Annotated in this window: 59 protein-coding genes and 1 pseudogene; 7 read left to right on the top strand and 53 right to left on the bottom strand. The window is 41.4% G+C overall.

All coding sequences use genetic code 11. The annotated features are described in order from the left end of the window. Positions 1-111 precede the first annotated feature (111 nt). The 7 genes from cas2 to cas3 all read right to left on the bottom strand — a co-directional run bounded on the left by cas2 (position 112) and on the right by cas3 (position 8497). The gene (gene cas2 / locus ODU45_RS02525; RefSeq protein WP_024402822.1) at positions 112-405 is read right to left on the bottom strand and encodes a CRISPR-associated endonuclease Cas2; all 294 of its coding nucleotides are present in this window, start codon (positions 403-405) and stop codon (positions 112-114) included. A gap of 10 nt (positions 406-415) precedes the next feature. Beyond that, entirely contained in the window at positions 416-1441 is a 1026-nt protein-coding gene (gene cas1c, locus ODU45_RS02520) for a type I-C CRISPR-associated endonuclease Cas1c (protein ID WP_136647213.1), read from the bottom strand. After that, complete coding sequence (cas4, locus tag ODU45_RS02515; RefSeq protein ID WP_136671697.1) at positions 1438-2109, bottom strand: CRISPR-associated protein Cas4; 672 nt, start codon at positions 2107-2109, stop codon at positions 1438-1440. The genes cas1c and cas4 overlap by 4 nt, the downstream gene beginning before the upstream one ends. Before the next feature lies 1 nt (position 2110). After that, positions 2111-2959 carry a type I-C CRISPR-associated protein Cas7/Csd2 gene (gene cas7c, locus ODU45_RS02510; protein ID WP_136647215.1) on the bottom strand — a complete coding sequence of 283 codons (849 nt, stop codon included), beginning with the start codon at positions 2957-2959 and terminating at the stop codon, positions 2111-2113. 3 nt (positions 2960-2962) lie between these two features. Further along, on the bottom strand, positions 2963-4855 hold the full coding sequence (gene cas8c / locus ODU45_RS02505; RefSeq protein ID WP_136647216.1) for a type I-C CRISPR-associated protein Cas8c/Csd1: 1893 nt from the start codon (positions 4853-4855) through the stop codon (positions 2963-2965). Next, positions 4855-5592 carry a type I-C CRISPR-associated protein Cas5c gene (gene cas5c, locus ODU45_RS02500; protein WP_136647217.1) on the bottom strand — a complete coding sequence of 246 codons (738 nt, stop codon included), beginning with the start codon at positions 5590-5592 and terminating at the stop codon, positions 4855-4857. Before cas5c ends, cas8c begins: the two co-directional genes overlap by 1 nt. 463 nt (positions 5593-6055) lie before the next feature. Continuing rightward, complete coding sequence (gene cas3 / locus ODU45_RS02495) at positions 6056-8497, bottom strand: CRISPR-associated helicase Cas3' (protein ID WP_211195098.1); 2442 nt, start codon at positions 8495-8497, stop codon at positions 6056-6058. 142 nt (positions 8498-8639) lie between these two features. Between cas3 and mnmE the strand changes: the two genes are divergently transcribed. Both mnmE and ODU45_RS02485 read left to right on the top strand, forming a co-directional pair. After that, positions 8640-10013, top strand: coding sequence for a tRNA uridine-5-carboxymethylaminomethyl(34) synthesis GTPase MnmE (gene mnmE / locus ODU45_RS02490; RefSeq protein WP_208561267.1), 1374 nt, complete (start codon positions 8640-8642; stop codon positions 10011-10013). 203 nt (positions 10014-10216) lie between these two features. Further along, a complete protein-coding gene (locus ODU45_RS02485; RefSeq protein WP_208561266.1) occupies positions 10217-11293 on the top strand; it encodes a hypothetical protein in 1077 nt (358 codons plus the stop codon). Positions 11294-11415: 122 nt separating this feature from the next. Here the strand turns inward: ODU45_RS02485 and ODU45_RS02480 are convergent, their stop codons facing one another. The 13 genes from ODU45_RS02480 to cdaA form a co-directional block, all read right to left on the bottom strand. Next, positions 11416-11724: a hypothetical protein gene (locus tag ODU45_RS02480; protein WP_024396077.1), complete on the bottom strand. Its 309-nt coding sequence runs from the start codon at positions 11722-11724 to the stop codon at positions 11416-11418. Between the two features lie 71 nt (positions 11725-11795). Beyond that, a complete protein-coding gene (locus ODU45_RS02475; RefSeq protein ID WP_044758621.1) occupies positions 11796-13265 on the bottom strand; it encodes a flotillin family protein in 1470 nt (489 codons plus the stop codon). Between the two features lie 11 nt (positions 13266-13276). After that, the gene (locus tag ODU45_RS02470; protein WP_398580706.1) at positions 13277-13858 is read right to left on the bottom strand and encodes a LemA family protein; all 582 of its coding nucleotides are present in this window, start codon (positions 13856-13858) and stop codon (positions 13277-13279) included. A 71-nt stretch (positions 13859-13929) separates the two neighbouring features. Beyond that, on the bottom strand, positions 13930-14712 hold the full coding sequence (locus ODU45_RS02465) for a TPM domain-containing protein (protein WP_398580705.1): 783 nt from the start codon (positions 14710-14712) through the stop codon (positions 13930-13932). Positions 14713-14783: 71 nt separating this feature from the next. Next, complete coding sequence (locus ODU45_RS02460) at positions 14784-15362, bottom strand: uracil-DNA glycosylase family protein (protein ID WP_398580704.1); 579 nt, start codon at positions 15360-15362, stop codon at positions 14784-14786. Further along, the gene (locus tag ODU45_RS02455; protein ID WP_398580703.1) at positions 15349-15807 is read right to left on the bottom strand and encodes a GNAT family N-acetyltransferase; all 459 of its coding nucleotides are present in this window, start codon (positions 15805-15807) and stop codon (positions 15349-15351) included. Before ODU45_RS02455 ends, ODU45_RS02460 begins: the two co-directional genes overlap by 14 nt. 519 nt (positions 15808-16326) lie before the next feature. Beyond that, positions 16327-17727 (bottom strand): dipeptidase PepV, encoded by a 1401-nt coding sequence (pepV, locus tag ODU45_RS02450; RefSeq protein WP_398580702.1) that lies wholly within the window; start codon positions 17725-17727, stop codon positions 16327-16329. 100 nt (positions 17728-17827) lie between these two features. Beyond that, complete coding sequence (sstT, locus tag ODU45_RS02445) at positions 17828-19003, bottom strand: serine/threonine transporter SstT (protein ID WP_398580701.1); 1176 nt, start codon at positions 19001-19003, stop codon at positions 17828-17830. Positions 19004-19195: 192 nt separating this feature from the next. After that, positions 19196-19972: a class I SAM-dependent methyltransferase gene (locus ODU45_RS02440; RefSeq protein WP_136671705.1), complete on the bottom strand. Its 777-nt coding sequence runs from the start codon at positions 19970-19972 to the stop codon at positions 19196-19198. A gap of 131 nt (positions 19973-20103) precedes the next feature. Next, positions 20104-21648, bottom strand: a complete 1545-nt coding sequence (locus ODU45_RS02435) for an ABC-F family ATP-binding cassette domain-containing protein (protein ID WP_136671706.1) — start codon at positions 21646-21648, stop codon at positions 20104-20106. 52 nt (positions 21649-21700) lie between these two features. Then, entirely contained in the window at positions 21701-23053 is a 1353-nt protein-coding gene (gene glmM, locus ODU45_RS02430; RefSeq protein WP_023370847.1) for a phosphoglucosamine mutase, read from the bottom strand. Positions 23054-23065: 12 nt separating this feature from the next. After that, complete coding sequence (locus tag ODU45_RS02425; RefSeq protein WP_105139777.1) at positions 23066-23770, bottom strand: YbbR-like domain-containing protein; 705 nt, start codon at positions 23768-23770, stop codon at positions 23066-23068. Continuing rightward, positions 23760-24614: a diadenylate cyclase CdaA gene (gene cdaA / locus ODU45_RS02420; protein ID WP_136670307.1), complete on the bottom strand. Its 855-nt coding sequence runs from the start codon at positions 24612-24614 to the stop codon at positions 23760-23762. Before cdaA ends, ODU45_RS02425 begins: the two co-directional genes overlap by 11 nt. 181 nt (positions 24615-24795) lie before the next feature. Here cdaA and murT point away from each other — a divergent pair, with 181 nt between their 5' ends. Together murT and gatD are read left to right on the top strand one after the other, a co-directional pair. Continuing rightward, positions 24796-26139, top strand: a complete 1344-nt coding sequence (murT, locus tag ODU45_RS02415; protein WP_398580700.1) for a lipid II isoglutaminyl synthase subunit MurT — start codon at positions 24796-24798, stop codon at positions 26137-26139. Continuing rightward, entirely contained in the window at positions 26139-26924 is a 786-nt protein-coding gene (gatD, locus tag ODU45_RS02410; RefSeq protein ID WP_398580699.1) for a lipid II isoglutaminyl synthase subunit GatD, read from the top strand. Before murT ends, gatD begins: the two co-directional genes overlap by 1 nt. A 38-nt stretch (positions 26925-26962) precedes the next feature. Here the strand turns inward: gatD and ODU45_RS02405 are convergent, their stop codons facing one another. From ODU45_RS02405 to licT, 15 genes are all read right to left on the bottom strand, one after another. Continuing rightward, complete coding sequence (locus ODU45_RS02405) at positions 26963-27790, bottom strand: putative RNA methyltransferase (protein ID WP_105179285.1); 828 nt, start codon at positions 27788-27790, stop codon at positions 26963-26965. 1 nt (position 27791) lies between these two features. Then, positions 27792-28268 (bottom strand): DUF3955 domain-containing protein, encoded by a 477-nt coding sequence (locus ODU45_RS02400; RefSeq protein WP_105139773.1) that lies wholly within the window; start codon positions 28266-28268, stop codon positions 27792-27794. Positions 28269-28715: 447 nt separating this feature from the next. After that, entirely contained in the window at positions 28716-30614 is a 1899-nt protein-coding gene (locus ODU45_RS02395; RefSeq protein WP_398580698.1) for an ABC-F family ATP-binding cassette domain-containing protein, read from the bottom strand. 101 nt (positions 30615-30715) lie between these two features. Further along, positions 30716-31081, bottom strand: coding sequence for a hypothetical protein (locus ODU45_RS02390; protein ID WP_398580697.1), 366 nt, complete (start codon positions 31079-31081; stop codon positions 30716-30718). A gap of 9 nt (positions 31082-31090) precedes the next feature. Next, positions 31091-31786: a M57 family metalloprotease gene (locus ODU45_RS02385; protein ID WP_105140373.1), complete on the bottom strand. Its 696-nt coding sequence runs from the start codon at positions 31784-31786 to the stop codon at positions 31091-31093. A gap of 65 nt (positions 31787-31851) precedes the next feature. Further along, positions 31852-32628, bottom strand: coding sequence for an alpha/beta hydrolase (locus ODU45_RS02380; RefSeq protein WP_398580696.1), 777 nt, complete (start codon positions 32626-32628; stop codon positions 31852-31854). Positions 32629-32691: 63 nt separating this feature from the next. Then, positions 32692-34353, bottom strand: coding sequence for a ribonuclease J (locus tag ODU45_RS02375; protein ID WP_024406880.1), 1662 nt, complete (start codon positions 34351-34353; stop codon positions 32692-32694). A gap of 255 nt (positions 34354-34608) precedes the next feature. After that, positions 34609-35013, bottom strand: a complete 405-nt coding sequence (locus tag ODU45_RS02370) for a hypothetical protein (RefSeq protein ID WP_114866377.1) — start codon at positions 35011-35013, stop codon at positions 34609-34611. 5 nt (positions 35014-35018) lie between these two features. Further along, the gene (locus ODU45_RS02365) at positions 35019-35504 is read right to left on the bottom strand and encodes a prolyl-tRNA synthetase associated domain-containing protein (RefSeq protein WP_398580695.1); all 486 of its coding nucleotides are present in this window, start codon (positions 35502-35504) and stop codon (positions 35019-35021) included. A gap of 182 nt (positions 35505-35686) precedes the next feature. After that, entirely contained in the window at positions 35687-36445 is a 759-nt protein-coding gene (locus ODU45_RS02360; protein ID WP_002935681.1) for an ABC transporter ATP-binding protein, read from the bottom strand. Further along, positions 36442-37308 carry an ABC transporter permease gene (locus ODU45_RS02355; RefSeq protein WP_044670090.1) on the bottom strand — a complete coding sequence of 289 codons (867 nt, stop codon included), beginning with the start codon at positions 37306-37308 and terminating at the stop codon, positions 36442-36444. The genes ODU45_RS02360 and ODU45_RS02355 overlap by 4 nt, the downstream gene beginning before the upstream one ends. Positions 37309-37330: 22 nt before the next feature. Beyond that, a complete protein-coding gene (trpX, locus tag ODU45_RS02350; protein WP_136671717.1) occupies positions 37331-38332 on the bottom strand; it encodes a tryptophan ABC transporter substrate-binding protein in 1002 nt (333 codons plus the stop codon). Positions 38333-39054: 722 nt separating this feature from the next. Beyond that, a complete protein-coding gene (locus ODU45_RS02345) occupies positions 39055-40479 on the bottom strand; it encodes a glycoside hydrolase family 1 protein (protein ID WP_398580694.1) in 1425 nt (474 codons plus the stop codon). 14 nt (positions 40480-40493) lie between these two features. Then, positions 40494-42335, bottom strand: a complete 1842-nt coding sequence (locus ODU45_RS02340; RefSeq protein WP_398580693.1) for a beta-glucoside-specific PTS transporter subunit IIABC — start codon at positions 42333-42335, stop codon at positions 40494-40496. Between the two features lie 10 nt (positions 42336-42345). After that, positions 42346-43185, bottom strand: coding sequence for a BglG family transcription antiterminator LicT (gene licT, locus ODU45_RS02335; protein ID WP_012775252.1), 840 nt, complete (start codon positions 43183-43185; stop codon positions 42346-42348). Between the two features lie 304 nt (positions 43186-43489). Here licT and ODU45_RS02330 point away from each other — a divergent pair, with 304 nt between their 5' ends. Further along, positions 43490-45148: an NFACT family protein gene (locus ODU45_RS02330; protein WP_136671718.1), complete on the top strand. Its 1659-nt coding sequence runs from the start codon at positions 43490-43492 to the stop codon at positions 45146-45148. A gap of 25 nt (positions 45149-45173) precedes the next feature. Here the strand turns inward: ODU45_RS02330 and budA are convergent, their stop codons facing one another. Genes budA through ODU45_RS02315 form a run of 3 tightly spaced genes read right to left on the bottom strand, consistent with a single transcriptional unit; the run spans position 45174 to position 48279 of the window. Further along, positions 45174-45890 carry an acetolactate decarboxylase gene (budA, locus tag ODU45_RS02325; protein WP_014638341.1) on the bottom strand — a complete coding sequence of 239 codons (717 nt, stop codon included), beginning with the start codon at positions 45888-45890 and terminating at the stop codon, positions 45174-45176. A 3-nt stretch (positions 45891-45893) separates the two neighbouring features. Further along, positions 45894-47123: a tetratricopeptide repeat protein gene (locus ODU45_RS02320; RefSeq protein WP_398580692.1), complete on the bottom strand. Its 1230-nt coding sequence runs from the start codon at positions 47121-47123 to the stop codon at positions 45894-45896. Next, positions 47113-48279, bottom strand: coding sequence for an AI-2E family transporter (locus ODU45_RS02315; protein WP_014638343.1), 1167 nt, complete (start codon positions 48277-48279; stop codon positions 47113-47115). The genes ODU45_RS02320 and ODU45_RS02315 overlap by 11 nt, the downstream gene beginning before the upstream one ends. Positions 48280-48415: 136 nt before the next feature. Between ODU45_RS02315 and ODU45_RS02310 the strand changes: the two genes are divergently transcribed. Both ODU45_RS02310 and ODU45_RS02305 read left to right on the top strand, forming a co-directional pair. After that, positions 48416-49420 carry a lactonase family protein gene (locus ODU45_RS02310; protein ID WP_136671720.1) on the top strand — a complete coding sequence of 335 codons (1005 nt, stop codon included), beginning with the start codon at positions 48416-48418 and terminating at the stop codon, positions 49418-49420. Between the two features lie 63 nt (positions 49421-49483). Further along, positions 49484-49669 (top strand): hypothetical protein, encoded by a 186-nt coding sequence (locus tag ODU45_RS02305; protein ID WP_002935693.1) that lies wholly within the window; start codon positions 49484-49486, stop codon positions 49667-49669. A gap of 223 nt (positions 49670-49892) precedes the next feature. Here the strand turns inward: ODU45_RS02305 and ODU45_RS02300 are convergent. The 15 genes and pseudogenes from ODU45_RS02300 to ODU45_RS02230 form a co-directional block, all read right to left on the bottom strand. Beyond that, positions 49893-50531, bottom strand: a pseudogene (locus ODU45_RS02300) (HAD family hydrolase). 854 nt (positions 50532-51385) lie between these two features. Continuing rightward, positions 51386-51595, bottom strand: coding sequence for a BOW99_gp33 family protein (locus ODU45_RS02295; protein ID WP_029172207.1), 210 nt, complete (start codon positions 51593-51595; stop codon positions 51386-51388). 112 nt (positions 51596-51707) lie between these two features. After that, positions 51708-52160 (bottom strand): type II toxin-antitoxin system HicB family antitoxin, encoded by a 453-nt coding sequence (locus tag ODU45_RS02290; RefSeq protein WP_136671196.1) that lies wholly within the window; start codon positions 52158-52160, stop codon positions 51708-51710. A gap of 39 nt (positions 52161-52199) precedes the next feature. Beyond that, positions 52200-52382, bottom strand: a complete 183-nt coding sequence (locus tag ODU45_RS02285; RefSeq protein WP_014637653.1) for a type II toxin-antitoxin system HicA family toxin — start codon at positions 52380-52382, stop codon at positions 52200-52202. A gap of 185 nt (positions 52383-52567) precedes the next feature. Continuing rightward, complete coding sequence (locus ODU45_RS02280) at positions 52568-52954, bottom strand: sigma-70 family RNA polymerase sigma factor (RefSeq protein WP_332438297.1); 387 nt, start codon at positions 52952-52954, stop codon at positions 52568-52570. Between the two features lie 135 nt (positions 52955-53089). Further along, positions 53090-53590, bottom strand: a complete 501-nt coding sequence (locus ODU45_RS02275; RefSeq protein WP_105257016.1) for a hypothetical protein — start codon at positions 53588-53590, stop codon at positions 53090-53092. A gap of 638 nt (positions 53591-54228) precedes the next feature. After that, the gene (locus ODU45_RS02270) at positions 54229-54408 is read right to left on the bottom strand and encodes a hypothetical protein (RefSeq protein WP_398580691.1); all 180 of its coding nucleotides are present in this window, start codon (positions 54406-54408) and stop codon (positions 54229-54231) included. 21 nt (positions 54409-54429) lie between these two features. Continuing rightward, positions 54430-55278, bottom strand: a complete 849-nt coding sequence (locus ODU45_RS02265; RefSeq protein WP_398580690.1) for an ATP-binding protein — start codon at positions 55276-55278, stop codon at positions 54430-54432. A gap of 15 nt (positions 55279-55293) precedes the next feature. Further along, positions 55294-56142 carry a DnaD domain protein gene (locus tag ODU45_RS02260; RefSeq protein ID WP_398580689.1) on the bottom strand — a complete coding sequence of 283 codons (849 nt, stop codon included), beginning with the start codon at positions 56140-56142 and terminating at the stop codon, positions 55294-55296. Positions 56143-56144: 2 nt separating this feature from the next. Continuing rightward, positions 56145-56333 (bottom strand): hypothetical protein, encoded by a 189-nt coding sequence (locus ODU45_RS02255; RefSeq protein WP_398580688.1) that lies wholly within the window; start codon positions 56331-56333, stop codon positions 56145-56147. A 5-nt stretch (positions 56334-56338) separates the two neighbouring features. After that, positions 56339-56497 (bottom strand): hypothetical protein, encoded by a 159-nt coding sequence (locus tag ODU45_RS02250; RefSeq protein WP_398580687.1) that lies wholly within the window; start codon positions 56495-56497, stop codon positions 56339-56341. Between the two features lie 10 nt (positions 56498-56507). Beyond that, positions 56508-56774 (bottom strand): hypothetical protein, encoded by a 267-nt coding sequence (locus ODU45_RS02245; RefSeq protein ID WP_398580686.1) that lies wholly within the window; start codon positions 56772-56774, stop codon positions 56508-56510. A gap of 9 nt (positions 56775-56783) precedes the next feature. Next, positions 56784-56987 (bottom strand): hypothetical protein, encoded by a 204-nt coding sequence (locus ODU45_RS02240; protein ID WP_398580685.1) that lies wholly within the window; start codon positions 56985-56987, stop codon positions 56784-56786. Continuing rightward, entirely contained in the window at positions 56980-57183 is a 204-nt protein-coding gene (locus ODU45_RS02235; RefSeq protein WP_398580684.1) for a hypothetical protein, read from the bottom strand. The genes ODU45_RS02240 and ODU45_RS02235 overlap by 8 nt, the downstream gene beginning before the upstream one ends. Further along, on the bottom strand, positions 57176-57448 hold the full coding sequence (locus ODU45_RS02230; RefSeq protein ID WP_398580683.1) for a hypothetical protein: 273 nt from the start codon (positions 57446-57448) through the stop codon (positions 57176-57178). The genes ODU45_RS02235 and ODU45_RS02230 overlap by 8 nt, the downstream gene beginning before the upstream one ends. Positions 57449-57671: the final 223 nt, after the last annotated feature.

Here is a 57671-nt window from a genome sequence, read left to right as displayed (position 1 = left end):
TTCTACAGATATAGAATATACCATAAATTCACTCTATTTTCACTGTTTTTCATATGTTTTTCACGCGAATCTCCTTACTTTTTATGAGTAAGTCCGATTCGCAGAGATAATCTATAACAGAAGGACTCCTTGATCAGGATCATAACTAGTATCTCGTCCAATCGTTTCCACACGATTTTGCCAGTTTTTTCCTAGCATATAAAAGCGGATACTATCCTGCTCCTTATCAATGATTTCCAATAATCTATTCTTCACTTCAACAAATTCTGCTGGGGTGACTGAGCATTCGAAAACAGAATGTTGCACACGTTGTCCAAAGTCAACGCACAGCTTGGCTACTTTTCTCAACCGCTTTCGTCCAGCTACTGTTTCTGTATTGACATCATAGGTCACTAATACCATCATAATATAGCTCCTATATCATAAACGGAGGATAACTGTCCAACTCCCCTCGAATAGCCTTTGCAAGCAATTGTGCCTGAACGTAGGGCAGCAACATCAATTTGACTTTTTCCTGCGTAAATGGATGCTCGACTTCAGTATGTTTTCGCTTTTGCCAGGCTTCAATGAAAACTGCTCTGCCTTTTTCAGTCAATAAAACACTTCCATTTTCTTTGATATCAAAATGCTTTTTCGTTAGCTGTCCTCTATTGATTAAGGAAAATACAAACCTATCAACAATGAAGGAACGAAATTCCTCAACTAAATCCAAAGCCAGACTCGCACGACCAGGACGGTCTGTGTGGAAAAATCCAACATAACTATCCAGACCAACCGCTTCAAGTGCTGATTGGCATTCATAGGTCAACAGACTGTAACCGAAGGAAAGTAAGGCATTCACACAGTCCAACGGAGGCCTTCTACTGCGACCATTGAATTGAAACGTCTCCCTATCAGTCAAAACCATTTCATTGAATAAGCGGAAATAGTGATTCGCTGCCTGACCCTCAATCCCAAGTAATGTCTCCTTATCCAAAGCGGTTTGAACCATTTCCACTGCCCAAGTCAGCTCTGTATTGACCTCTTCAAATAGGTTTCTATCCACCCTATCTTTATGATCTCTACGAAATCGCAATAGGTATTTTCTGGAATTAGAGATTTTAGACAGAATAAAACGTTTGGCAAATTCCAGAGATAAAGCATCATCAGCTAAGCGATACTGTTGCCGTCTTAACAGAATATTTCCATTCGTCGGACCGACAAACCGTCCACAAAATCGGCCTTGAGGTGTATGGAAGGAAAGGTTAATCTGATGTTCCGCACACAGTTCAATCAATGACGGAGAAGCTCCTAGATAAGAAAAACAAACAATACCGTCTATAATACGATAGGGAAAGCGGTGAACAGCAACGCCATTTTGCTTAATGACAATGTTGTCTCGCTCTCTAGTCAAATAAAAATCTTCCTGAGTTAGATAGAGTGTATTCAGTAGCTTCTTCATAACCTCTCCTCGCTTGCCATGGATTGTTGGATATAATGAGCAACACTACGCGATTTTTTACTCAATCTAGGCATACAAATATCTACCAGTGAACAAAGTTGGCAATTCTTAAAATACTCAGCCTTTGGCAAATCTCTTTTCTGATAAAGGTCATGCATTTGACTAGCTAATTCAACAACCATATGCCTCAATTCAGCACTAATGCTAATTTCTACTTTTTTATTGACACTATGATAGTACAGATAGCCCTTATCAATTTTGCAACCAAGTGCTTCCTCCAAACACATGGTCTGTGCGATCAATTGAACAATATCCCGTTCATCTTTTTTCGGTTTACCACGCTTGTATTCAACGATAGTTGGAATCCATTTGCCACGTTTTCCACTCAGTGAAATGCCTGCCTCATCTTTATGGAATTCCACAACATCCAAAATCCCGTAAAGACCTAACTCCTTAGACGATACCTGCATCGCCCTAGAAATCAAGAAATCCTTACGTTTTTCTTTGATATAGGGATTGTCAGCTTTTTGATGAAGAAACTGACCGTGAGTGGTTGCCTCATTTTCAGCCCATTCTTGATAAATATGGATCAAGGCCCATTGACGTTTGCAGAACTGAAAATGTTGAATACCAGACAACATCAAATAATCATCTTCTGCATAGGCCATCTTACAATCCTTCTAAAATCTCAACTTTCAATCCCTTAGCCTGAAACTCAGCTAGCTCTTTCTGATTCAGTCCAATCGCATACTCTTCATAGCTTGACTTGTCTTGTTTTTCCTTATCAAATTCTAACAAGTCGAAGATGCGTGCACTAGAAACATTGCCCAGTTTATTGGAATGAGTGAACCAGAAAACTTCACGAACACGCATGGAACCTTCTGGGCGAGCTGATGACGCATCATTTTCAAATAGGGTAATCAGGGTTTCTTTCAAGACCTCAGCATCTTCTGCCGTAAAGCCTGTCTTCTCTGCAAAATAAGCATTGATAGACCCCTTTATAACATACACACCATAGTCTACAAAATGCTTGGTTCCCATGGTGTCAGAAGAGCGACCACTCTCATTTTTAGCTTCCATACCGTTAGTACTACGAGTAATCTGCAAACTTGAAATCACGATAGGTTCTAGCGATTTGGCCATACTAATAGACACCGGTCCACGAACACCAATTGATTTTTTCAAGTAAGTGAAGACTTGACCAAATGAACGGACATCCAGCCATAATTCATTAGCAGTTTCTTCAATCTCACTGTCAGGAGTTTTTGCAGTAAAATGATTGGAGAAACGTTTTTCCAAAGATTTGAATTCATCTTCAATCCGATCATTTGCTTGGACAAAAATAGAATGTCCCATGTCTTGCATACGATTGCGAATTTTCCGCTTAATCGCAACATCACTAATAATCCCCTGGTTATTTGCATTTGTACGTGGCATATTTCCTGACAAAGGATCGCCATTAGCATTAGCCTCACGCACCTCAATGGTTACCATAAAATCAATTTTCTGTTCCAACATTCTTTATTCCTCACTTTCAGTTTTTTCTTGTTTTGTGTAGAAGTATTGCTTCTCAGCATAGTAACCAAATATAAAGCGATAGTCTAATGGATCATTGATACCACGGTCTTGCATCAAGGGACTCAGTAAAGCCATGATTTCTTCCCGTTCTTTGTCCAATTTCTTAAAGATGCCTGGACTGTTTAACTTGACTGCCTCTTCATAAGGTCTGATTTTATTGGTCAAATTCATCATCAACTTAGCTGGCTGACTGGTATAAGCAGTCCAGTAGCGTTCTGCATTGGTGATGCGATCATTTTTTGAACCATCTAACTGATACCGTTGAAGTTCTAACAATTCAAAAATCGCCAACAATCGTCCAAACAAATAGGAACGATTCTTATTCTCGTGGTCTAACATTGGTGTAAATTCCTCCTTATTATTTTTATGTAAAAGAGCCAAGGAAACAAATAATACCTTTTTCCATGTGTTACCATACCTCTGACGTTGCTTGATATTGTCTCTCAATTTACCAAGAATCGTTTCAGGAACATCTTTCCCGTCAATCATACTAGTAGCCAACTTTTGGAACTGATCACTTTTGAACTTGTCGTTATCCAGTTCCAAGAATCGACCTCTGTCTACCCCATAGGCTGCCAAAATAATATCTATATAACTCGGCGGACACTCAGCATACTCCCCGTTTTTCTTTTTAAACGGCCAAGAATACTTGTCCTGCCATTTGTTGAGATTATCTAGTAATTGTGAGACAGCTAGTTGTCTAAAGTATTTAAGGGCAACACGACCATCATTGGTCTTGTTAACGATAGCGATATAGTAGGTCGCCCCATCACCAAATTCTTTTTTACCGTGGATAAATGCAGAGCGGATTTTCTTATTTGCCTCTGTTACTTGAAATTTTGGACTATCATCTGAGGTAGTTTCTCCAAAATCAAACATTCCATTGTCTTCCACTTTTGGAGTGGTGATATCTAACTGAGTCTCATTGGTCAAATCATCACTAAACCAGTTGATTAAATGCTGACCTGACCCTAACCATGCGTGGGTATGTTCATTCTCCAACAAAAATTTTGCCATCAAATGAATCTTCTCTGAAGTCTGATTCCCAACTGTAAAGACATCCTCTCGTTCCTTGAAGCGTCCTTTATAGGTTTCAATGTTATTGCTGACTGAAATCAGTTTGGCATTTCCTATCAATCCGCGGTGCTTGGCAGCCAGCACTTCTTGCTTCCCACTAATATTACAGATGATATCTGCCTTCTGATTTGATTCCACATAAGAAATGTAAGCCTTATGCAAGTCCAAATAGTTGGTAACAGAAACGGTTTGATACCCGATGAATTGATCAACTTTAAATTCCAGAAAAGCAGTCGATAGGTCAATAGTCTTTTCACTATCATCACTGTTCAGAAAAGTTACTTTTAAGCCCTCTCTACCGGTTACTCTACCATAGAGGGACTGAACAATATTATCTATAAAATCATCCTGTAACAGAAAATGCTGGATATGACTCAAAAATCTTTTAACTTCTGGTTCCTGACACTGAGAAATCCATTCATCCAATTGACGATGATAGGTATCATACTGTCCTTGGTCTATCTCTGAAAGATAGTAAGTTAATTTATCAACCAACGGGTGCGGAGCTGGATTTTTCCCCGAACGAGCCACCGAGTCAGAAGTCACCGGAAAGATGATACTCTCGCCATCAGCCATAAAATCTGCCTTCATGAAGTTTCCTTCATTGTCTAGTAGAACAGCTATCGTGTCCTTCCCATTTGAACGACGACTGGTATGGTAAATCGGTAGGAGGGGGCTGGTTGATTTTTGAGCATTGTCTACCCAGCCTGTGTCCTCAGCTGCTTCATAAGCCCGTAAAAGTGCTGTAAAGAAATCCATTAGCGACCTCCTTCCTCATTTTCTTGATCTCGTGAGTATATCTCAAATTCTTCTTCTACTGACTTGATGTTCCCCGAGGTCTTGAAAACATAATTTGAAAGTGTGTTTACAATCTCGCAGTCTTCTTGCTCCTTAAACCGTATGACACTGTTTTCCATGACGGTCTTTGTAAAATAAGAACGAAGCGGTTGATTAGACTCGGTTGGATAGGCAAATGAATGAAACATAATTCCAAAGTCAATGGTCTTATCTGCATATTCTAATTTAGCTGTTTCATATTCTTCCTGGCTAATGGCTTCAACTAAACCAAGACATTCCCTGGTTCCAAGAAAGACATCTCGGCGTCCTCCTTTTTTGATAGACCTTTCCATAATCGCCTCATGTTTGTTGGGCAGGCGATCATGTAATAAATCTGGGCGATGTTCATTCCAGATAAAGTGAAATTTGACCAGGTATTCCACGTTGCTGAGATAAGAAACATAGCTCAAGTCAGCTCCATAATTAGCCAACAAGGCTCGGACTCCGTGAAGCTCCGTTTGAATTTGATTGACAACCTTCACTTCTGTCACAACATTTGTAATGGTTGGTTTATAGTAAACCGCATCCACCACACCTTTTAAGGCCTGTCGAGTAGGAACGGCATAGCTTGACCTCTCTCCACCACCCTTGGTCGCAGGATTCGTAAAGAGAGCAAGATCACCCTTCACCCGCAGGTAGAAATTCCGTGAACGATACAAAATCGAGTTCCTCCTTTTCTTTTTTTATCATAGTAAAGATAGACTACAACAGAAATGTACAACCTAACTAACAGGATAGCCAGCGGTGGTCACTATAGCCTTCAACTACAGTAACCACTGACTAACTCGTAAAAGTAATTTTTTAATGACAAAAACTACTTGTTCTTATTTCCCGATTGAAAGGCAACAACCAGATAAGCTGCGGCCGTTAAAATAGCTGGTAAGCGCTCCAACAATTTGTCTATTAGTTGAATCATATACTTTCTGTAAAAGTTCCTCCTTAATGTTGTATCTATATCATACCACCTTTTAAGTTCATAGTAAAGTGTAGCTTGAAAAATCTTTGTTTTTTGAAAGGGACTATTATCTGTGGTATAATTAAGTCATCATGGTATGTGTCCATGCGGATTGAAATATAGTTAAGTGTTATAGCACAAAGGCTGGCAGATCTTTCTATCTTACCTTACAAGATAGGAAGGTTTGCCTCTTTTTTTAATCCAAGCTTTTTGTCATCATAATACTCTTCTTGCAGTATTAAGACCTGCCCATCTAAATAATATCGGACAGCTTGTAGGCGACTGTCATATTTTCTCAGATTGACTGTGAAAGGCTGTAAACTCTTGAGAGTTTGTTTGATCTCAACTAAATCCTGGCCTCTTGGATAAGGATTATCTACCAAACGTTCTTCCAAATCAGCGATTATATCCGCTCCGTCACCATATGGAACTAGGATACCAATACTATCATCTTTGATTAAATCCATTTTCTGCCCTGCCGTCTTGAATGACTGTCTGACTTTACAGTTCGGACTTCCTTTGAAGCTACTTAAGCTGAGGTAGTCATAGACAGATTCATTGGTAGATAGTGGATAATCAAATTGCTTTGTATTGTCGGCATAGTAACGTTCAAAAAATAGGCGATTTAAGGCTGCTGCATCAATAGGTGACCTTTCTTTTATCAAAATATTCTCAGTCGCCTCCTTCTTATGCTTAATTTCTTTAAGATAGGTGAGGCTTTCTTCTTCCTTGGATATATTTATCAATATTACCTGACCTACATCACGTTTTCCTTCACGGTTACAACGGCCAGCTGCTTGGACAATTGAATCTAGTCCTGCATAAGATCGAACTACTCGCTCAAAATCAACATCCACTCCTGCTTCAATCAGCTGTGTACTGATACAAATTAGGGGGACATCTTCTTTCAACTGCTCTTTGATTTCTTGGATAACATCGAGACGGTGTTGAGCACACATATTGGTCGAGAGATGATAAAGTGGTCTGTCTGTTTGAAATTCTAATAGGCTATACAGTTTTTCTGCTGCTGGTTTGGTATTGAGAATGACAAGCGTGGAAGTATCTTCTTCCAAGATAAAACTGGCTAAGTCAGACAATCGGGAAACTGCATTGCTTTCATCGAACTTGCGGAGTTCTGTCCTCTTAAAGACCGCTTGCTCTTCAGCGGTTAAGGTGACAATATCTGCCTGCTCTGCTATTTCCCCTCCATATAAAAGTCGGTGGCTTATGGAAACCGAATCATAGGCAGGTTGAGTAGCTGTACAGAGGACAACCGTAGCCCCCATGACACGACTCAAAAAATTCATGGTCAGATTAAAAAGTGTAGTGACCTCAATGGGAAGGGATTGGACTTCATCTAAAATCAAGATGCTGTTTGCTAAGCTGGAGAAACGTCTGATATTGGCTGACTTGGTCTTAAAGAGGGTTTGAAAGAACTGAACCATGGTGGTCAAAACCACCGGGCTATCCCAGGTATCAATCAAGTAATCTGTCATTAGACTATTGACTGTTTCCTCTCCATACTCTTCATTCTGTGGTGTGGCATCTTGTTGTTCTCTGACTAGATTAGAATGGTGCTCCAAAACACCTTCTGTGCCAATAATCTCCTGAATCGCTGCTGCATTTTGTTCTAAAACAGACAAAAAAGGCGTCATGTAAAAGAAACGTTTTTTACCTTTCTGTGTCAGTTGATGAACTGCGTAACGGAGGGACAGGTTGGTTTTACCTGCACCCGTCGGAAGATTAAGACGATAAATACCTGCAGAATCCGTAGTACCACGTTGTTTAACCCGCTCTCCCAAGACCGTTCGAATACGGTTTAACTCTGTAGTGGGATTTCCAAATCCTGCATAAATTTCTTCTACTGATTGAAAATACTTCTGAATAAGTTCACTATTTTCCTCAGTATTTTTTGGCTCGATAACAAGGTCATAGGCATTAATCGTATCCAAAATATCTGCATTCTTCAAATAAGACAGGTAGAGTCGGACAAAACAAGAGCTATAAAAAGCCGATTCACTATCATCATTGATGCATAACTTTGCCCAAGCGGTTTGAAAATTTTCAAATGATTTCATCACTAAATCATCTACATTTTGATATCCAAAGCTAGGTAGTTGTTCTTCCAATAACTTAGCATAGGCCTTTATATCTTCTTCATAATGATAGCCTTCTCGTGGCTGGCCAATCCGATAAAATAACTTACTATACCGATATCTACCTGCTCCTTCCATATCTTCAGGTAGAGGGACGTCATAAACACCGTGGTGAGCTGATATAATATAGGCTATTATTTCACGAAAAAGCTGTGCATCGTTTGGGTTTCTCTCCGAGCGTTGGAAGACTTGTACAATCTCTTGAAATAGGTAACGTGCTCCCGCATACGAATGATCTACGTGTAGACTTGGCTCCTCTTTCAGTTTTTTCTGAAAAAGTCTTTCCGCCTTTCCAAGGTCGTGATAAAGTCCTAGTAAGAACAAAATATCCCCTTGGTCAATCGTTTCTGCAAGCGATTTCGCCCCCATCGCAACGTTGAACAGGTGGTCCTCTAGATATTGAAATCGACTTTCTTTTTCTCTCTTTTCAATATGCGCTAAATTCATTCTCATGCCTCCTGTTTTATAGTATTATTTTACCATTTTCTGATATGTATAGAAAGCGTTTACTGATTTTTTAGCCTCTATTTTTTCATCGGTTTTAAAACAAAGTGCTATAATAGTACTATTACTAAACTACAGAAAGACCATTTCTATGATCACCAAAGAATTCGATACAATAACAGCCATTTCAACTCCTCTCGGTGAGGGGGCTATCGGGATTGTCCGCCTGTCTGGGACGGATGCATTTGCTATTGCCAGAAAGGTTTTCAAGGGAAAGGACTTAGCAACAGTTCCTAGCCACAGCCTCAACTACGGCCACATTATTGACCCTGCGACAGGGCAAGTGCTTGACGAGGTCATGCTGGGTGTCATGCGTTCCCCACGCACCTTCACCCGCGAAGATGTCATCGAGATTAACACCCACGGAGGCATCGCCGTTACCAACGAAATCCTCCAACTCCTGATTCGCCAAGGGGCTCGAATGGCTGAACCGGGCGAATTTACCAAGCGTGCCTTCCTCAACGGCCGTGTGGATTTGACCCAGGCCGAGGCCGTCATGGATGTTATCCGTGCCAAGACAGACAAGGCCATGCACAATGCCGTCCGCCAGCTTGACGGATCCCTCTCCCAGCTCATCAACAACACCCGTCAGGAGATTCTCAACACACTGGCACAGGTTGAGGTCAACATCGACTACCCTGAGTACGACGACGTCGAGGAGGCGACGACAGAGCTGGTCCGCGAGAAAACCCTCCAGTTCCAAGCCCTTTTGGAAAATCTCCTCCGTACTGCCCGCCGTGGAAAAATCCTGCGTGAAGGCATCGCAACCGCTATTATCGGTCGTCCAAATGTGGGAAAATCCAGCCTGCTCAATAACCTCCTCCGCGAAGAAAAAGCCATCGTTACAGACATCGCAGGAACAACCCGCGACGTTATCGAAGAATACGTCAACATCAAAGGTGTCCCCCTCAAGCTGATTGATACCGCAGGTATCCGTGAAACAGATGACATCGTTGAAAAAATCGGTGTGGAACGGTCTAAAAAAGCCCTTGAGGAGGCCGACCTCATCCTGCTAGTCCTCAACGCATCCGAGCCACTGACCGAACAAGACCGCAATCTCCTAGCCATTTCCGATTTGGCCAACCGCATCGTCCTGCTCAACAAGACCGACCTGGAAGAGAAGATTGAAGCAGACCAACTGCCCGAGGATGTCATTCGCATTTCCGTCTTGAAAAACCAGAATATCGACCAAATCGAAGAAAAAATCAACCAACTTTTCTTTGAAAATGCTGGTCTGGTCGAGCAAGATGCCACCTATCTCTCCAATTCTCGCCACATTTCCCTGATTGAGCAAGCCGTCCAAAGCCTGCAAGCCGTCAACGACGGACTGGAAATGGGCATGCCAGTAGACTTGTTACAGGTTGACCTGACACGCTGTTGGCAGATTTTAGGAGAAATCACAGGTGATGCTGCTCCAGATGAACTCATCACCCAACTCTTTAGCCAATTCTGTCTTGGAAAATAAGAAGAGGCTAAGCAAGTCTTAAAAATAGAAAATAGCTTAGAATTACGTCGTAAGAAACCGTGATTCTAAGCTATTTTTAATGATTCAAATTGTGATTGAAGACGAAAGGTTCAGTTTTTTCACACTTTTTGTATATTAACAGATTAAAACTTGTCCTTCTCTAAAAAATAAACTATACTATGAATAGAATGGAGGCTTACCCTATGAAAAAAATGATAATCGCTTTACTTGCCGCTTTTTGCCTTATTTTTTCCTTTATCGCTTGGAAATTGGAAACCTATCAGCACGCCAAAGTAGAACTCGATTCAAATGCTGACTTCTATCTCGTTTATCCAGGTAAAATCGAAGCCTTTCAATTATCTAATGACCAACCAAAGCTCATTCACACTCAAAAAATGAATTCGGACAACTATTTCGGCTCTGGAAAAAACCACATTCTAGACAATCAATCTTTAGTTTTTGCCAATGACCAGCAGAAATTTACCAATGACAATTTGGTTTCTATTGATTTCAAAACAGGAGAAATTCTTCGTAAGCCAAGCAAATACGCTACCTACATCAGCGGAGCTGATGGACAACATTTTTATACAGCAGGTCCTTTCCATGCCTTATCACAGTTCGATAATACGTTCAAATTAAAAAATCAATTAAAACTAGATGATGATTTTTTCCCACTTCCATATGTCTATGCAGATGATACATTCATTTATTTAAACGGCAATCAAATGACCACTGGTCAATCAGATTCTCAAAAAAATGTTCTCTATATCATCGATAAAACAAGCTTTACAAGATCAGATATAGTCGAATATGACAAAAATCTAGTAACTCATGAAGGACTCCTTGCAAAGGATACACTCTATCTTCCAATCACTAGTCACCATGCTTTAGATTACAAGGATATTGAGACTTCCTATGATATTTTGACCTTCAATACAAAGACACGTACATTTTCCTCCATAACCTTATCACAGCCTACACCAGGAAGCATCCAACCACTCAAGGAAGATAACCTATTATTCATTGAGCACGAAAGCGATTGGCTATCTGCAATCTCTTTCACCATTTATAATACCCAAACAGGTCAAGAGAGCTACCATCGTCTAGACGAGCTTAATCCTCGTCCTTATTATATTGACCATGTCCGTCAACTAGACGGTAATAGATTATTATTGATTCTGGCTGGTAAGGCACTCATCTATGACTGGCAAGCAAAAAAAGTTTTAAGTCAAACCATTCTATCTGAGGATTATGTCAGCGGGGTGTGGGTAAATGACTGATAAACAAAAACGAATCTCAATCAAAGATTGTAAAAGTCCCAAGATTACTCTTTCTTGGGACTTTCGCATATTCTATCGAAGTTGCATAGCACAATCAATGTACTTACAAATCCTTGGAACCACTATCTAATCGAAGTAAACGCCATTCCCAAAGCAGAACCAAAATAATATTTCCACCTTTCTTGCTCTAAATAGCGCTTAAACATCTTTAATTTATCCGATTGAATCCTATTCAAAGCTAGTTCTTCCGATACACATGGATATATTTTATAGGAAAGATAGCTAATCTTACTACCTTTTTCACACAACTCCATTGCTTCCAACAACTGGAATTTCAATGCTTTGCTCAACTTTAATTCTGAATCAGATAATAGTTCATTTATTTTTTGTATAAACAACTTACTTTTTTTACTGTTTCTAAACATTTTCATTTTTAAAGTCAATCATGCGATGGAAATGATGGTGTAAACCTACTCAGTCACCCATCTCTTCCAACTGCTTATCATTTTTCTTTGTCCTCTTCCGCTTCTTTTGTTTCTTGGGCAGCCAGTAAACCTGTTGACATGGCACGACCAGTTAGGGTTGCGCTGATTAAATCACGGACATTGAGGCCTAGACCTTCTGTTGTCTTGTCCATGGTCGTCATCAGGTCTCCCACCATTTTTGAGGCATTCCCTTCGCCGTACATGGTAATCTTATCAACATTTCCAAGTGGTGCTGCAATATTCTTGGCGATTTCTGGAAGGACATTGACCACCATTTCAGTCACGGCTGCATCGTTGAACTTGGCCATGGCATCCGCTTTCTTGCTAAGACCTTCTGCCTCGGCTTCGAGTTTCAAACGGATGGCTTCTGCTTCAGCACGTCCTTTGGCCTCAATACCTGCCGCTTCTTGCTCCGCAGCATACTTAGCAGCTTCTGCACGCGCTTTTTGAGCTTCCGCTTCACGCTGCGTTTCGTAGAGTTCTGCTTCTGCCTTGCGTTGACGTTCAATCAAATCTGCTTCTGCAGCTTGTTGGCGAGCGTATTTTTCTGCCTCTGCCTGTTTGCGGATAGTAGCTGAGAGCTCTTGTTCACGGACCTTAACTTCCTCTGCTTTTACTTCTGCTTCTTTTTGTTGCTTGACGATATTGGCTTCAGCGGTTGCACGCTCGATTTCTTTCCGTTGAGCTTGCTCCTCAATGCCATAGGCTGCGTTTGCCTGTGCCAGTTGGACATCTGACTGGCGTTTTAGATTAGCTTGCTCAATAGCTAGTTCATTCTGTTTCTTGGCGATTTCTAAGTCCGCAGCAACACGCGCATCATTAGCCGCCTTATCCTCACGGGCACGGACTTCTGCTTGTTCCCGCTCTGCTTTGGCACGAGCATTTGCAGCATCCTTCTGGATGGTCACAATATTGTCAATACCCAGGTTTTTAATGACATCGTTGTCATCTGTGAAGGATTGAACCGTGAAGGCGATGATTTCCAGCCCCATTTTAGCCAAGTCAGGAGCCGCGTTGGATTGGACTTTTTCTGCAAAAGCCTGGCGGTTATTGACCATGTCACGCAATTCCATCTGGCCAATGATTTCACGCAGATTTCCTTCCAAGACATCTTGAATAGAGGCAGAAATATCTGCAGTTTTCCAGTTAAGGAAGTTTTGAGCTGCCGCATTGAGCAATTCATCAGATACCCCAACCTTTACTTTTACGACCGCATCAGCTTTTACGTTGATAAAATCAAGAGTTGGTACAAAATCTGTGGTCTGCACATCTGTTGAAAACTGCTCAATAGAGATATAGGAGCGTTTTTCAATAAAAGGAATCATAAAACCAGAACGACCAATTAAGGTCCGAGGTTTGCCCAAACCGGTAATGACAATCGCTTCGTTAGGCTTAGCAGACACATAACCACATACAAACAATAAAACAAATAGTACAACAACAATAATTGGTATCATAATCACCAATATATCAAATCCAAAGTCCATATTTATCTCCTTTATTCCTTATCACTCAAATCAACACTTGGTACAGTCGTCGCTGCATCATTTGTTGCCTGGAAGAGCTCTACTTTTTCATATCCGAATAGACCTGCATAGATGGAGGTCGGGAACCGCTTAATTTTTTTATTGTAGGTAGTTGCCACCGCATTATAGTCTTTACGGGCTACCAGTATCCGATTTTCCGTACCTTCAAGCTCTGTAATCAGGTCTGATACCTGTTGGTTGGCTGTCAATTGAGGATAATTCTCAGCCACTACCAACAATCTAGATACTGCAGAATCTAGCTGACTTTGAGCTTGATTATAGTCACTCGTTCCCTGTTGATTGGAACCGATTTTAGCACGCGCTTCTGCAATAGCAGTAAATATTTCTTCCTCGTGTTCCATGGCGCCTTTGACAGCTGCGACTACATTGGGTATCAAGTCATAGCGACGTTGCAACTGTGTGTCTACATTGGCTTGCGCATTTTCAACCTCGGCATAACTGTCAACTAAGCCATTGTATTGCCCAACTGCTCCCATTCCTAAAAACAGCAGAGCTAGGACTGGTATGAGGATGACCAACCATTTCTTTTTCATAAGATTTCCTTTCTAACTACGATTAAACATTCGTAAAAAAGCAAACAACTATCAGAAGCCCTATACGAGCCTTACCATCCAGAAGAGGCTCCGCCACCGCCGCCTCCACCACCTGACCAACTACCTCCGCCAAAACTAGACGATGAGGAATTAGACGAGTGATGATTGTGATAGTGATGATGATCATCAACCAACATCCAGAGTAGATTACCTGGTCCGCCTCCACCACGACTAGATTTGTCAATAATACCAAATAGGATAGCGATCAGAATAACTACGAGAAACAGCCAAAAGCCGTCACCCTCCTCACTTGTACCTTCTTCTATAGCAGCTAACTGATTTTTACCGATGCTTGTACCATAAAATCTATCCCCAATGGAGTTGACGATATAGGAAATTCCTCTACTGTAGTCTTCCTGTCGAAAGAATTCCCTTGCATTCTCTAGAATATCCTTGGCTTCTACATCCGTGATGACTGTGGCAGCATTGTCTGAGGTTTCTATCCGAAATGCTCTGTCAGCTATGGCAACCACTAAAAGAACTCCGTTGTCCGTTCCTGCAAAACCGACCTGCCAGTGACGAAAGGTTTCATTAGCCAAACTTTCAATATCACTGGACAGACTTTCTATTACATAAACACCAACCTGTAAAGCTTGCTCGGTGTTTGCCCAATTTCGATTGAGTTGATCAATTTCTGCAATGGTCTCACTCGAGAGTACCTGCGTCTCATCCACTACCGTTGTACCTGTGGGTCGGTCTGGAATCTGATTTGCTCTAGCTAGTGTGGGTGCAAATAGCAGGCAAACCGTTAGAATAGCGAAACAGCCGATGATAATTTTTTTCCATTTTCTCATCAGAACACCTCCTTCGATGAACAAAGATAAGAAAAATTTATTAGGTATATATATACAATTATATCATATTATCATTTTCCCAACAATATATTTATGTTGTTTTTCAGTAACGGTAGAGTCTGTTCAACAAACCAAGGATGTTTAGCTTGCCAGATATTGTTCCTTGGCGATGGATGAGGCAGGGGAAAATAGGTGGGTAGGTAATCAGCTGCATTCTCCACTCTCTCGGTCACAGTCCTATGGGATTCTCCTAAATAATAGTCCTGGGCATACTTACCAATCAACAAGGTCAGCTCAATCTGGGGTAGTTGCTTCATAATGAGTGGGTGCCATTTGGGCGCAAAATCCTTGCGAGGCGGCAAATCTCCAGACTTCCCCTTTCCTGGATAATAGAAATCCATAGGAAGAATGGCAAAATGGCCAGATTCATAGAAGAATTCCCTATCGACTCCCAACCATTTCCGCAGATTCTCTCCACTAGCATCATCAAAGAGGCGACCTTTTTCTTGTGTTTTTAATCCCGGTGCCTGTCCAATAATGAGGATTTTTGCGGTAGAAGATGCTTGGAAAAGCGGCTTTATCCCATTTTTCGTAAAAGCTTGATTGGATAAATCTTCCATAATCGCCTGACGAACATCAGCAAGTTCCATGATGTCCTACTTTCTTGACCATTGTTACATCTGCTTCTAGGGCATGAAAACCACATTTTTTATAGAAGAAAAAGACTGGCAGAGCGCGTTCGGTTTGCAGGAGAATATGAACAATCTTTATCTCGACCAGCTGCTCCTCAATTCTTTTTAGAAAGTCCTTACCAATTCCTCGTCCTTGGTAGTTGCGAGCAATACAGAGCTCTTCAATACGGTATTCGGTCCCCTCATACCAGTAGCGAATGTGCCCTAGAGAAAGGGCAATGAGGCTACCTTGGTCAAGCAATCCAAAGCAAAGTGCTCTGGGGTGCTCTAGTAAATCACCTATGTAGCAATCTAATTGTTCCTCATCTGACCAATCATCATTCCAAGGCTCCTGACTAAATACAGATAAGAACAACTCTTTGACCATTTCCATATCTGCAAGTGTGAGTTCTTTCAGTTCCATTTTCCCTCCTAAAAAAGACGGGTGAACCCGTCTTGATATGAACCCGTATTCACAAGTAAAGTACTTTGATATAAGAGATAGTTTTTCGCTAATCAAGGCAGTTTTTTGGGGCTGGGCTCAAGCCCAGCGCCACTTCTCAGAGTTTGTATCAACATCTCAGCGCAGTGGTTGATTGGGTTTAACAGTCCAGTGGACTGTTAAAGGTTGGAGATAGGATTTGTGAAGCAAATCTCTGCACTTCGTGTTTTACACTCCAAATCCGACCTCTACGACTGTTGCGAACAAGTTCGCTTCATTTCCAACCTCCAACAGTCACTACTCTGACTGTTGGAGCTGTGCGGGGGTGGGAGTGAAACAGTCTGAGGATAGACTGTTTCAGGTCAACAACTTGAAACGAAAATTTGTTGACGAACTCGTTTTGAGACCAATCGAGTTCTTTCTCACTCCCAAAAAACGAACGATGAGTAGCTGAAAAACTAGCCTTAGATAAAAGTGCTGTACTGTAAATATGGGTTCGTATTATTTGATCAATTCATAAATAGCTTCTGCGTAAATGGCAGCGGCACGGTAGAGTTGCTCAACTTCGATAAATTCGTTGGCTTGGTGCATGGTATTGACATCGCCTGGGAACATAGCTCCGTAGGCAACACCACGTTTGAGCAAGCGTCCGAATGTTCCGCCACCGATCACTTGTTCGTGACCTTTCAAGCCTGTGTGTTTTTCATAAACAGACAAGAGGGTTGCGACCATTGGGTCGTCGATTGGGCAATAATGTGGAGTGTGACCATGCTCAGACAGGCTGACAGCTTCTACGCCAAGTTTTTCCAAACCAGCCTTGATAGCTTCAGGGTTGGTATTTTTTGGATAACGGAAGTTGAGGGCAATGGTGTTGTCAGATGAAGTTTCATCAAACTTGAAGACACCTGCGTTCATTGAAAGAGCTCCCATCTGTTCATCGTAAATGGCTACGCCAAGTTTTTTAGCGTCATGGTCTTCTAGAAGGACTTGTCCTGCCAAGTCAAGATAGACTTTGGCTGCTCCATCAAAGGCAAATTGGCTGAGGAATTTTGCCAAGTAGGTTGCTCCATTGACACCTTCTTCTGGGGTTGAACCGTGGGCTGATTTTCCGATGACGGTGACTTGAACTTGACCGTTTTCAAGGGTTTCCGCGTCAGCTTTTAGGCCGTAAGTAGCTGTGAATTCTGCCAACTTGCTGTCCAGGTCTGCTAGGTCGCCAGAGATGATAGCTGTCGCAGACTCAGGCACCATGTTCTCACGCAAACCGCCTGTGAAGGAATGCAGTTTAGCAGCTCCGCTATTTTCCCCCGCAAAATGAAGATAAGCTGTGATATTGCCCTTTTCGCCATTGATAATCGGGAACTCGGCGTCTGGAGAAAATCCGAAATCTGGCAATGGAAGGCCGACGTGCTCGAAGTAGTAATCCATGTCCGCCCAGCCTGACTCTTCGTCAGTACCAACGATGAAGCGGACTTTTTTAGAGGTCGGAAGACCTAACTCCTTGATGATTTTCAAGCCATAGTAGCAAGCCATGGTCGGTCCTTTGTCGTCAGAGGATCCGCGGGCAAAGAGCTTGCCGTCGATGATTTGCGGCTCGTACGGGTCGGTGTTCCAACCACTTCCTGCTGGCACCACGTCCAAGTGACCGAAGATACCGAGAACTTCTTCGCCCTCGCCAAACTCAAAGTGACCTGCATAGTTGTCAACGTTCTTGGTTGGGTAACCATCACGCTGAGCGATTTCCAGGAACTTGTCCAAGGCACGCACTGGGCCTGGTCCAAATGGATGTTGGGCATCTGCCTGGCTGTCGTCACGCTCAGAATTGATGCGGAGGAGGTCAAAGAGGTCTGCTAGAAACTCATCTTTGCGTTTGTCAAACTCTGCTCTAAAATTTACTGTCATAATTTCTCCTTTTCAGTATCAAAGTAAGTCTATTTTATCACAAAATGAAAGAGATTTCAGAAGTAAAGCGAAGAAAAAAAGTTGGTCTCCCAACTTCTTTCTATTTTTTCCAAGCAGATCGTTCTGCTACAACTGTAAACAAAACATCGGTTGATGAGTTGAGGGCTGTTTCACAAGAGTCCTGAATCACTCCGACCACAAATCCGACTCCAACTACTTGCATGGCTAACTCATTTGGAATGCCAAAAAGACTACATGCTACTGGGAGGAGGAGAAGCGAGCCACCTGCTACCCCAGATGCTCCTGCTGCTGACAGAGATGCAACAACGGATAAAAGAAGAGCTGAGCTGAAATCAACACTGATGCCAAGTGTATGAACAGCTGCCATTGTTAAAATATTAATCGTAATAGCCGCGCCAGACATATTAATTGTGGCACCGAGCGGAATGGATACTGAGTATGTATCTGGATCCACTCCTAAACGTTTGCAGAGCTGCATATTGACAGGAATATTAGCTGCTGAACTTCTTGTAAAAAATGCCGTAACCCCACTAACCCGAAGACATTCAAACACCAGCGGGTAAGGATTTTTCTTCATTACAAGAAAAGCAATCAAGGGATTGACAACAAGCGCGACAAAAAACATGCTTCCAACCAAGAGTAAGAGCAGTAAACCATAGTCTTTTAAAGCTGTCAGACCATTATTTGCGATGGTATCGAAAACCAAGCCCATGATACCAAATGGTGCCAGACCAATAATCCAGCCTACAACTTTAGAAGTTACTTCCGCAGCAGATTGCAATAAATCTTTGGTTGTCTTGCTTGCATGACGAAAGGCCAAGCCAAACACTGCCGCCCATGTCAAAACACCAATATAATTAGCCGTTGCAAGTGCATTGATTGGATTGTCAACGACCTTCAACAAGAGGTCTTGGAATACTTCAGCAATCCCTTGTGGAGGAGTAATGTCCGTAGTCGTTGTAGTAGAAAGAACCAATTTAATAGGGAATAAATAGCTTGCTCCTACAGCAATGAAGGCCGCAGCAAAAGTGCCAAATAGATACAAGCAGATAACTGTCCTCATATTCGATTTTTGACCAGCAGGAGCTTGTGATAAAGCATGCGCAACTAGTGTCAGAACCAAAAGAGGGGCTATAGCCTTCAATGCTCCTACAAATAGACTACCAAATAGAGCAATGACCGTTATTTTTGGAGCGATTAAGCCTAGTAACACTCCCAAAACAACACCGATTCCGATTTTTCGGATTAAATTCATTTTTTTCCATACAGATATTATTTTATTCACTCATTTACCTCCAAACAAACATTTTTCAATCATAGCAGAAAAATGAAGGTTGGTCAATAGCATAAAAAATGAGATATTACACAGCGGAAGCCTGAAAAATCTTGCACAATCATTTCAACTTTACCTACTGAGTTAAAAAGGACATCTTTCAGTGGCTTGTTTCTACCACTTTATCGATAAATTCGCTATATAATCTGAGGCAAATTGAGTCAAGCGATTGCGACTATCTTGGGATTCATAAAAATCAATCATGGCAAAACCAGCTCGTAATTGCCCAGCAATCTGCTCTTCTAAGGTGTGGCTAAATTCATAGCCATATTCTGGGTCAATTGTAATTTGTCCTGTTTCTTCTAATTGTCGTGCATTGAAAGGTAGGTTGTACTTTGGAACCAAGGTTTTGTCTGGATGCTCCCAAACATCATCCCCATCAAAGATATAAATCCAAGGGTTCATGTAACCAACCATGAGCAAGCCACCTTTTTTCAAGACCCGATAGGATTCCCGCCACATAGTTTCTAAGTCTTCGATATAAACATTTGAAACAGGGCAAAAAATGATGTCAAAACTCTCGTCTTCAAAAGGAAAGGCTTGTGTCATATCCGCCTGGACCGTTTGCAAATCCAGATTTTCTCGCTCAGCAACCAAGCGATCCTTGTCCAACTGTTCCTTGGAGAAGTCCATAATGGTCGTTTGGTAACCGTGAGCCGCAAACATCGGTCCCTGTTGACCACCACCACAGGCCAGCCCCAACAATTTCTTGCCTTGGGCCTTTTCAAACCAGTCAAGCGGCACCGTCTTTCCAACCGTCAGGGAAACAGATAAGGGCTTGTCTTTGGCAACAAGAAATTCCTCATGACTGAGCGGAACCGTATAGGCATTTCCCTGTCTAGCTGAAACTCGATTCCAACGTTCTTGATTGTAGTTTACATAATCTGTCATTCTTATTTCCTCTAGAGAGGCCTAGCAAATCTGACCTCGTTCTATTCTTTTCATATTTTTACCTCCTTTACTATGCTCATTCTATTATAGTATAAGCACAAAGAAAAAGCTACCTTTCGATAGCTTGTTCCTTAAGTCAATTCATTAAAATCCCATACATCATCCACCCAGCCTTCATAGAAATCAGGCTCGTGGCAGACCATGAGAATTGAGCCCTTATAGGCTTGAAGGGCACGTTTGAGTTCATCCTTGGCATCCACATCCAAGTGGTTGGTAGGCTCGTCGAGAACCAAGACATTGTTTTCACGGTTCATAAGCAAACAGAAACGAACTTTGGCCTGCTCACCACCTGAAAGAACTTGAATTTGGCTTTCGATATGCTTGGAAGTCAGACCGCAACGAGCCAAGGCTGCTCGTACCTCTGCCTGGTTAAGGGCTGGAAAGGCATCCCAAACGGCTTCCAGCGGAGTCTGACGATTGCCGCCAGCTACTTCTTGCTCGAAATAGCCTAGTTCCAAATAATCCCCACGCTCCACAGAGCCGCCCAGCGGTGGAATAATCCCCAGCAAACTTTTAAGAAGAGTAGATTTACCGATACCGTTGGCACCGACAATGGCAATCTTCTGGTTGCGTTCAAAGGTCAGATTGAGCGGTTTACGTGTCAATACACGGTCATAACCAATTTCCAAATCAGTCGTTTGGAAGATAAAGCGACTTGGAGTTCGAGCCATTTTGAAATCAAATGAAGGCTTTGGTTTCTCTGCTTGAAGCTCAATAATCTCCATCTTGTCCAATTTCTTCTGACGAGACATGGCCATGTTTCGAGTTGCAACTCGGGCCTTGTTACGGTTAACGAAGTCCTGCAAATCTGCGATTTCCTTCTGCTGGCGCTCATAGGCTGCCTCCAACTGAGCCCGCTTCATAGCATGGACTTCTTGGAATTGGTAGTAATCACCTGTGTAGCGAGTCAAAAGCTGATTTTCCACATGGTAGACAATGTTAATCACATCATTCAAGAAAGGAATGTCGTGCGAAATCAAGACAAAGGCATTCTCATAGTTCTGCAAGTAGCGTTTGAGCCAGTCGATATGTTCGGCATCTAGATAGTTAGTCGGCTCATCCAGTAGCAAGATGTCAGGCTTTTCCAAGAGCAATTTTGCCAAAAGAACTTTAGTCCGTTGGCCACCTGATAACTCCGTCACGTCCTTGTCCATGCCATAGTCCATGACACCAAGGGCACGCGCTACTTCGTCAATCTTGGCATCAAGCGTATAGAAATCACGGCTTTCCAGACGGTCTTGCAGCTCACCAACCTCTTCCATGAGGGCATCCATATCGGCTCCCTCTTCTGCCATAGACATGTAAATATCATTGATACGAGCTTCTGTCTTGAAGAGTTCATCGAATGCTGTCCGCAGGACATCACGGACTGATTGACCTTTTTCTAGTTTAGCATGCTGGTCTAAATAACCTGCTGTTACATAACGTGACCATTCAACCTTGCCTTCATCTGGCTGCAACTGACCTGTCACGATGGACATGAAGGTCGATTTCCCTTCACCATTGGCACCGACAAGACCGATGTGCTCCCCTTTCAAGAGACGGAAGGAGACATTCTCAAAAATCGCACGGTCACCAAAACCATGACTCAAATTCTTTACTTCTAAAATACTCATAATTTCCTCACAAAAGAGGCTGGAAATCCTTCCAGTCTCTGTTTCATTCTTCTTAATCTAATCCGATTTCCGCACGGACCACATCGGCAATGGTGTCCACGTAGTAATCGACTTCAGCATCCGTTGGCGCTTCTGCCATAACACGCAAGAGGGGCTCAGTGCCACTTGGGCGAACCAAAATACGACCGTTGCCAGCCATTTCTGCTTCCATTTTTTCAATGATAGCTGCAATAGCAGGCACTTCCATTGCCTTGTCTTTCATGCTGTTTTCCACACGGATATTGACCAATTTTTGTGGGTAAATGGTCACTTCTGCTGCCAATTCTGACAACTTCTTACCAGTTTCTTTCATGATTTTGGTCAATTGCACAGCGGTCAACTGGCCGTCTCCTGTGGTGTTATAATCCATCAGAATCACATGTCCTGACTGCTCACCACCGACATTGTAGCCTTCCTTGCGCATTTCTTCGACCACATAACGGTCACCAACTGCGGTCACAGCTTTTTCAATACCTTCACGATCCAAAGCCTTATGGAAACCAAGGTTGGACATAACTGTAGTCACAATTGTATTTTTGGCCAATAGACCTCGATCAGCAAGGTATTTACCAACGATGTACATGATACGGTCACCGTCTACCAAATCACCATTTTCATCGACAGCAATCAAGCGGTCACTGTCACCATCAAAGGCAAGTCCAATTTGACTACCTGTTTCCTTGACCAGTTCTTGCAATTTTTCAGGATGAGTTGAACCAACGCCCTCATTGATATTCAAGCCATCTGGCTTTTCAGCCATTACTGTCAAATCTGCTCCCAAATCTACAAAAATTTGACGTGCAGATGTTGCAGCAGCACCATTGGCTGTATCGAGTGCAACTTTCATACCGTCCAAATCTGTACCAGTTGACACCAAGAATTGCTGGTACTTACGTAGACCTTCTGGATATTCTACCACATCTCCTAAACCTTGAGCAGATGGGCGTGGCAATGTGTCTTCCTCAGCATCAAGAAGAGCCTCAATTTCCGCTTCCAATGCATCATCCAATTTGAAACCATCACCAGCAAAGAATTTGATACCGTTATCTTGCGCTGGGTTATGACTTGCAGAAATCATGACACCTGCACTTGCTTTTTCAGTTTTGACTAGGTGAGCAACACCCGGTGTCGCCAAAACTCCCAATTTATACACATGAATCCCTACTGATAGAAGTCCTGCAATCAAGGCAGCCTCTAACATTTGACCTGAGATACGTGTGTCACGCGCCACAAAGACACGAGGAACATCCGTCTCATGCTGGCTAAGGACATAACCACCAAAACGACCCAATTTGAATGCTAATTCTGGCGTTAATTCTACGTTTGCTTCTCCACGGACACCATCTGTCCCAAAATATTTACCCATTTTCATAACCTCTTATTTTGTTTTTGTAAGTATAATTTGCATATTTGCTTCCGTCTGAGACAGTACAACTGGCAAGACATTGCCATCGCTGTCTACAGCCTGTAATTTAGCTGTGCCACTATAATTCTCAGATAGATTGCTCACATCCATCGCAACAGCTTCGACTCGATCAATCTTAGCCATTGTTTCTTCATCCGTTGTCACTTTAACGGTGTCTAGGTTGACTGAAACCTTAGACAGACTGTAACCTTCTGCCAATTGATTACTATAGACTCGACCTGCTACTGGGAATGCCTTGCTAACTTTTTTACCAATCTTGACGGTAATCGCATCGGGTGCCAGTGTCGCACTCACTCCTGCCGGCAAATTTGTCAATTGTAGCTTGACAGTTTGTGTCCCATCACTCAACTCTCTCAAATCCGCAGTCACTTGAAAAGTCCGAGTTGACTCATCTGATTCTCTCTGTAGGAGAACACGATTAGAGCCCCTTAATTCAACTGCCACCGTCGAAGAAAATCCGGAAATAAAATACTTATTTGTATCATATTCAATCTCAATCGGTACATTGTTAAGTGTGTGAACATAGGTTTCTGACTCCGTATTCTGTGCAGCTGATTCTGAATTTTTATAGTTGGTGGTTGTTGCATAGAAAAAGAGCAACAATGCTAGGAAAATAGATAGGGCTAAGTGACCTACAGCTTTAAACTTATCGTTCATGTTTGCCACCTCCTAATCGCTTCCAGATGGACTTTTTCTCTACATTTTCAGAAATAAAAGTCGCTCGCAACTCTGCTTCAAACTCATCCAAAGTCAAGTCATGTTTGAATATCCCGTTTCGTGCAATAGAGATACTGCCAGTTTCTTCAGAAACAATAAACACAAACGCATCAGATACCTCCGATAAGCCAATGGCTGCACGGTGTCGTGTTCCAAATTCCTTTGAAATTCCTGCGCTCTCTGACAGGGGCAAATAAGCACAAGCAACCGCTACTTTGTCTTCCTTGACAATTACGGCCCCATCGTGTAACGGTGTATTCGGGATGAAAATATTTATTAATAATTCCTGAGATATATCCGCATTAAGAGGAATCCCCGTTGCTCTATATTCTTGTAATGTTTGGGCTTGTTCTATTGCCACAAGTGCACCAATTTTACGCGGAGACATATAAGCAACAGATTTGAGAAAAGCAACAATCAGCTTTTCTTCTGCACTCACAGTATTTGCCCCAAAAATCTGAGTTGTCCTGCCGAGTTTTTCAAGCATGGCACGCAACTCTGGTGCAAAAATAACTACTGCTGCAATAACTCCATACGTGATTACTTGATTAATCAGCCAAGCAATCGTCTGCAGACCGAATAAACTAGCTATAATCTGGACAATAATGAAGAGAAAAACCCCTCGAATCAATGTCATAATTTTAGTACCTGCAATAGCCTTACTAAAATTATAAATTAAATAAACAACTATACTAATATCAATTAGGTGCAACAGTGCGGTCCAAGGACTGGCTATCAAACTCGACCAATACCCTGTATCCAGTAACTGGTTTAGGTTTAACATATCATTCTCATACTTTCTAACTCATACATAGTAATGTACTCATTATACCATATTTTTTCCCCTTTTCTTTAGAAAATAGTGACCTTCCTGTTAAAAATATTACAGATTTACTGCAGGAATATATCACATTCCAACACACTCCATTCTAGAAAATCAGTGACCTTTATGATAAAATAGTCCCATGAAAATAAATACAGCTTTGGGTATTCTAGCAGGAAAAAGTTCCCAGTTCATTTTGAAAAAACTAGGACGTGGTACTACCCTGCCTGGAAAAATTGCCCTCAAATTCGATAAACATATTTTAGATAGTTTGGCTAAGGATTATGAAGTCGTTGTTGTGACAGGTACTAACGGGAAGACCCTGACCACCGCCCTGACAGTCGGTATCCTCCAAGAAGCCTTTGGAGAAATTACAACCAATACCAGCGGCGCTAATATGATTACAGGGATTACGGCTACTTTCCTGTCTGCCAAGAAAAATAAAAATGGCAAGAAAATTGCCGTCTTGGAGATTGATGAGGCCAGCCTGGCCCGTGTGACCGACTTTATCAAGCCTAGCCTGATTGTCTTCACCAATATCTTCCGTGACCAAATGGACCGCTATGGTGAGATTTATACCACCTACCAGATGATTTTGGACGGGGCTACCAAGGCACCTCAGGCAACCATTCTCGCCAACGGTGATAGCCCGCTTTTCAACTCGACCACCGTTATCAATCCAGTAAAATACTACGGTTTTGCGACGGACGAGCATGAGCCACGTCTGGCCCATTACAATACCGAAGGCGTTCTCTGCCCGCATTGCCACCAGATTATCCAGTACAAGCTCAATACCTACGCTAACTTGGGTAGCTATATCTGTAACAACTGTGGCTTTAGCCGACCTGAGTTGGACTACAAGTTGACAGAGTTGAAGGAAATCACCAATACTTCTTCTACCTTTGCTATTGACGGTCAGGATTACAAAATCAACATCGGTGGGCTTTACAATATCTACAATGCCCTAGCAGCTGTCAGCGTAGCAGAATTTTTCGGCGTAGCTCCTGAGAAAATCAAGGCAGGTTTTGACAAGTCTAAGGCTGTCTTTGGTCGCCAAGAAACCTTTAAATTGGACGATAAGGATTGTACTCTGGTCTTGATTAAAAACCCTGTCGGTGCAACCCAGGCCATTGAAATGATGAAACTGGCTCCTTACGATTTTAGCCTGTCCGTCCTTCTCAATGCCAACTACGCTGATGGAATTGATACTAGCTGGATTTGGGACGCCGACTTTGAACAAATCACTCAAATGGACATTCCACAAGTCTTTGCAGGCGGTGTTCGTTCGTCTGAAATTGCCCGTCGCCTCCGTGTGACTGGCTATCCAGAGGACCAGATTACTGAAACGCCAAAACTGGAAGACATCATGACCTTGATCGAGCAGTCTAGCAGTCAGCAGGCCTATATCCTCGCGACCTATACAGCTATGCTGGAATTCCGTGACTTGCTGGCTCAACGCCAAGCCGTTGGAAAGGAGATGAAATAATGGTCTATACGTCATTAAAAAGTCCTGAAAAAGACTACACTTACAATCTCCACATCGCCCACCTCTACGGTGATTTGATGAATACCTACGGCGACAATGGCAATATCCTCATGCTCAAGTATGTGGCTGAAAAGCTGGGGGCTCGTGTCCAGGTGGACATCGTTTCCCTAACAGATGAATTTGACAAGGATTTCTACGATATCGCCTTTTTCGGTGGTGGTCAGGACTATGAACAATCTATTCTTGCAAAAGATTTACCAACTAAAAAAGACAGCCTGGCAGACTTCATCGAAAACGACGGTGTCATGCTGGCTATCTGTGGTGGCTTCCAATTGCTCGGACAATACTACATCGAAGCTGGCGGCCGCAAGATTGACGGTCTAGGTATCATGGGCCACTACACCCTCAACCAGACCAACAACCGCTACATCGGTGACATCAAAATTCACAATGATGAATTCAACGAAACCTACTATGGTTTTGAAAACCACCAAGGCCGTACCTTCCTAGCTGACAACCAAAAACCGCTGGGCAAGGTTGTCTATGGCAATGGCAACAATAAGGAAGACAGCGGCGAAGGCCTGCACTACAAAAACACCTTCGGCAGCTACTTCCACGGACCAATCCTGTCCCGCAATGCCAACCTAGCCTACCGCTTGGTCACAACTGCCCTCCGTAAAAAATACGGACAAGACATCCAACTTGCCAGCTACGCTGATATCCTCAGCAAAGAAGTCGCTGAAGAATACGGCGATGTGAAAAGCAAGGCAGAGTTTGAGAAATAAAGCAAAACCGCTTCTGAATCCAGAGGCGGTTTCATTTTTTATATCGTTCCTACCAAAAGCACTCCCTCAACCGTAATCTCCGTCAACTGGCTCAAATCCAACTTGGACTGGTCCACTTGGAAAAAGAGGGGTGTCATGTCTGCCAGGACTTGAGCATGGGCGGCTGTAATCGGCAGAGTCCGACTGACCATCACCTGCTCCACCTGCCCCACGTAAGACCTGAAATGGTCCACGATATCCTGGTTATCATAGGACTCCTTGCGGAGTTGGTCTTTGGCTAAATGGCGGAGCTCCTTGAGGTGATTGGGACCTGGGACCAGCTTGAGAATAGCCCCACCAGTTTTCAGCACTCTGGCAAATTCCTGATAATTGGCTGGGGAAAAGATGTCCAAGATGCCGTCAATTGTCTTGTCTTGAATGGGCAACTTTGTCAAGTCACCAACAAACCATTTGACCGACTTGCTGCTGTCAGATCTAGCTGCTAGGAGTATGGAATCCTTGGAAATGTCAAAAGCAAGAATGTCCAAGTCCATTTTCTCGGCTAACTTACGGGAATAAAAGCCCTCCCCACAGCCGATGTCCAAGACAGACTGCAAGCCCAGCTCTGCTATTTTCCCCTCCAAAGCCTCATAGAGATGATCGTAATAGCCCGCCTCCAAAAAGGCCTGGCGGTTTTCAAAGCTAGACTTGTGGTAGTTGGCGGACTGCTTGACCTGGGGCGCCAGATTGACATAGCCCTGCTTGGCGATGTCGAAGGTGTGGCGGTTGGGGCAACGGAGGCTGTTTAGGTCAAGACCAAGAGCCTGCCCACAATGTGGACAGGTGAAAAATTGGTCGCTATTAAGGAAACGTGGGTGTTTGGTCATGTTACTTGTTTTCTTTTCTAAAGCGGTGGAGGGCTAGTCCGGATAGGAGCGTGGCAATGGCTCCTGTAAAAACTAGCAAATATCCAACTGGGAGCAGGTAGAAATTTTCATGCAGGATACCCTTGGCATCGACATATTCGACGGAATTGGCCTTGATGATAAAGCAAACAAAGCCTAAGACCATGAGAAAGCTTCCGATAATGGTAATGGTCAGGTGCATCTGGGTACGGCGACCTTCGCGACCGTCCTTGACTAGTTTTTCTGTCATGTTGTTCATGTCAGTTCCTCCTAAGATAAGTTGATCTAGGGAGATTGAAAAGACAGAGGACATGAGAATCAAGAGTTCCAAGTCGGGTAGGTTTTTGTCATTTTCCCAGTTGGAAACAGCCTGCCGTGTCACATTGAGCTTGAGAGCAAACTGCTCCTGGGTCAAACCTTCCTTCTTCCGTAAGTCTTTGATTTGTTGTCCAAAGTTCATTTCTTTCTCCTTTCCGGGAGCGGGACAGAACTCAAAAAATGAGAAAGAGTTCGTCAACAAGTCTTTATTTCTAGTTGTTGAGCTAAAACGGTCTATCCCCAGCCCGTTTTACTCCCGTCCCCGCACAGCTTAAACTGTCTGGGGGACAGTTTAAGGTTGGGAATAAAGCGAACAAAGTTCGCAACATTCGTTAGGTCAGATTTGAAGTGTGCAACACGAACAAATCTGCCAATCAACCACTGCGCCGAGATGTTGACACCAACTTCGAGAAGTGATGCTAATCTCTATACTTATCTTAGTCTGACGCTAATCATTTGCCAAGAAAGGCTGGCTTGCAAATAACATTTTTGACCGCAAGAGAATTTTGTGGCAGAGTTTTTTCATCGCAAGACCTGCTTGCAAGTCTGTTCTATCAAGGTTTTAGGCTAGTGTCAACTTGCTGTCAACCTAGCCCATCTGCTCTGATAATGCTTCCCATTCTTCCATGAGGCTTTCTTGTTGGGCTGTCAGTTGGTCGATTTCTTTCTGGTAATCGGTCAGCTGTCCGATATCGTTGGTTTCTAGCATGGCTTGGTTGAGCTCGCTTAGGCGGTTTTCGATGTTGTCAATTTCTGCCTCGATTTGCTCGATGCGGCGAGCCAGTTTGCGTTGCTCTTTTTGGTTTTCCTTTTGGGCTTGGTAGTCCATGGCTCCGGCTGATTGGCTGGTACTTTCTAGCTGATCAGGCTGGGTTTCTGCTTGCTGCTCTGCCTTTTTCTCCAAATAATAATCATAGTCGCCCAAGTAGAGCGTGGAGCCAGTTTCCGAGATTTCCAGCACCTTAGTGGCAACGCGGTTGATGAAATAGCGGTCGTGGCTGACAAAGAGCAGGGTGCCGTCAAAGTCGATCAGGGCATTTTCCAGGACCTCCTTGCTGTCGATGTCCAGATGGTTGGTCGGCTCGTCGAGGATGAGGAAGTTGTTGTTTTCCATGGACAGCTTAGCGAGGAGCAGGCGGGCTTTTTCCCCACCAGACAGCATGGACACGGACTTTTTGACATCGTCTCCTGAGAAGAGGAAGGCTCCAAGGCGGTTGCGGATCTCCACTTCAGGCGTGGTCGGAAAAGCTGACCAGAGCTCCTCCAAGACCGTGTTGGAAGGCGTCAGGGCCGACTGGTTCTGGTCGTAGTAGCCCACTTCCACATTGGCACCTAGCTTAGCTTCCCCTTTGATAAATGGCAGAGCTCCGATGATGGATTTGAGCAGGGTTGTTTTTCCGATTCCGTTCGGACCGACAATGGCAATGACATCCAGCTTTCGTTGGTCAATGGAAATAGGCTGAGAAAGTATTTCTCCATCATAGCCCACCGCAGCATTTTCCACTGTCAAGACGATATTGCCAGAAGTCTTGTCCGACTGAAAAGTCATGTTGGCAGACTTCTGCCCAGTTGTTGGCTTGTCCAGTCGCTCCATCTTTTCCAATTGCTTGCGTCTAGCCTGAGCACGCTTGGTGGTCGAAGCACGGACAATATTTTTCTGGACAAAGTCTTCTAGTTTGGCAATTTCCTTCTGCTGCTTTTCATAGTTTTGCAATTCCGTTTGCAACTTCTGCTCTTTGAGTTCGACAAACTGAGAATAATTCCCCACATAACGATCCAAGGAATGCTTGGTCAAATCCAGTGTCAGTGTCGCCACCTTGTCCAAGAAATAGCGGTCATGGCTGACAATAATCAAGGCTCCCTTGTAATGCACTAGGTAGTTTTCCAGCCAGGCAATCGTATCAATGTCCAGGTGGTTGGTCGGCTCATCCAGCACCAATAACTCTGGGCTTTCAAGAAGCATTTTTGCCAGTGCAAGACGAGTATTCTGACCGCCAGAGAGTTCGGAGATTTTCATGTCCCACATGGTCTGGTCAAACTTAAAGCCGTTCAAAATAGCACGGATGTCTGCCTCATAGTTAAAACCACCTGCCAGACGAAATTCTTCCGACAGACTATCGTAGGTCTTCATGAGCTGGTCGAGTTCATTACCAGACAGACTGCCCATTTGCTCTTCCATAGACCTCAGGCGTTTCTCCGTCATCCGCAGGTCGTCAAAGACATGGAGCATTTCATCGTAGATGGTATTTTCCGACTGGAATCGGCTATCCTGTGCCAGATAAGAAAGGGACAAATCACGCTTGGTAGAAATCTCGCCGCTGGTCGCCGCCTCTTCTCCGACAAGGATTTTGAGTAGGGTGGACTTGCCTGCCCCATTTTTTCCGACAAGGGCAATCCGATCCCGCTCGTCCACTTGAATGTTGATATTGTTAAATAAAACTTCGCCCGCAAAAGAGCGTTCAATCTTGTTTCCACTTAGAATAATCATAGAATTATTGTACCATATTTTAGCTTGAACAGACGGATTCCATTTTCTGATTTCAACAAAAAAACAGCGACTTTCCAGTCACTGTCCTTCTCAACAAATATTTAGACCAAACCGTTTAGCAATTCCTTATTCTGCCAGAGCAGATAAAGGCCACCACCGATAATAATCAGCATGATGACAAACTTGATCAAACCCTTGACAAAGCGGATGACCATCATCAAAATCATCGACACAATCAGCCAGCCCCAAGCAGAAGAATTGAGCAAGGTCTGCATGCTCTCTAGACTGGCACCTGTCCAGGCCTTAATTGGTTCGGGGATTTTATCAAACCAAGTACTATCTATACCAATTTGTTCCATAATCGAATGACTGGTAGACTGCATCCATGCAAAAATCCCAGCATTATAGAGAAAGAGCAGAGCTTGCTCTGGGTAACGTTTTGCTGTGTTCACAATTGTTCGTAACATATTTCTCCTCTATTCTGAATACAAGGCAAGGACCGCATCAATATCTGCCTGCTGAATACCATGATTAGAACCTGCCGATTCCATAACGGAGGTCTGACTATCTTCATGATCTAGACCAATAGCATGACCCAATTCATGCTCAGCTGTATGGATAATTCTATCCATATCATAGCCATATTGGTCGTTTAATAAATAAAAACTATTCAGACGCACCGTTACAGAGCTATAATAATTTGTCAATAAATTAGTCGTTGAATTGGCCTCACCTGCTGCCTGGGTATTTCCATCATTCATCTCAGTCGCAATAATATCAGCCTGATTTGGATCACTTGTCATCACAAAAGTGAAGGCCCCTGTCGCATTCCAATTTGCAATGGCTGTTTCATAGGCAGCTACAAATGTTGGATTCTGGGTTTCAAGGTAAACAGTCGCAGTATTGCTTTCCCATCGACCATGATCGGCTGTATTAACCGTATCAGTAGTCAGGTGTTTAATGGTATTAACACCTTCTTCAATTGTCACTTCAGACTGCCCTTTGACCATCAATTGCACTTCTTGAGCTAGAGTTTGTAACATCTGAGGCGCTGCTTCCTGTTGAAAATAGAATAATAGACCTAGACCACAAGCCAATAACACCATTGATAACCAAATCAGACCCCAAAATGTCCGCCAAATCCACCGTAGAATATTTCCAATAAGTTTCATAGACTATACCTCTTTCTAGAAATAGGTTTTAGTATAGCCATAATTTCTGAAACTTTTCTTAAAAACTAGGACAATCTTTCTTCCAATTTGAAATCAATTGGCAACCAAGCCAATACTTTCTCAATCTGCTGATTCCAGTAGTACCACTCATGTTTACCAGGTCCGAAACCTGCCTCTATATCAAATCCCAGCTCTTTTAACTCCCCAACTGCCTTTTGATGCCCTTCAAAAAGAAAATCTTCCTCACCACACCAGGCATAAAATTTGGTCTTTTTATCGGATTGTTTAGCAATTTCTAACAAATTATTTGGATTCTGTTTATCAGAAATGTCACCAAATACTCCTTGCCAATACGAAGGACTTCCCAATTCTGCTGCCGCTGGATTATCAAAATCAAAATACAATGCGCCTGAAAGCGAAGCTGCGTGTGAAAAACGATTGGTCATCATGGCAATCTTGAAGGTCCCATAACCACCCATAGACAAACCAGCGATAAAATTCTTCTCCCGCTTGTCAGACATATTTGGGAAAAATCGTTTGAGAATTTGAGGCAACTCTACTGCAATAGCATCATAATAATTCATGCCATAGGTGGTATTGGTATACCAGCCTTTATCTGTATTGACCATAACCACGATAAGATTGGTATAACGAACCAACCGTTCCACTGTAGAACGATTCAGCCAGGAATCCTGATTTCCTCCCATACCGTGCAAAAGATATAGGACAGGAATGTCGTTGTCATCAGGATTTTCCACACGATTGCGATCTGGATATAAAACCGTAACCTGTCTAGACATATCTAGAGCTTCTGAGTGGTATTCAATTTTCATTATTGCCATAAATCTTCTCCTTATGGTAAAGAGCCTGAATTTCCTCGGCTCTTCTTATGTATATAAATCAGCTTACTTGACTTCCATAATTACCGGTAAAATAGCTGGGCGACGTTTGGTTTGGTCAAAGAGGAATTTTGCTAAATCATCGCGAACAGCACTCTTAAGCTCTGTCCAGTCAAAGCTATCCTTTGTAAAGTAATTTTCCACCGTTGTATTCACCAATTCTGATGCCTCACGCAAGATATCCTTGCTCTTTTTCACGTAGACAAAACCACGAGTATTGACCTTGGCTTTAGAAATGATTTTTTTCTCACGGCGGTTGACAGTGATAGCCACGATAAAGATACCGTCTTCTGAGAGGATCTTACGGTCACGAAGGACGATATTTCCAACATCGCCCATGGCATTTCCGTCAATCATGACATCACCAGCAGGAACCGCTCCGCTATGGACAAAATCCCCCTCTTCAAAAGCCATGACATCTCCACGCTTAACGATGATAATGTTTTCTGGATACATACCGATTTCAAGCGCAGCCTTAGCGTGAGCATCCAATTGACGATACTCCCCTTGAACTGGGAAAAGATATTTAGGTTTCATGATGTTGAGCATAAGCTGCAAATCACGCGCATTCCCATGCCCAGATACGCGAAGATTCTTTGTGATAGATTTTACGGTACCACCAGCCTTGTAAATCAAGTTCTCCACACGAGCAACAACCGCTTCTTTTGAAATACTTGGAGTGGTAACAATATAAACTAGATCACCTTCTTTGATTTCAACGTAGCGATGTCTACCGATAGACATTTTACGCAATCCATTTAACGGCTCGCCCATACGACCAGTTTCTAAAATAATCAATTCATGGTCTTCATACTTGTTCATATCCTTTGGTTTTACCAACAGGCGTTCGCTGACCAAACGAAGTTTTTTCAATTGAATCGCTGTTCGGACAATGTTTTCCACATCATGTCCTGTCAATACGACACGACGACCAGTTGCTTCTGCCGCATCAAAAATCTGTTGAATACGTACAATATTACTGGCAACTGCTGCCACAATAACACGCCCATCACAGTCAGCAATCGTATTGAGAATTTCCTCCCCAGCCTCATGCATGCTCGCTACTTGAACATTGCTATCTGCGTTAGCTGAGTCTGACAAGAGGGCCAACACACCTTCGTTACCGATTTCAGCCAATCGCCCAAAATCCGTACGATAAAACTTATCTGCTGCTTGGTCAAACTTAAAGTCACCTGTGTAGACAATATTTCCTTCATCCGTCTTAACGACAATTCCTAAACTCTCTGGAATAGAGTGGGTCGTCTGAAAGAAAGATACCACTGAATCCCCGAAATCAATTTCAGTGTCAGCATTGATAACATGGAAATCATTAAATTTCTTAGTAGCATTATTCCCCTTGACAAGTAGCTTAGCCAATTCGATAGTCAAGTGCGAACCAAATACTGGCACTTTCACTTTCTCCAAGAGATAAGGAAGCGCTCCGATAGCATCCGCATGCCCGTGAGATAAAAAGACCCCTGCTACACGGTGCTTATTTTCTTCCAAATAATCGAAATTAGGGACGACTACATCCACACCTAACTGTTCATTCTCAGGATACTTTGCCCCTGCATCCAAAACAAAAATATGTTCATTCACTTCGGCAATGTACAGGTTTTTTCCGTTTTCCCGCACACCCCCAAGAGCCATAATTTTAATTGTACTCATCTTTACTCCTTTTGGACATCCCACAGGTGTCCATTTTATTTTTCTTACCAACGGTCCTTGGGAATTCCAAGTCGAATTACAGTCTGCTATGTCGGAGCTCTATTTGCAAAAGACACACTTTGGTTCAACATTATATTCATCCATCAAAGCAACTTTTAAATAGAAATTCCTAAATAGCTATCACTTCTATTATACATTTTTTCAAGAAAATTTACAAAAAACTCCGCTGAAAATCAACGAAGTTCTACATATACATTAGTAACCATGTCCCTTATGTTCCCACTTACCACCAACATTCCGCACTAAAATCCATTTCCAATCCGTATGGGTACTATTAGGCTCTAAGGTGGGCTCTGCCCCCTCAGCTGCTACCTTAAAAGACGAAGTTAGGATAATAGCTTCCTCTGCACCATAGTGCTCCGCCCACTCATCAAATTCCTTTTCATTATCACCACTATAACCGATAGTCAGCAATTTACAACTTTTAAAATGGTGATCAAAGTAATCTTCAACTACAAGAATAGCCGCCTCAATCTCTTTTTCCGTATACAATTCTGACTGTTCCATCGGTTCAATCTCTGCCTGATAAGCTGCTCCTGTCCGACATCCTACCAAAAAGAGACAACACAACAGACTACAAATAGCTAAATATTTTCTCATCTTTGTTACCCCAAGTCAACAATCGTTGCTGAAAAGCCAAGCTCTTCGACAAAACGTAAAATATCCTCTGTCTTTACAAAAATTGTTTTCGTATTAACATTGGGGTGAAAGGTTAGAATGGATTCAGAAAGGATTTCTTTATCAAAAAAGACTTGAATATCCTTATCAACATTATGTAACAAGCCAAAAACAGATACCGCACCCGCAGGCAAGTGCATTTTTTCCATCAAGCTATCACTCGAGGCCATCCGAATGCGGTTGGCTCCCACCAAATCACGAAACTGGTCCATATCCAGCTGCTTCTGGTCATCCATGATCAGTAAATAAAATGTAGTCTTTTTCTTATTAGTCAGAAACATGGACTTGGTCCGTACTCCTTCTAACCCTTCAATGTAACGGTCTGCTTGCTCAGTTGTCAGAGCTGGTGGATGCTCTACAATGGTGTAGTCCATTCCTAAGTCAGCTAAGCTTTCAAAAACCAATTTATCCATGGCAGCACCTCTTGATATATTTAGTATATTATACTTCTTTTTAACTAAAAATTCAAAGGATAAGAAAAGCCTGGATTGCTCCAGACTTTAGACCTGTATTCACAAATGATGTGTTTGATATAAGATTCAGTTTTAGCCAAAACCAAACTTGGTTGGAAGTTGCGAACTATCCACACAGGTTCTTAATCAAACAACTTATAATAATCTTCCAGTTTCATCTTGGATTTTTCTTCAGCTGTTTGGTCCTGAATAATCTGACCATTTTTCATGACAATCAAGCGATTACCGTGACGCAGCGCATCTTCCATCTGATGAGTGACCATGAGGGCCGTCATTCCCTTGGTCTCAATCAATTCGTCTGTTAACTGCATCAAGGATTGACTAGTTTTGGGGTCAAGGGCTGCGGTATGCTCATCCAAGAGCAGGAGTTCAGGCTGTTTCAAACTCGCCATCAACAAACTCAATGCCTGGCGTTGACCACCTGATAAGAGCCCTGCTGGCGTGTCCAGATGTTTTTCTAGACCATTTCCCACTCTCGGCAAAAGTTGGGCAAATTCTTCCGTCTGTTGGGCCAATCTGCGTGGCACTAAGCCGCGTCCCTCACCTCGGTATTTAGCGATGAGCAGATTTTCAGCCACCGTCATCCGCGGAGCTGTGCCCATTTTGGGATCTTGGAAAACACGTGCCAGATACTTAGCACGCTTTTCTGCAGGCCAATTGGTCACATCCTCGCCAAGAATATGGACTGAACCACTGGTCAAGGGTAGGGTTCCAGCAATGACATTAAAGAGGGTTGACTTCCCAGCCCCATTTCCACCCAAAATGGTAATAAAATCACCCTGATAGATGGTCAGATTGACATTGTCCAAAATCACACGTTCTTCATCAAAACCATTTGTCACCACCTTGGTGGCATTTTTTAATTCAACAATTGCTTTCATCGTGACAGACTGGCTCCTTTCAGAAGTTTATTTTTCAACTCAGGAACCATGAGGCAAGTTGCCAGAATCATGGCTGAGAAGATACGGAGGTAGCTGGTATTGATACCGAGGGAAATAACAACCAAAATTAAGAACTGATAGAAAATCGCTCCGACAACAATGGCCAAGAATCGTTCTAACATAGTAAGGTTACCATAAATTACCTCACCAATAATCAGACTAGCCATACCGACTACAATGACACCAATGCCACGCGACACATCCGCATAGCCTTCTTGTTGTGCAATCAAGGCACCTGCAAGAGCGATGATCCCATTTGAAAGAACAAGGCCTAGCAACTCCATTCGACTTGTATTGATACCAAAACTGCGTGCCATATCTGGATTATCCCCTGTTGCAATAAAGGCCTGTCCAAGGCGAGTATAGAGGAAAAACATCAAGGCACCAATCACCACCACTAGGCTACCTAGACCTAGCAAGAGACCATTGATTTGCTCAGAAAAAGGAAGGAAATCTTGTAAACGTTTGGTATTCAGTAAGCCTAGATTTGCCCTACCCATGATAAATAGAATGACAGAGTGACAGGAAGACATGACCAAGATACCAGCCAGGAGAGTGGGAATTTTCCCCTTGGTATAAAGCAAGCCTGTGACAAAGCCCGCCAAACAGCCAACAAGAACTGCTGCTAGAGTAGCCAAGATAGGATGAACTCCTTGCGTCAATAAGGTAACAGCAACCGCTCCTCCAAGTGGGAAAGAGCCCTCTGTCGTCATATCAGGAAAATTCAGAATCCGAAAGGTAACGAATATTCCCAAACCTAGTACAGCCCATAAAAGAGCCTGTGAAACTGTTGATACAATCATATTTTTCCTTTTCTCTTATCTCTTATTCGATAACCTTGCTTGCTTTACTAATCACGTCATCTGACAAGGTAATTCCTAATTCTTTAGCAACTTTTTGGTTAACGACAACGGTTCCTTCGTTAAAGATTTGTACAGGTGTATCCGCTGGATTGGCACCATCAAGAATTTTCGCAGCCATCTTACCAGTTGCCACACCCAAGTCATATTGGCTAAGGGTAACAGATGCGATACCTCCACCTTCTACCATGTCTTCTACGCTGGTGAAAATCGGAGTTTTGGTTTTATTTGCCACAGATACGACAGTTGAAAATGCTGAAGCAACTGTGTTGTCTACTGGTGTAAAGAGAACATCTGCTTTACTACTTGCGACCTCTACTGTCGCTGCAATTTCATTACTAGAAGCAACTGCATATTCAAGAACAGTATAGCCAGCCTCTTCCGCCGCAGTCTTAAATTCCGCTACTTGAATTTTTGAATTGTCCTCGTTTGAAGAATAGAGGACACCGATAGTTTTAGCGTCTGGTGTAATTTCTTTAATGAGAGAAACTGCATCTGCTACTGGTGTCTGGTCAGATACCCCTGTGATATTTCCACCAGGATTTTTCAAATCCGTCACCAGGTTGGCTCCGACTGGATCTGTCACAGCTCCCATGATAATGGGTAATTCTGTGGTTGCATTGGCAAGACCTTGTGCAGCAGGTGTTGCGATACCAATCAATAATTCATTGCCATTGTCCACCAGTTTTTTACTCATGGTTTGAACTTGGGATTGATCACCCTCAGCATTCATAAAATCAATTTCTAAATTATCCGTTGTGGTATAACCACCTTCTTTAAGGCCTGCCTTGATTCCCTTATAAATCTCATCTAATGAATCATGTGTCACAAATTGCAGAACTCCAATTTTAACTTTTTCTGTGCTATTAGATGAATTGTTCTGTTCTTTTTGCGTCAAAAACAGGGCAGCAATTACCATAACAGTGAGAGCAACAATTGTAGCAAGTAAATTTTTATTTTTCAACATATTCATTCTCCTTTAAAAATACACAATATTCAATCTCTATATCATCAATATATTATCCCACCATCGCCATCGTTTCATCATGATTACCTCGTATTATCTACCATAGTCAAAGTAGAATGTCATTATCTGCATACCGTTTTTTCAATTGAACAACAGTCTACAAAGACAAGGAAAAAGCCCCCGCATATTGAAAAACAATACGCGAGGGCGTCAATGACACGGTGCCACCTCACTTATGGGAATTGTCTAGAATCCTCCCATATCTCATCTCCTCTAACAAGGAGTTGCACTGTAAGGTGTGCGGACCGAACTATCATTGTTTTAAGTTCATTTGCGTGATTGATTTGGCTAGTTACTTCGTTAACTCTCCTTGCTATACCGCCAGTATAAGCTGCGACGACCTGCCTCGTACTCGGCCAAAACAGTCTACGCAAAGTATGCTATGCCAAACAATCCTTGTGAATTTAGGGCATTTTAGGACTAGGCAGTCGGGTGAAGGCAGTACTGGTGGTACGGCGAGACCGACTAACGACGTCATAAAATAGACATAAATGCACATCAGCCCATTTCATAAAACTCCGCCACCCATTCTCAGCACCATGGGCTCCCTGAAGACTTCTGCTTTACTACTTCTTCTGATTACAGATGATTATACGGCATCCATCAATCTTTGTCAAGGTTTTTGATTAAATTTTCTGAAAACTTTTTAATACCTTAAGAGTCTATTTTGAACTATTGTCCAGGATACTGCCATTGGATTGAATAACTTCTTTATACCAGTAAAATGATTTCTTTCTATATCTAGTTAGACTGCCGCTTCCATCATCATTTCTATCAACATAAATTAGTCCATATCTTTTAGATAGTTGTGCGGTAGACATAGATACACAGTCAATACAGCCCCAAGAAGTATAACCCATGACTTCTACACCATCCTGTATCGCCTCCGCAACTTGTAAAAGGTGCTCTTGCATGTATTGAATTCGATAATCGTCATGAACAGTCAAACCACCAGCCTCATCCTTCACTAGCTGATCTTTAGCTCCCAAACCATTTTCAACAATGAATAAAGGAATCTGGTATCGATCATAATAACGATTTAGTGTCAATCTTAAACCAATTGGATCAATCTGCCAACCCCAATCAGAAGCTTCTAAATAAGGATTGACCAAACCACCCAAGATATTTCCTTTTCCAGATGAATATTTTGATGGATCTGCTGCCTGAGTAATACTCATATAATAACTGAAGGAGAGAAAATCAACCGTATTATTTTTTAATAACTCTTCATCACCTTCCATGAAAGTAATCTTTATGCCATTTTCTTTAAAGTATCTTTTGGCATAATTAGGATAATATCCTCTAACATGTATATCCGAAAATAAATAGTTCAAATTTTCATAGGCATGAGCCGCCCAAACATCTTCAGGATTGGGTGTCATTGGATAGGTCGGCATAGCTAAGACCATACAGCCAACCTTACAGTCAGGAATAATTTCATGAGCAATTTTGGTAACAAGACTAGAAGCTACAAGTTCATGGTGAATGGCCTGATATAAATCTTGTTTTGAAAGTTCTTCATTCGGCAAGTCAATTCCACCACTTGTAAAAGGCAGTTCTAAGACAGAATTGACTTCGTTAAATGTCAACCAGTACTTAACCTTATCTTTGTATCGCTCAAAAACTGTACGGGCAAATTTTTCAAAAAATTGAATCATTTTTCTATCCACCCAGCCATGATATTTCCTTGCCAGATACAGGGGAGTTTCATAGTGAGAAAGAGTTACAAGAGGCTCTATACCATTCTTTAGAAGTTCATCAAAAAGTTCATCATAAAACTGTAGCCCTTCTTCATTTGGAAATTCTTCATCTCCATTCGGAAATATTCTACTCCAAGCAATTGATGTTCTAAATACCTTAAATCCCAACTCTGAAAACAGTGCTATATCTTCCTTGTATCGATGATAAAAATCAATAGCTTGTAATTTCAAATTATCTTCCGTTGGTTCTTGGGTAGCCTCACCCAGTCCACCATTGGGGAGAACATCTTGAACGGATAATCCTTTTCCTCCCTCATTATATGCACCTTCTACTTGGTTTGCAGCTACTGCTCCTCCCCATAAGAAATTGTCTGGAAAAATTGACATATACCCTCCTCGAATTATAAGACTGCTAATAAATCATCAGCATAGTTGACTTCCTCTTTTGTCGAAAGCAAGAGAACATCCAAATATTCCTGTGTATTTGTAACAACTACAGGAGTCACTATATCGTACCCTTCTGCGACAAGCATTTCTACATCCACTTCCAGCATCAGTTGACCCTTTTCAACTTTTTCCCCATCTGAAACATGGCTTACAAAACCTCTTCCTTTTAGCTCGACAGTTTCTAATCCAAAGTGGATAAGCAACTCTACCCCTTCATCACTTGTTAAACCGATTGCATGTTTTGTTGGAAAAAGACTGGCAACAGTCCCGTCAAATGGAGCATAGACATTTCCATCCTTAGGGATAATTGCAACTCCTTCTCCAAGCATTTTTTTGGAAAACGTTGCATCATTTACTTTTTCTAAAGGGAGAATTTGACCTGAAAGAGGAGAGAAGACATTTTTTCTACTTGAAATGCCAGGTGCTACTTTTTCTAAATTAACTGTTGACTTTTCTTCATCAATACCTAGGAAATAGGCCAAAATAAATGTGACAATAATTGAAATTGCCGCAGCAATCATAGCGTTAGTAATGTTTGAAGCGGCTTCAGAGTAAATAAATTGTGGCAAAGCAATGAGAGAAGGTACTGCAAAAAGGTATGCTTTTACGCCTGTCAAACCAACAAATAATCCTGCTAGACCACCACCAATCATTGCTGCATACAATGGTTTTTTATACTTTAGAGTAACACCATATAAAGCAGGCTCAGTGATACCAGCAAATAAAGCTGAAAATCCTGCTGCAAAGGCTATTTGTTTCGTGTTACTATTTTTACTCTTAAATGCAACTGCCATAGAAGCGGCACCTTGTGCCAAGTTAGAACCTAACATCGCTGGTAGAATCAGTACATCAGGTGTCGCGATTGAAGCTGCCAAGAAAATCGGTGCAAAAGCCCAGTGCATGCCGGTCATAACGATAAATGGCATGATTGCTCCAAGAACTGCTAAAGTTAACCAACCAGCTACACCATGCATTTGTTCAACCAATTGCGATAATCCTTCACCAACAATAACGCCGAGAGGTCCAACAAGAACTAAAGCTATGAAACCTGAAACAAGCAGGACCAAGGTTGGCTGTAAGAAACTTTTTGTTATTGCTGGAGTGACCTTATTGAAAACAGCTTCAATATACTTCATTAGCCAAACCATAATAAGAATTGGAATAACTGATGAACCATAGCTAGCAGGTGTAACAGGGGCACCTAAAAAATGAAGTGGATCACCTGAAGATACCATTTGAACAAAATTAGGATGTAGCAAAATACCAGCAACCGACATGGCTAAAGCAGGTGTAACTTTGAGTTTTTGTGAAGCTGAGTAGGCCAAAAAAATCGGAATAAAGTGATATGGTGCATCTCCAAAAAAGGCTAAAAATGAAATAGATTGGGAATCAGCTTTTAAAAGCCCCAACATCGGTAAGACAATGACTAGAACTTTTATCATACCTCCACCAAGCATAGCTGGAATAAGAGGTGTCATAGAGCCAGCGATATACTCGATGACTTGTTCTAAGACATTTGCTTTTTTAACCTGTTGAACTGAATCAGAATCAAATTTTCCTAATGCAGTAAATTCTTTATAGTAATTAGCTACATCATTACCTAAGATGATTTGATATTGTCCATTTTTTTTCATAATGCCAATGACTCCGGAAATGGATTTAACACGTTCATCGGACACGATATTCTCATCTTTCAATTCCAGTCGCAATCTAGTAACGCAATGGGTTGCACGAAGAACATTCTTTTCTCCTCCGACTGCCTCTAGGATTGCCAATGCAGTATTCTTGTACTTCATAATAGACTCCTTATGATAAATTTTTTGTTAAACGCCGAATGTGAGCAATTAAATAGACTAGTTCACTTGGACTCAGCAGATAATCATATTCTAACCTAATAAAGTCCGCTACTCGAGTTCCACATTGGTACTCTCTTGGATACTTCTTTTTCATTAACTCCAAAAGATCCACATCATCTTCATCATGGTATTCATTCCCCTCTACCAAACGATGAGCAAACAACTTAACATGTGTGATGAATCGGTAGTAATCAATAGAATCCTGATTGAATTCTGTAGAATAATAGTCTTGAATAATTTGTTCAATCTTCATGATAATTCCAGTAATACGGTAGGATTCTTGAAAAATATTTTCCAAATTCGCATTGACAAAATGCAAAGCGATGAAGGCTGCTTCATCAACTGGGAGTTCGACATGTAAATCTTTTTTTATGATGGATAATGCTTTTTTCCCCAGTTCAAACTCCTCTTTATAATATTTGGCAATTTCCCATCTAAGAGGGTTCGTAACGACTACTCCTTCCTTATGTCTTTCTATACTAGAATTGATATGATCTGTCAAATTAATGTAAATAATCTCATCAAAATGATTTCCAAGTGTTATCTTTCCTAAATTTATTATTTTCTCACAAACATAAACCAACTCAATAGGAACATCGATAAATAGTTCCGTAAAGCGATTCATATTATCGCTATTCTTGAGCAAAAAACTTTTTTCTATCGAAGAAGGTGGGATCGCATCTCCAACCTTCTTTCCAAATGCAATTCCTTTACCAAACAACAAGATATCAACGTTCTTATTATTTTGTGCTATGACTGCATTATGATTTAATACACGCTTTATGATCATAAATTTTCCTTTAAACTTAAAATAAAAGAACCTACTTAAAAGAAATCGACATATATCGTATCGATTCATTTAAATAGGTTCCTGCTCGCCTTAAAGCGATAACATCCTTTTATTTCAATTATTAGTTGGTACTTCTAGCTTAAAAATTCAATAACTCTGTAACCATTTTCAATTTTAATATAAATTAAAGAATTTGTCGATAATTTATAAAAATATAAGAATACTTCTTTTAGTTCCCTTCGTTAAAAAGTCACTGATTTATGATATACTAGACTGAGTTATAGCTATTAGAAAGAGGAAAAACATGTCTTTTGACGGATTTTTTTTACATCACATGACGGCTGAGTTAAGGGCCAATTTAGAAGGTGGGCGGATTCAGAAAATCAACCAGCCCTTTGAGCAGGAAATTGTCCTTAACATCCGCAGCAACCGTCAGAGCCATAAAATGCTCCTGTCCGCCCATTCGGTTTTCGGGCGGGTTCAGCTAACCCAGTCGGACTTTACCAATCCAAAGGTTCCCAATACCTTTACCATGATTCTTCGGAAATACTTGCAGGGTGCCATTATCGAGGAGATTCGTCAGTTAGACAATGACCGCATCTTAGAATTTTCGGTGTCCAACAAGGACGAGATTGGCGACCATATTCAAGCTACCTTGATTGTGGAAATCATGGGCAAGCACAGCAATATCATCTTGGTAGATAAGTCCGAACAGAAGATTATCGAGGCAATTAAGCATGTCGGTTTCTCGCAAAATTCCTACCGAACCATCTTGCCAGGTTCCACCTACATTCGTCCACCGGAGACGCATTCTCTCAATCCTTACACGGTATCTGACGAGAAATTGTTTGAAATCTTATCGACTCAGGAACTGAGTCCTAAAAATCTCCAACAAGCCTTTCAAGGTTTGGGGCGGGATACGGCTTCTGAACTGGCCAGTCATTTGCAGTCAGACCGTCTGAAGAACTTCCGTGCCTTTTTTGACCAGGCTACACAGCCTAGCCTGACAGACAAGTCCTATGCTGCTCTGCCATTTGCCAATAGCCCTGAAAACCAGCCACACTTTGAGAGCCTGAGCAGTCTGCTGGACTTCTACTATCAGGACAAGGCGGAGCGGGATCGGGTGGCCCAGCAGGCCAATGAGCTGATCAAGCGAGTGGCCAGTGAGTTGGAGAAGAATCGCAAGAAACTGGTCAAGCAGGAGCAGGAATTGGCAGATACGGAGACGGCGGAGTTGGTTCGGCAAAAGGGCGAGCTCCTGACCACCTATCTGCATCAGGTACCCAATGACCAGCCGAGTGTGCGGTTAGACAACTACTATACGGGCCAGGAGCTGGAGATTGAGTTGGATGTGGCTTTGACTCCTAGCCAAAATGCCCAGCGTTACTTCAAGAAGTACCAGAAACTCAAGGAGGCGGTCAAGCACCTGACCAACTTGATTGAGGAAACCAAGGCGACCATTGTCTATCTGGAGTCCGTTGACACCATGCTGGGACAGGCTAGTCTAGCAGAAATCGACGAAATCCGCGAGGAATTGATTGAAACAGGCTACCTCAAGCGTCGCCACCGTGAGAAAATCCATAAACGTCAGAAACCTGAGCGATACTTGGCGACGGACGGAAAAACCATTATTCTGGTTGGGAAAAATAACCTGCAAAACGATGAGCTGACCTTCAAAATAGCCAAAAAAGGCGAACTCTGGTTCCATGCCAAAGACATTCCTGGTAGCCACGTGGTCATCACAGACAACTTAGACCCAAGCGACGAGGTCAAGACAGATGCGGCGGAGTTGGCTGCCTACTTCTCCAAGGCTAGACATTCCAACTTGGTTCAAGTCGATATGATTGAAGCCAAGAAACTGCATAAGCCAACAGGTGGCAAGCCTGGTTTTGTGACCTACCGCGGCCAGAAGACCCTCCGTGTCACCCCAACAGAAGACAAAATAAAATCCATGAAAATCTAGTTCATGGATTTTTCTGTATTGAAACCTATTCCGCCTTATCAATATCTTCTCTGACTTCCTTAGCGTTGAACTTAGCGAAAAGATACTGGCGGTCTTGAACAGGAAAACGTTGATCTAGCTGATCGACTGGCCCTACTTCAACCATTCCTTCTGAGATAACATAGTCCATAACATGACCACCGAACGTCAAATCATCAGAGATAAAATGCAAATGATAGCCAGCCACACTGACACCATGGAAAATCTCTGGCGTCCAAATACCAACAATGGTACCTGAAATATTCTCAGCGGTATACTCAGGCTGGCGACTTGCCACCTCCGCAAAACGAACATCAGAAGCCGATTTTGGAATCATGCGCACATGCATCCGAGCAAACGTCCCCTTGATTTTGATGGATCGAAAGAGATTTTCCCCATCGTAATAGGATTCAATTCGCTGGTGCAATTCCTCATGAGTCATTTCAAAGCGTTGTTTGAAAATCACTTCTGCCTCATGGAAAATGACCGCCGCATAGGGAACCTTCATATCAGCAGGAACTTCAACCACTTCTGGTTTCTCCCCTGCTCCCTTGGCCTGATAGGCCTTTCCATCTAAAACAATCAGCTCTCCGTCAATGGAATCTAGGGTCCCCAAACCCAAATCACCATGTTCCAACAATTCGCCAACCGTTAAAGAACCGCCATACAGTCCAGCCATCAAGGCACCGAGTGTATTGTATTGAAATAATCGATTTACTTGCATAACCTACTCTTCATTCAAAAATTCTTGCATGGCTAAATCGTCTGGCACCAATTGGATATAACGACTAGCTTGCTCTTTTGCCTCATCCAAACGACCAAGTTGACGTAAAACCGCTACGTAATCAGCCAAAAATTCAGGATTCTCAGCCAATTCTCCGGCCAATTCATCGTAAAGCTCAATAGCTTCATCATCTCTTTCTAGAGCTTGATAGGCCTTGGCCACATTCCAGCGAGCTAGAACGTTATCTACCTCTTCATCAAATAAAGCCACAACCTCTTCAAATCGCTCCTGCTCAAGATACAGATTGGACAAGCGCAGAGCCAGTTCGTTACTATCATCTGCCACCTCTTTTGCCCGTAGAAGATAATCTTCTGCCCCCGCCTCGTCATGCAATTCATAGGCATACTGAGAAGCCTGAAGCAAGAGATTGGCATCAAAGTCATTTTTAGCCAGGCCTTTTTGAGTCATAGCCAAGGCATCTTCTAATTTATGCTCGGCATGAAGCGACTGTGCATAGGCATATTCATAGCCCTCAAAATCAGGATTGATGGTATCCAGTTGCTTGAAGTAGAGATTTGCCTTTTGGTATTCTTCTCGTTCAAATAGCAGAGCTGCCAATTCAAAGACCGTCTGATCATCGTATTCCAACTCAACAGCTTTTTCCAAAAATTCAATGGCCGCTTCAAATTTCCCTAAACTTGCATAGGCAATACCAATTCGCTGATAGGTAGAAACTCCCGTTAATTCGTAGATTTCACGATTATCCAGCTGGGCATAATAGGAAATAGCCTCATTAAAAAGCTCCAGTTCCATATCCAATTCTGCTAAGCCAAAAAGGATGATGGGTTCATCTGATAAGTGACTTGCTTCTAACAATTTTTCACGCGCCACATCCGACAAGCCTTCTGCCTGATACAGGTCCGCCTTGACCAACAATGCTTCCACATAGACAGGACTGTCTTCCGAAATTTCCTCCAAATATCCGAAAGCTTCTTCAACCAAGCCATCTTCAAAAGCAATCTGAGCCAGATTGATCAGCACTTCGGGAAATTCTTCTTTGACCTGTTCATAGATTTGTCTAGCCTGTGGGAAAAAACCAATGCCTTCTAAGTAGGCTGCCAAGGACAAAAGCGTTTCACTATCATCTTGCACCAAGGCGCGCTTGAAATACTTTTCTGCCTTATCTAAATCCTGTTGGTCCAAACAAACCAACATTTTTTCACTATTGTTCATTCACAACCTCATTTTCTTCATCTTCATACAAACTACTGTGTGCTTTGTACCATTCAAATGCCGCTTTCACTAAAACCTTAATAGAGGCATATATTGGAATTCCCAGAAGAACTCCTAGGACACCGTACATCTGACCAGCTGTCAATAATACAAATAAGATGGTAATCGGATGAATACTTAGGGAGCTTCCGATAATCAATGGTGTCACAAAACGACCTTCTATAGTCTGCTCAATCATAAAGACTACTAAAACCTTTATCAGCATGATTGGACCAGCAATCAATCCTAAAATAACAGCTGGAATCATGGCCAAGAAAGAACCCAAATACGGAATTAGATTGAGGAAACCAGCCATCACCCCCAAGGTTATTGGATAGCTAAGACCAATGATTGAGAACATCACTGAGAACATCAGGGCAACAATAATCGCAACGGTCACCTGACCACGAACATAGTTTGATAATTGCCCATTCACATCTGATAGTACTGTTCCAATCGGTTCTCTCCACTTGGTTGGTAGATATTGGGTGATGTGTTTATTCAAATACTGACCATCCCGTAACAGATAAAAGAGAATAAAAGGCATAATCAAAATAGCAACAATAATCTGCGAAGCGGTTGAAATCAAATTACTTGCCCAATTCACAGCACTTGAAGAAAACTTCTGAGCATAGGCAACGACCTGATCATTGACCTTATTTAACATCTCCAGAGCTGTTGGTCTAAATTGTTCAAAGCGTTGATCCTGTAGGAGCCCAGTTACCTGTCCTTCGATTTTCTGGATATTCGAAGGAAGATTTTGCGCAAAAGATGTCACTTGCTCTTGAATACTCGGAATTGCCACCGCCAGTCCCCAGATAATGAGAAGACTGATTAAAACAAAGAGAATAGAAATACCAACTGTACGAGAAATTTTATGCTTTTCCATCCAGTCAACCATCGGATTTAACAGGTAATACAAAAGACCTGTTAAAATCATCGGTAACAATACAATTTCTAAAAAGCTTCCTATTGGTCTGAATAAAAAACTAATTTTACTAAAAATAAATATGGTCAAAAAAGTCAGCAAGGTTACTAATAAAAATGTCACCGCTTGGCTATTCAAAAACAAGCGGAAAAACCAAGTCAGACTAAATTTTTGATGCTTATCTTCCATCTAATACGCTCCTAGTCTTTTTTTTCTATTGTAACATGGAGAAAGGATTTTTGTAAAAATCAACTACAGAATTTATACGACTTTCTCAGAAAAACATGGTATAATTTTATCAATCATTTCCAAAAAGGAGAATCCTATGACTATCTATTTCGGTACCTACACAAAACGTGAATCAAAAGGAATTTATAAAGCAAATTTTGACTCTGAAACAGGACAACTTAGCAATCTAGAATTGGTCACTGAAGAACCTAACCCTACCTACCTTGCCTTTGATAAGGCCGGACATCTATACTCCGTCGGCGCTGAAAATGGTCTAGGAGGTATCGCTGCCTTTAATGCTGACTATACTCTACTCAACCATGTTGTATCAGAGGGCGCACCACTTTGCTATGTCGTTGTAGATGAAGCAAGAGATTTAGTTTATGGCTCCAATTTCCACAAAGGGCAACTACTTGTTTATAAACGTTTGGCGGATGGTTCACTAGAATTAGCTGATGTCGCTCAACACGAAGGATCTGGGCCACACGAAAACCAAGCTTCCGCCCATGTTCACTTTTCTGATTTGACGCCCGATAAATTTTTAGTAACCTGTGATTTAGGATGTGATCAAGTGGTGACCTATAAGGTATCTGACCAAGGAAAAGTAGAGAAAATCGCAACCTATCAGGCTGCACCAGGAAGTGGTCCACGTCACATCGTCTTCCATCCTGTCGCAAAAATCGCCTATCTCATCTGTGAACTCAATTCAACTATTGAGGTGCTTATCTATGACGGCTGGGGACAATTTGAACACCTACAAACTGTCTCTACTCTCCCAGAAGACCATACTGGTTTCAACGGTACTGCCGCTATTCGCATCACAAAGGATGGTAAATTTATTTATGGATCCAACCGCGGAAACGACTCTATCGCAGTCTACAAAACGCTTGCTGATGCCAGCTTAGAATTAGTTGAAATCGTCCCAACAAATGGAAAAACTCCTCGCGATTTCACGCTTAGTCCTGATGAAAAGCATTTGATTGTTGTCCATCAAGATTCTGACAATGCAACTGTATTTGAGAGAGATGCCGAAAATGGCTGTTTGACTGAGCTCTCACACGATTTCTATGTTCCTGAAGCAGTTTGTGTTACATTTTTATAAGTAGTTTCAGTTGTGAAATCCGTACAGTTTTGGTTTAATAGTCTCATAGGAAGTGATTTCAACATGAATCCAGTAGATCTTTTTAACCAAGTAAAAGAATTGATTGCAAACAAAGACTTTGATGGTGCAAAACAATTTATCGAAGAAAACAAGGACCAATTCGGTGAATACTTGGAACAGGCAAAAGGCTTGTTATCAGGTTCTGAAGGTGTTAACGGTCTTTTAGATAAAGTTAAAGGCTTGTTCTAATACATGTAAAAACTAGGCTGAGAATGTTCAGTCTAGTTTTTTTGTTTGTTCAAAAATATTTGTTATACTCATTTAAAATCAAAAATAGCCACCTACCACTCAAAGTGGATATGGAGCGTTTCGATTTTGTTATTTTTTAGAAGAAAACAGCTACTTGAAATCCACAATCCTCAACTCAAACTTATAAATTAAGGTTTCACATGTTATAAGTAGCTTAGACTTGCTATTTTTGATTTTTATTGAGTATTATCTCTTGCAATGAAGGAATTACCCAATCGCTCTTCAATTTTTCATTTTCACTGGCATGCTTTCCAAAACCTGTCAGTATCCGTACAGTAGTCCACATTCCCAAAGATTTAGCAGGTAGAATATCATTATCATACCTATCCCCGACATAGATAACTCTATCTGCAGGGATGTTTGCTTTTTGCAAGGCAAGTGTGAAAATCGTTGTATCTGGTTTAGATAGCCCAACCTCTTCAGAGAGGATAATGAGTTGAAAATAAGACTCAATTCCTCACTCTTTAAGCAGTTCTCTAATACTACTAGACTGATTGGCAATAATCCCCAATCGATAGTTTTGTGATAACTTCTCTAGAGCATCTATTGTTTCAGGATACAGGCTCACACCCTCATTTGTCCACAAAGGACGTGGCTCGGTCGGTGCAAAATACTGCCAGGTCGCACGAATAGGGTCCAGCGACTTATGAGCATACTCCACCATTTTCTTTTTATAAGAATCTGATGAAACCTCTATATCCAGAGACTCTAACTTCTTCACACACTTGTCTATATAATAACCATAAGCAGCCTCTTCATCTAAAAGCGTCGAACCCAAATCAAAAAATATCCACTCTATCATCCCACTCTCCATCTCTTTTCAAAATGAGAATACTTAAGTTGATATGCCTTTTTAGAATATCATTTTATCAATATCAAGGCAAAGAAAACTACCTAGAGAGTTTTGCTGTCCCTCACTTTGTTAGCCCGAAAATAAATTAGCACACTGTACATAGAAAAACAAGTCTGGAACTTTCCAGACTTGTTCTTACTATAAACCTCGCTATTCTAGCTCGGGGATAAATTAGTACACTGTACTAATTTATTTTTTCAAGTTATCATAATATCAAATAGTTCAATAAAATACGCTAAATTACTAATCTACTTTTTACCTTTTTCATTCTAAAATGTAAAGTACAAACAAGTACAATATACTAGAGGGGTAGTAAAAAAGGTATTAAATCAATGAGTTCAGCAGGCAAGAAAACAGCACCCCACAAGGTGCTGTTTTCAGGTCTTCTTAATTACCATACAAAAAAGAGGGATACCCCTCCTCACTATCCCCTCAACCACCAACAGGGGACACCAGCAAAACTAACGACATATTGACTGGTACGTTTATCACTGAGCGGCATTCAATGTCGCACTATATTCCGCTCCATTGCTATCAGAATAGCGGTGGAAACTGATACTATATTTTCATGCTATCATATTCACTTTACAAAAGCAAATCCTAAGTACACTTGATAAGGCGTTTTTTTTAGTTGCTTTTGCTTATCTGATAGGCTTATTATACCAAAAAAGGGAGTGTATGACCTCACGGGCTAACTCTCCCTAATCGGCTAGACTATGCAAGCCTCCAGCTGTGAATATATTATACCATGTTTATCACGCGCAAATCTACTATATTTTACTGTTTTTTACTGTATTTTGGTGCTATAGCTTACCCTTTTCTATCTTCTCTCTAATTATCCTAGCCCATATATCATAAAAAGGATGCCCGTCTGGGATAACAGGGGGATTTTTAGCAAATTCTTCTTGTGATAAAGTTGTTTCTTTTTCTAATATTGTACCGTCTGCTAGTTCAGTACCCTTAGGGACAACGTGGGTTATTATTGGTGTCCATTTTTCTTTAGGTTTAGCCATGTTAAAATTACTCCTTTATTGTGTAAAAATACAAAATAGGGCTAACCTTACACTTTAGCAGTTTATCTGTTTTAGTGTACTGGTTTAGCCCTATCAAATAAGTTAGATAGTGTTAAGCATGAATTTTCTTATCTGCAATAGCATCTGTTAAGGTCTGTGAGAAATTTAGCCCTAACTCACGCCCTAAAGTATCCGCCCAACGTGGAATAGTTAGTGTTTTCTTTACAGGCTCTTGACTGCCTAGATACTCAGCAACGTCAACCATAACCATAGATACAAAAGACTTGCTAGGGTCATAAACTAGCTCTATGTCCTCATCATCACGGAAAGGGTTATTATCTGCTAAAGATAGAGTGTTAATAGGGGCAGGAGTGGGAATATCTCGCCCATTCTCAATATAATCAGCTAGATGAATACCTAACCAATCACTAGCCATTGCCATAGCGTCTGCCATATCTTCGCCCTGAGTTGCTGAATGTTCAAAGTCTGGGAAAGTGACAAAATAAGGGGCGTTAGCTCCGTCTGTATCGTCATAATAAAATAAAGCTGGATAAGTGACAAGCATAGTTTACCTCCAAAATCAAAGACAAGCGAGGGACTGCCTTTATAACAGCCCTGCTTGCTTTTTGATACCCCTTTCGGTGTATTTGTTAATTTCACCGTGGGGAATGGTTATAGGTCGCTCGCCTGCTTTTTCAAGTTTAACGTGAGACCCCTTGCCACCTTTGGTTTTTGTCCAACCATGGGCGGTAAGTAGTTTAACCATTTCTTTTTGTGTCATAGGCATAGCGCTTTTACCTCCTGACAAGATTATTATATCATACGTGTTACACGTGTTCAAGTAAAAAGAGTGATATTTTGTCTAATATTAGTTATCAAAAATAGCTCCTAAAATCGTTTATAAGGGCTTTTAGCTAGTCCGTGGTTAATTTTATCGGACAAGGTAAAACACGCGCTAAAATAGAGATAAATTTAAGCTTGTGGCTGTTCTAGTTGCTTTTGTAACTGCTCTAAGTTCTTAATAGCTTTTTGTCTAATGCTAGAGACTTCTCTATAATCTTTTAGACCGCTTGCCTCTACTAGATGTTTGTCTTTTACTCCTTCGATATATTGTAAGGTTAAAATTTTACGTTGGTTTTCGTCTGATAGCTGATTGATTAAGTCTGTCATACGTTGCCGTTTTGCTTTAATTCCTCGTATTGCTACCAATAATCTTGCTTTTCTCTTTCTAATTCTCCTAGACTGTACTGGATAAGTTTTCTCAAGTTCAAGTTTATCATTTTCTAAACTAGAAACAGCATCTTTCAAATCTCTAATGTCTCTTAGTCGCTCGTTAATTGTCATATTGATTTCAAACATAATTTAATACCTCGCTATGATTATATCAAAAATAGCGCGTGTTCTTTGGTTAGTTCTTTGTTCGATTGAGTAAGTTTGTTTGTTTTGGGAACTAATAGAACGTTCTTTATTTGTTTGTTTTGTAAATGCACCCTGTTATTTTAGTCCCCCCAACCAATAGCTCACCCCTTTATCTAAATAGCTAGTAAACTTTCTGTAATGTCTCCAGTATGTCTTGGCTCTCATTCTTTTTGGACGGCTTGGAAAATTATCATAATCTACGTACCCTTTTTCTGGATAATAACTAGGGTCTACCTTTCTAGCCTCTTTCAATGCTAGATTAAAATAATACTGACAATCTGTTTTACTTCGGTTTAATGTTTTCTTGTGGACTTGTTGACACGTTCCACAACTAAAATACAGATACTGTTTATAAAGTTTCCTGCACCGTCTACCACAATCAGGACAAAGAAAGAAGTAGCGAGTACCTCCGTATGTTCCTGGTATGCTAGCTAAATTTATCTGTTGGCTATCATAAGTAGTAGTTAGGTTATTAAGGTCAATAGTGATAGTTTGCCCTCTCAACTGTCCACATGCTTTTGACAACCCTTTTTCTTTTAGTGGTTTGATTATCTTTTCTATGGTTAATTCAATCATCTTATCCCCCCTCCTTATATAGAAAACCCAATTTTATTGATTAAATGACAAAAAGAGGCGCGTACCTCTCTGTCTCAGCCCTTGGAAAGTAGCCTACGGGTGTATCACCAGCCATATAATTTAAGCGGTGCTGTTCAAGTTCCAGTCTGTCTTTTCCGCTTGTTCTAGGTAGTGGTTTTCAGTCATTTTTAGCCTCTCTTTCTTATTTCAAGATAAATTATGTAAACTTTTGCTATTTGTGACCATCTTTGAAAAAACTTGGTCACACCTTTTAAGCTAGTAGTACCAAGGGTTTAGGTGGTGTCAAAATCTTGTGACCGTCTTTTGAAAAATTATTTATATAGAAAAGATGAAATGATTTCCAACTCCTATATAATATAAATAAAAAAGATGGTCACACGGTCACATTTATAAAAAATAAAGGGATTTTCAATTAGTTTTTTATACCAAGTACCCTATGCTTAATTTTTTGTTTGGCGATGGAAAGCATAGGGGTTTAGGTAGGATTCTTTTAGTTGTTTTCAAATTGGTTAGATTGCCACGCTTGATTTATTTTTTCAAGGAAAGCAGCGCAGTATTTCTCAAAGAGGCAATTTCTCACCCCATGAAAAGCGTCTATTTTTGTTTAGGTTTGTAAGTTACGTATGGGATGCCTTGTTTAGGGCACTATCAATATAATTAAAAGCACTTAAAAACGCTTCAAGTATAGTCATCTTCTCAAAAAATGTTTTCTTACTATCAAGATACGTTTCTACTGCTTGTTGCTCTTTCTCATCTAATTTCTCAAAGACAAGCATTTTTAATTCGTCATAAATCATTTCAATTCTCCTGGTCTAAAATTATTGTACCATGCTTTTTAGCTTATTGATTGAGTACCGCTTATCTTTGATACTAAATACTTTAAAATAGTTACCCTCTAATCCTGTGCGGACACGACTTGCAACACGTTCGCTATAAAGGTTTGCTATTTCGTTATTGCTTAAATTGGTGGTTATGATAGTATTATTTCGATGACTAAGTACATCAAAAATAAACTCCTCCTCCCATGCTGACTTAGATTGCCCCAAGGCATTGCCAAGTTTGACCCCTAAATCATCCAAAATCAGATAATCAACCTCTTTTAGCATCCGCGAATAATAACCCTCTTTGCTAGTAAACTTAAAACTTTCTCGGATTTCTCTTAGTATCTCAGTAAGGTTAATAAACAATACACTTTTAGGCTCTCCTTTGGCTCTATACGCCTCATTTAGCTCTTTGGCAAGAGAAATAGCTAGATGAGTTTTTCCAACCCCTGTAGTGCCTGTTAGCAAAGTATTTCCATTCATGCCACCAAGATATTTCTGAGTTTGAGTTTTTACAAAATCTAACAGCTGTTTCTCCTCTGGTGTCTCAATAATGAAATTATCAAAGGATGCCGCTTTTAAGTCTTCTGGGATTGTACTGTCACGCATAAGCACATTATAGGTTTTCTGATAGATACTAGCGTTTAAGTGCTTTTCTACCTCTTCCTGTTCCTGTTTGTCTATCTGCTCCTGGGCACATTTAGGACAAAACGGAGACGGTTTCCGTGGTTTATCTTCCCCAGCAATTTTAACTACTCTATCAAGTTGCATTAACGGGATGCCATGAATGGGGCAAGTCTTTGCTAGTGTCTTTGTGTTTGTGATAAATTCAGCTTGTGTTAGCATATGTAACTCCTTTTTCTAAAATGGGTTTTCTTCTGACCAGTTCGCCAACCACTCCTCACGGGTTTGAGGCTCTGGTTTTGATTTATTCTGTTGTTTTCTATTCTCACGCGCTGCCTTGCTATTTCTAACAAGTTCAACTGTCAATAGGTTATCCTGTTTCCATCTGTTTAAGATTGCTTTAATATATGCCAAATTAGCCTTACCTTGACTAACCGCCTCTTTCAATGCCTCAAGAATAAGTTCTGGGCTAAAATCTTCTAGCATGTACTGCAATTCTTGCATCTGTATTGGTGATAAAGGTTTACCTGTTTCAGCCTCAAAAGATTTATAGAGACTTACAAAGTCTTGATTAAGGGTAGGGGGAGTAGGTGATTGCTTTTGTTCTTTATCTACTTCTACTCTTTCTCTTCTCTTTTCTTCTCTACTCTTCTCTACGTAACTATCTTGTAACGGTGTTACGGTTTGGCGTAACATTGTTACGTTATCATCCTGCTTTTTCTTTTCTCTCATCCGTTCCATCCTAACTGCTGATTGGGTTTTAGAACCTACTCGTTGGACTGCTCCAGGCAAGGAGATTTCTTCCTCTGATATTTCAATCAACAATCCTTTACGCTTGAGAAAATCAAATACAGCCCTGACATCCTCTACTGCCTCATCAATATCAAAAGCAATTTCGGAAACAAAATCATCCTCGATACTTTCAAAATACAATGAGCCATTATTTTTTAGACTTTTCAGCAACAGTTTTAGATAAATAGTGGTATATACATACCCTGCTGCCATCCTTTTTAAGGCTTTCATTTCCTTTTGTTCAAAAAAATCATGCTCCATCTTCAACCACCAATAACGCTTTTCCTCTGCCAAATTTACTCCTCCCCCGTCGATAAATATTGCATTTTGTCTAGGTATTCAATTTCAACCAATTTCAAATGATTCTCTATATCAGTCACACACTCTAACGCTCCTGTAAATCCCTCATTTTCTAAGATATTTTTCAATCTCTCAATAGCCAAAATTGCCCCATCGTGGCTTTTTATAAACTCTACTAGTTTCATCTGCTTTACCTCCAAATTGTTCTACTACTTGATTTTGTCACACGTTCAATCAGTTCATTGTGCGCGTGGCGTGGCACTTTACTGCTGATAAAAACAACATCTAAACTGGGGGAGTAATGCACCTTGCCCCTCCACGCATCACCATCAATAATAAATACTTTCAAAATAGACCTCCTAGCGTACTGTGAGAAAATTAATCACATCAGAAACCTTGAAATATAGTTTTTTGCTACTTTCAAAGGGTGATTGATATGAGACTAGCCCAATATCCATCCAGTTTTTCAAAGTTGTACCAGAAATATCTAGGTCATCTTTGAGTTCCTTGGCTGTGATTAAACCTGTTTTCTTTTGCAACTTCTTCTCTAGCTCTAGTTTTTGTTGTGCCAGCTTATCAACCCTATCTAATAAGCCTTGTTCAAATTCAGCCGAAAATGTTCCCATACTCCCCTCCTAGTTAAATTTCTTACCAGCAAGCCATACATAAGCCCCATAGCGCTCTTGTACGTGGGCTGTGGTGTTTTCCTCCACCTTGTCAGTTTGTGGGCTAATATCAAGCTCTATATAGCTCTCATAACGCCATAATAAGATTAGAATAACCAAGGAAACAATAATCAAGATAACACTTTCAGTCAATGTTGGGATTGATTCATTCATTGCTATACTCCTTGAAAAATCTATCTGACAATCCTGTGTGCTCTGAAACAAGATACTTTAGCCCACTAGTTGCTACTGTTACAAGGGCTGTTGCTTTATCTGGTTCAATGTCGCTAGTTGCTATTTCTAATGTTCTGATAACATTTTTCAACTCCGTACATAGCAATTCATAGTTACTTAAAATCTCATTATTCATGCTGTCTAATAACCTCCAGTTCATTGTCATTATCACAATTTATTAATTTACAAGCGATTAAATCTAAATCTTGATATAGCTGTTCTGTCATTTCAAAAATAACACTAAATGCTTGTTTCATTTGATGGTGTAAAATAGCGCTATCTGCTCCAGCATTATCAGCAAGTAATAAAGCATTGCCTAACTGTTGGATAATTTCAACGCGTGGTAGCAACTCAGCAATTTGGTTGCCCTGTTGCTTGATGTTTTGTGTGCTTAATGCCATTTTTGATTTTCTCCTTTATTTTTGGTAAAATTAAAGTAGTTATATTTGACAAGGGGGTGACTGATTTCCTCCTTGCTAAATACCTAACAAAACCACGCGCCTTGCTGATATACTCCCCTTATAGTGGACAGTGAAAAAACAAAAATTTTCACTAGAAACTATAAAGGGAGTTTTATTATGTCCAAAAGAAGTCCAAAGTCTGTCTCTGAGAAACTAGAAATTG

This window comes from Streptococcus sp. 2022WUSS135, assembly GCF_044427045.1.
Lineage (GTDB): Bacteria > Bacillota > Bacilli > Lactobacillales > Streptococcaceae > Streptococcus > Streptococcus hashimotonensis.
This window is presented reverse-complemented; position numbering and strand designations above follow the sequence as displayed.

Coding starts and splice junctions, on each gene's coding strand:
- ODU45_RS02255 (WP_398580688.1), bottom strand. CDS start 56,333: ATGAAACTAGTAGAGTTTATAAAAAGCCACGATGGGGCAATTTTGGCT.
- ODU45_RS02270 (WP_398580691.1), bottom strand. CDS start 54,408: ATGATTTATGACGAATTAAAAATGCTTGTCTTTGAGAAATTAGATGAG.
- trpX (WP_136671717.1), bottom strand. CDS start 38,332: ATGTTGAAAAATAAAAATTTACTTGCTACAATTGTTGCTCTCACTGTT.
- ODU45_RS02320 (WP_398580692.1), bottom strand. CDS start 47,123: ATGAACAATAGTGAAAAAATGTTGGTTTGTTTGGACCAACAGGATTTA.
- cas4 (WP_136671697.1), bottom strand. CDS start 2,109: ATGGCCTATGCAGAAGATGATTATTTGATGTTGTCTGGTATTCAACAT.
- ODU45_RS02310 (WP_136671720.1), top strand. CDS start 48,416: ATGACTATCTATTTCGGTACCTACACAAAACGTGAATCAAAAGGAATT.
- ODU45_RS02230 (WP_398580683.1), bottom strand. CDS start 57,448: ATGGCATTAAGCACACAAAACATCAAGCAACAGGGCAACCAAATTGCT.
- cas8c (WP_136647216.1), bottom strand. CDS start 4,855: ATGGATTTCTTTACAGCACTTTTACGGGCTTATGAAGCAGCTGAGGAC.
- ODU45_RS02240 (WP_398580685.1), bottom strand. CDS start 56,987: ATGAATGAATCAATCCCAACATTGACTGAAAGTGTTATCTTGATTATT.
- ODU45_RS02370 (WP_114866377.1), bottom strand. CDS start 35,013: ATGAGAAAATATTTAGCTATTTGTAGTCTGTTGTGTTGTCTCTTTTTG.
- ODU45_RS02455 (WP_398580703.1), bottom strand. CDS start 15,807: ATGGAACTGAAAGAACTCACACTTGCAGATATGGAAATGGTCAAAGAG.
- ODU45_RS02485 (WP_208561266.1), top strand. CDS start 10,217: ATGAAAAAAATGATAATCGCTTTACTTGCCGCTTTTTGCCTTATTTTT.
- ODU45_RS02405 (WP_105179285.1), bottom strand. CDS start 27,790: ATGACCAAACACCCACGTTTCCTTAATAGCGACCAATTTTTCACCTGT.
- ODU45_RS02435 (WP_136671706.1), bottom strand. CDS start 21,648: ATGAGTATTTTAGAAGTAAAGAATTTGAGTCATGGTTTTGGTGACCGT.
- ODU45_RS02330 (WP_136671718.1), top strand. CDS start 43,490: ATGTCTTTTGACGGATTTTTTTTACATCACATGACGGCTGAGTTAAGG.
- ODU45_RS02290 (WP_136671196.1), bottom strand. CDS start 52,160: ATGCTTGTCACTTATCCAGCTTTATTTTATTATGACGATACAGACGGA.
- ODU45_RS02280 (WP_332438297.1), bottom strand. CDS start 52,954: ATGTTTGAAATCAATATGACAATTAACGAGCGACTAAGAGACATTAGA.
- ODU45_RS02400 (WP_105139773.1), bottom strand. CDS start 28,268: ATGAACTTTGGACAACAAATCAAAGACTTACGGAAGAAGGAAGGTTTG.
- glmM (WP_023370847.1), bottom strand. CDS start 23,053: ATGGGTAAATATTTTGGGACAGATGGTGTCCGTGGAGAAGCAAACGTA.
- ODU45_RS02275 (WP_105257016.1), bottom strand. CDS start 53,590: ATGATTGAATTAACCATAGAAAAGATAATCAAACCACTAAAAGAAAAA.
- ODU45_RS02315 (WP_014638343.1), bottom strand. CDS start 48,279: ATGGAAGATAAGCATCAAAAATTTAGTCTGACTTGGTTTTTCCGCTTG.
- ODU45_RS02345 (WP_398580694.1), bottom strand. CDS start 40,479: ATGTCAATTTTTCCAGACAATTTCTTATGGGGAGGAGCAGTAGCTGCA.
- cas7c (WP_136647215.1), bottom strand. CDS start 2,959: ATGTTGGAACAGAAAATTGATTTTATGGTAACCATTGAGGTGCGTGAG.
- ODU45_RS02475 (WP_044758621.1), bottom strand. CDS start 13,265: ATGGACTTTGGATTTGATATATTGGTGATTATGATACCAATTATTGTT.
- ODU45_RS02390 (WP_398580697.1), bottom strand. CDS start 31,081: ATGTTACGAACAATTGTGAACACAGCAAAACGTTACCCAGAGCAAGCT.
- ODU45_RS02355 (WP_044670090.1), bottom strand. CDS start 37,308: ATGATTGTATCAACAGTTTCACAGGCTCTTTTATGGGCTGTACTAGGT.
- ODU45_RS02235 (WP_398580684.1), bottom strand. CDS start 57,183: ATGAATAATGAGATTTTAAGTAACTATGAATTGCTATGTACGGAGTTG.
- ODU45_RS02380 (WP_398580696.1), bottom strand. CDS start 32,628: ATGGCAATAATGAAAATTGAATACCACTCAGAAGCTCTAGATATGTCT.
- ODU45_RS02340 (WP_398580693.1), bottom strand. CDS start 42,335: ATGAAGTACAAGAATACTGCATTGGCAATCCTAGAGGCAGTCGGAGGA.
- ODU45_RS02385 (WP_105140373.1), bottom strand. CDS start 31,786: ATGAAACTTATTGGAAATATTCTACGGTGGATTTGGCGGACATTTTGG.
- ODU45_RS02365 (WP_398580695.1), bottom strand. CDS start 35,504: ATGGATAAATTGGTTTTTGAAAGCTTAGCTGACTTAGGAATGGACTAC.
- gatD (WP_398580699.1), top strand. CDS start 26,139: ATGGTCTATACGTCATTAAAAAGTCCTGAAAAAGACTACACTTACAAT.
- murT (WP_398580700.1), top strand. CDS start 24,796: ATGAAAATAAATACAGCTTTGGGTATTCTAGCAGGAAAAAGTTCCCAG.
- ODU45_RS02360 (WP_002935681.1), bottom strand. CDS start 36,445: ATGAAAGCAATTGTTGAATTAAAAAATGCCACCAAGGTGGTGACAAAT.
- sstT (WP_398580701.1), bottom strand. CDS start 19,003: ATGAATTTAATCCGAAAAATCGGAATCGGTGTTGTTTTGGGAGTGTTA.
- cas3 (WP_211195098.1), bottom strand. CDS start 8,497: ATGAGAATGAATTTAGCGCATATTGAAAAGAGAGAAAAAGAAAGTCGA.
- cas2 (WP_024402822.1), bottom strand. CDS start 405: ATGATGGTATTAGTGACCTATGATGTCAATACAGAAACAGTAGCTGGA.
- mnmE (WP_208561267.1), top strand. CDS start 8,640: ATGATCACCAAAGAATTCGATACAATAACAGCCATTTCAACTCCTCTC.
- ODU45_RS02425 (WP_105139777.1), bottom strand. CDS start 23,770: ATGAACGATAAGTTTAAAGCTGTAGGTCACTTAGCCCTATCTATTTTC.
- pepV (WP_398580702.1), bottom strand. CDS start 17,727: ATGACAGTAAATTTTAGAGCAGAGTTTGACAAACGCAAAGATGAGTTT.
- ODU45_RS02470 (WP_398580706.1), bottom strand. CDS start 13,858: ATGAAAAAGAAATGGTTGGTCATCCTCATACCAGTCCTAGCTCTGCTG.
- ODU45_RS02395 (WP_398580698.1), bottom strand. CDS start 30,614: ATGATTATTCTAAGTGGAAACAAGATTGAACGCTCTTTTGCGGGCGAA.
- licT (WP_012775252.1), bottom strand. CDS start 43,185: ATGATCATAAAGCGTGTATTAAATCATAATGCAGTCATAGCACAAAAT.
- ODU45_RS02460 (WP_398580704.1), bottom strand. CDS start 15,362: ATGGAACTTGCTGATGTTCGTCAGGCGATTATGGAAGATTTATCCAAT.
- ODU45_RS02305 (WP_002935693.1), top strand. CDS start 49,484: ATGAATCCAGTAGATCTTTTTAACCAAGTAAAAGAATTGATTGCAAAC.
- ODU45_RS02440 (WP_136671705.1), bottom strand. CDS start 19,972: ATGACAGATTATGTAAACTACAATCAAGAACGTTGGAATCGAGTTTCA.
- budA (WP_014638341.1), bottom strand. CDS start 45,890: ATGCAAGTAAATCGATTATTTCAATACAATACACTCGGTGCCTTGATG.
- ODU45_RS02480 (WP_024396077.1), bottom strand. CDS start 11,724: ATGAAAATGTTTAGAAACAGTAAAAAAAGTAAGTTGTTTATACAAAAA.
- cas1c (WP_136647213.1), bottom strand. CDS start 1,441: ATGAAGAAGCTACTGAATACACTCTATCTAACTCAGGAAGATTTTTAT.
- cdaA (WP_136670307.1), bottom strand. CDS start 24,614: ATGTTAAACCTAAACCAGTTACTGGATACAGGGTATTGGTCGAGTTTG.
- ODU45_RS02285 (WP_014637653.1), bottom strand. CDS start 52,382: ATGCCTATGACACAAAAAGAAATGGTTAAACTACTTACCGCCCATGGT.
- ODU45_RS02295 (WP_029172207.1), bottom strand. CDS start 51,595: ATGGCTAAACCTAAAGAAAAATGGACACCAATAATAACCCACGTTGTC.
- ODU45_RS02245 (WP_398580686.1), bottom strand. CDS start 56,774: ATGGGAACATTTTCGGCTGAATTTGAACAAGGCTTATTAGATAGGGTT.
- ODU45_RS02375 (WP_024406880.1), bottom strand. CDS start 34,353: ATGAGTACAATTAAAATTATGGCTCTTGGGGGTGTGCGGGAAAACGGA.
- ODU45_RS02265 (WP_398580690.1), bottom strand. CDS start 55,278: ATGCTAACACAAGCTGAATTTATCACAAACACAAAGACACTAGCAAAG.
- ODU45_RS02465 (WP_398580705.1), bottom strand. CDS start 14,712: ATGAGAAAATGGAAAAAAATTATCATCGGCTGTTTCGCTATTCTAACG.